General features: G+C 66.3%; 65 protein-coding genes (1 of these 65 cut by a window edge). 52 read left to right on the top strand and 13 right to left on the bottom strand.

Going from position 1 to position 56,899, the window contains the following annotated elements; genetic code table 11:
- The 6 genes from AC27L3_RS25700 to AC27L3_RS25675 form a co-directional block, all read right to left on the bottom strand.
- A protein-coding gene (locus AC27L3_RS25700; RefSeq protein WP_487236426.1) for a phosphotransferase crosses the window boundary here: on the bottom strand, positions 1-88 show its 5' portion. 665 nt of this gene lie to the left of the window's left edge; 88 of the gene's 753 nt are visible here — the first part of the coding sequence; it begins with the start codon at positions 86-88; the stop codon falls past the left edge of the window.
- 264 nt (positions 89-352) lie between these two features.
- Positions 353-832, bottom strand: coding sequence for a hypothetical protein (locus AC27L3_RS25695; RefSeq protein ID WP_487236425.1), 480 nt, complete (start codon positions 830-832; stop codon positions 353-355).
- A 152-nt stretch (positions 833-984) separates the two neighbouring features.
- Positions 985-1,467 (bottom strand): DUF6907 domain-containing protein, encoded by a 483-nt coding sequence (locus tag AC27L3_RS25690; RefSeq protein WP_487236424.1) that lies wholly within the window; start codon positions 1,465-1,467, stop codon positions 985-987.
- A 98-nt stretch (positions 1,468-1,565) separates the two neighbouring features.
- On the bottom strand, positions 1,566-1,901 hold the full coding sequence (locus AC27L3_RS25685) for a GIY-YIG nuclease family protein (RefSeq protein WP_487236423.1): 336 nt from the start codon (positions 1,899-1,901) through the stop codon (positions 1,566-1,568).
- Positions 1,902-2,048: 147 nt separating this feature from the next.
- Positions 2,049-2,813, bottom strand: a complete 765-nt coding sequence (locus AC27L3_RS25680) for a GntR family transcriptional regulator (protein ID WP_487236422.1) — start codon at positions 2,811-2,813, stop codon at positions 2,049-2,051.
- A 1-nt stretch (position 2,814) separates the two neighbouring features.
- Positions 2,815-3,330: a GntR family transcriptional regulator gene (locus AC27L3_RS25675; RefSeq protein WP_487236421.1), complete on the bottom strand. Its 516-nt coding sequence runs from the start codon at positions 3,328-3,330 to the stop codon at positions 2,815-2,817.
- A gap of 161 nt (positions 3,331-3,491) precedes the next feature.
- On the opposite strand from AC27L3_RS25675, the gene AC27L3_RS25670 reads away from it, so the two are divergent.
- The 30 genes from AC27L3_RS25670 (at position 3,492) to AC27L3_RS25525 (ending at position 26,213) form a co-directional block, all read left to right on the top strand.
- Entirely contained in the window at positions 3,492-3,692 is a 201-nt protein-coding gene (locus AC27L3_RS25670; protein ID WP_487236420.1) for a helix-turn-helix domain-containing protein, read from the top strand.
- 515 nt (positions 3,693-4,207) lie between these two features.
- Positions 4,208-4,402, top strand: coding sequence for a hypothetical protein (locus AC27L3_RS25665; RefSeq protein WP_487236419.1), 195 nt, complete (start codon positions 4,208-4,210; stop codon positions 4,400-4,402).
- Between the two features lie 309 nt (positions 4,403-4,711).
- The gene (locus AC27L3_RS25660; RefSeq protein WP_487236418.1) at positions 4,712-4,891 is read left to right on the top strand and encodes a hypothetical protein; all 180 of its coding nucleotides are present in this window, start codon (positions 4,712-4,714) and stop codon (positions 4,889-4,891) included.
- 118 nt (positions 4,892-5,009) lie between these two features.
- Positions 5,010-5,270, top strand: a complete 261-nt coding sequence (locus AC27L3_RS25655; protein WP_487236417.1) for a hypothetical protein — start codon at positions 5,010-5,012, stop codon at positions 5,268-5,270.
- Between the two features lie 20 nt (positions 5,271-5,290).
- Positions 5,291-5,869 carry a DUF6919 domain-containing protein gene (locus AC27L3_RS25650; protein WP_487236476.1) on the top strand — a complete coding sequence of 193 codons (579 nt, stop codon included), beginning with the start codon at positions 5,291-5,293 and terminating at the stop codon, positions 5,867-5,869.
- 297 nt (positions 5,870-6,166) lie between these two features.
- On the top strand, positions 6,167-6,835 hold the full coding sequence (locus tag AC27L3_RS25645; protein ID WP_487236416.1) for a hypothetical protein: 669 nt from the start codon (positions 6,167-6,169) through the stop codon (positions 6,833-6,835).
- Between the two features lie 291 nt (positions 6,836-7,126).
- A complete protein-coding gene (locus AC27L3_RS25640; protein ID WP_487236415.1) occupies positions 7,127-7,711 on the top strand; it encodes a DUF6197 family protein in 585 nt (194 codons plus the stop codon).
- An 18-nt stretch (positions 7,712-7,729) separates the two neighbouring features.
- Positions 7,730-8,080: a hypothetical protein gene (locus AC27L3_RS25635; protein ID WP_487236414.1), complete on the top strand. Its 351-nt coding sequence runs from the start codon at positions 7,730-7,732 to the stop codon at positions 8,078-8,080.
- Positions 8,081-8,167: 87 nt separating this feature from the next.
- Positions 8,168-8,395: a hypothetical protein gene (locus AC27L3_RS25630; RefSeq protein ID WP_487236413.1), complete on the top strand. Its 228-nt coding sequence runs from the start codon at positions 8,168-8,170 to the stop codon at positions 8,393-8,395.
- A 27-nt stretch (positions 8,396-8,422) separates the two neighbouring features.
- Entirely contained in the window at positions 8,423-9,817 is a 1,395-nt protein-coding gene (locus AC27L3_RS25625) for a hypothetical protein (RefSeq protein ID WP_487236412.1), read from the top strand.
- Entirely contained in the window at positions 9,814-10,362 is a 549-nt protein-coding gene (locus AC27L3_RS25620; protein WP_487236411.1) for a hypothetical protein, read from the top strand. Before AC27L3_RS25625 ends, AC27L3_RS25620 begins: the two co-directional genes overlap by 4 nt.
- A gap of 49 nt (positions 10,363-10,411) precedes the next feature.
- Positions 10,412-12,580 carry a hypothetical protein gene (locus AC27L3_RS25615; protein ID WP_487236410.1) on the top strand — a complete coding sequence of 723 codons (2,169 nt, stop codon included), beginning with the start codon at positions 10,412-10,414 and terminating at the stop codon, positions 12,578-12,580.
- 246 nt (positions 12,581-12,826) lie between these two features.
- Positions 12,827-13,024, top strand: coding sequence for a hypothetical protein (locus tag AC27L3_RS25610; RefSeq protein WP_487236409.1), 198 nt, complete (start codon positions 12,827-12,829; stop codon positions 13,022-13,024).
- Positions 13,021-13,221 (top strand): hypothetical protein, encoded by a 201-nt coding sequence (locus tag AC27L3_RS25605; protein ID WP_487236408.1) that lies wholly within the window; start codon positions 13,021-13,023, stop codon positions 13,219-13,221. The genes AC27L3_RS25610 and AC27L3_RS25605 overlap by 4 nt, the downstream gene beginning before the upstream one ends.
- Before the next feature lie 906 nt (positions 13,222-14,127).
- The gene (locus AC27L3_RS25600) at positions 14,128-14,337 is read left to right on the top strand and encodes a hypothetical protein (RefSeq protein WP_487236407.1); all 210 of its coding nucleotides are present in this window, start codon (positions 14,128-14,130) and stop codon (positions 14,335-14,337) included.
- 367 nt (positions 14,338-14,704) lie between these two features.
- The gene (locus AC27L3_RS25595) at positions 14,705-15,358 is read left to right on the top strand and encodes a hypothetical protein (RefSeq protein ID WP_487236406.1); all 654 of its coding nucleotides are present in this window, start codon (positions 14,705-14,707) and stop codon (positions 15,356-15,358) included.
- A gap of 111 nt (positions 15,359-15,469) precedes the next feature.
- Complete coding sequence (locus AC27L3_RS25590; protein WP_487236405.1) at positions 15,470-15,727, top strand: hypothetical protein; 258 nt, start codon at positions 15,470-15,472, stop codon at positions 15,725-15,727.
- Positions 15,728-15,908: 181 nt separating this feature from the next.
- Positions 15,909-16,502 carry a hypothetical protein gene (locus AC27L3_RS25585; RefSeq protein WP_487236404.1) on the top strand — a complete coding sequence of 198 codons (594 nt, stop codon included), beginning with the start codon at positions 15,909-15,911 and terminating at the stop codon, positions 16,500-16,502.
- 12 nt (positions 16,503-16,514) lie between these two features.
- On the top strand, positions 16,515-17,300 hold the full coding sequence (locus tag AC27L3_RS25580) for a hypothetical protein (protein ID WP_487236403.1): 786 nt from the start codon (positions 16,515-16,517) through the stop codon (positions 17,298-17,300).
- Positions 17,300-17,545, top strand: coding sequence for a hypothetical protein (locus AC27L3_RS25575; RefSeq protein ID WP_487236402.1), 246 nt, complete (start codon positions 17,300-17,302; stop codon positions 17,543-17,545). The genes AC27L3_RS25580 and AC27L3_RS25575 overlap by 1 nt, the downstream gene beginning before the upstream one ends.
- A 45-nt stretch (positions 17,546-17,590) precedes the next feature.
- The gene (locus AC27L3_RS25570; protein ID WP_487236401.1) at positions 17,591-18,298 is read left to right on the top strand and encodes a glycosyltransferase family 2 protein; all 708 of its coding nucleotides are present in this window, start codon (positions 17,591-17,593) and stop codon (positions 18,296-18,298) included.
- Positions 18,298-19,164 (top strand): NAD-dependent epimerase/dehydratase family protein, encoded by an 867-nt coding sequence (locus tag AC27L3_RS25565; protein WP_487236400.1) that lies wholly within the window; start codon positions 18,298-18,300, stop codon positions 19,162-19,164. The genes AC27L3_RS25570 and AC27L3_RS25565 overlap by 1 nt, the downstream gene beginning before the upstream one ends.
- Before the next feature lie 115 nt (positions 19,165-19,279).
- Positions 19,280-19,516: a hypothetical protein gene (locus AC27L3_RS25560; RefSeq protein WP_487236399.1), complete on the top strand. Its 237-nt coding sequence runs from the start codon at positions 19,280-19,282 to the stop codon at positions 19,514-19,516.
- The gene (locus tag AC27L3_RS25555) at positions 19,516-19,725 is read left to right on the top strand and encodes a hypothetical protein (protein ID WP_487236398.1); all 210 of its coding nucleotides are present in this window, start codon (positions 19,516-19,518) and stop codon (positions 19,723-19,725) included. Before AC27L3_RS25560 ends, AC27L3_RS25555 begins: the two co-directional genes overlap by 1 nt.
- A gap of 244 nt (positions 19,726-19,969) precedes the next feature.
- The gene (locus AC27L3_RS25550) at positions 19,970-20,278 is read left to right on the top strand and encodes an HNH endonuclease (protein ID WP_487236397.1); all 309 of its coding nucleotides are present in this window, start codon (positions 19,970-19,972) and stop codon (positions 20,276-20,278) included.
- Positions 20,279-20,295: 17 nt separating this feature from the next.
- Positions 20,296-21,036: an HNH endonuclease gene (locus AC27L3_RS25545; protein WP_487236396.1), complete on the top strand. Its 741-nt coding sequence runs from the start codon at positions 20,296-20,298 to the stop codon at positions 21,034-21,036.
- An 863-nt stretch (positions 21,037-21,899) separates the two neighbouring features.
- Complete coding sequence (locus AC27L3_RS25540) at positions 21,900-22,343, top strand: phage terminase small subunit (protein ID WP_487236475.1); 444 nt, start codon at positions 21,900-21,902, stop codon at positions 22,341-22,343.
- 65 nt (positions 22,344-22,408) lie between these two features.
- The gene (locus AC27L3_RS25535; RefSeq protein ID WP_487236395.1) at positions 22,409-24,004 is read left to right on the top strand and encodes a Terminase; all 1,596 of its coding nucleotides are present in this window, start codon (positions 22,409-22,411) and stop codon (positions 24,002-24,004) included.
- Between the two features lie 24 nt (positions 24,005-24,028).
- Positions 24,029-25,417 (top strand): phage portal protein, encoded by a 1,389-nt coding sequence (locus AC27L3_RS25530; protein WP_487236474.1) that lies wholly within the window; start codon positions 24,029-24,031, stop codon positions 25,415-25,417.
- 1 nt (position 25,418) lies between these two features.
- On the top strand, positions 25,419-26,213 hold the full coding sequence (locus AC27L3_RS25525) for a VG15 protein (protein WP_487236394.1): 795 nt from the start codon (positions 25,419-25,421) through the stop codon (positions 26,211-26,213).
- Between the two features lie 127 nt (positions 26,214-26,340).
- Here AC27L3_RS25525 and AC27L3_RS25520 read toward each other — a convergent pair whose 3' ends face one another.
- Positions 26,341-26,808, bottom strand: coding sequence for a hypothetical protein (locus AC27L3_RS25520; protein WP_487236393.1), 468 nt, complete (start codon positions 26,806-26,808; stop codon positions 26,341-26,343).
- Between the two features lie 276 nt (positions 26,809-27,084).
- Between AC27L3_RS25520 and AC27L3_RS25515 the strand changes: the two genes are divergently transcribed.
- From AC27L3_RS25515 to AC27L3_RS25425, 19 genes are all read left to right on the top strand, one after another.
- The gene (locus AC27L3_RS25515; RefSeq protein WP_487236392.1) at positions 27,085-27,714 is read left to right on the top strand and encodes a hypothetical protein; all 630 of its coding nucleotides are present in this window, start codon (positions 27,085-27,087) and stop codon (positions 27,712-27,714) included.
- Between the two features lie 70 nt (positions 27,715-27,784).
- Positions 27,785-28,735 carry a phage major capsid protein gene (locus AC27L3_RS25510; RefSeq protein WP_487236391.1) on the top strand — a complete coding sequence of 317 codons (951 nt, stop codon included), beginning with the start codon at positions 27,785-27,787 and terminating at the stop codon, positions 28,733-28,735.
- A gap of 59 nt (positions 28,736-28,794) precedes the next feature.
- Complete coding sequence (locus tag AC27L3_RS25505; protein ID WP_487236390.1) at positions 28,795-29,823, top strand: glycosyltransferase family 4 protein; 1,029 nt, start codon at positions 28,795-28,797, stop codon at positions 29,821-29,823.
- Entirely contained in the window at positions 29,807-30,433 is a 627-nt protein-coding gene (locus tag AC27L3_RS25500) for a hypothetical protein (RefSeq protein WP_487236389.1), read from the top strand. Before AC27L3_RS25505 ends, AC27L3_RS25500 begins: the two co-directional genes overlap by 17 nt.
- Positions 30,430-31,434, top strand: a complete 1,005-nt coding sequence (locus AC27L3_RS25495; RefSeq protein ID WP_487236388.1) for a glycosyltransferase family 4 protein — start codon at positions 30,430-30,432, stop codon at positions 31,432-31,434. The genes AC27L3_RS25500 and AC27L3_RS25495 overlap by 4 nt, the downstream gene beginning before the upstream one ends.
- Positions 31,412-31,765, top strand: a complete 354-nt coding sequence (locus AC27L3_RS25490; protein WP_487236387.1) for a hypothetical protein — start codon at positions 31,412-31,414, stop codon at positions 31,763-31,765. Before AC27L3_RS25495 ends, AC27L3_RS25490 begins: the two co-directional genes overlap by 23 nt.
- Positions 31,766-32,120: 355 nt before the next feature.
- A complete protein-coding gene (locus AC27L3_RS25485; protein WP_487236386.1) occupies positions 32,121-32,507 on the top strand; it encodes a phage tail termination protein in 387 nt (128 codons plus the stop codon).
- A 78-nt stretch (positions 32,508-32,585) separates the two neighbouring features.
- On the top strand, positions 32,586-33,170 hold the full coding sequence (locus AC27L3_RS25480) for a phage tail tube protein (protein ID WP_487236385.1): 585 nt from the start codon (positions 32,586-32,588) through the stop codon (positions 33,168-33,170).
- An 89-nt stretch (positions 33,171-33,259) separates the two neighbouring features.
- Positions 33,260-33,601 (top strand): hypothetical protein, encoded by a 342-nt coding sequence (locus AC27L3_RS25475; RefSeq protein WP_487236384.1) that lies wholly within the window; start codon positions 33,260-33,262, stop codon positions 33,599-33,601.
- 110 nt (positions 33,602-33,711) lie between these two features.
- Complete coding sequence (locus AC27L3_RS25470) at positions 33,712-34,002, top strand: hypothetical protein (RefSeq protein WP_487236383.1); 291 nt, start codon at positions 33,712-33,714, stop codon at positions 34,000-34,002.
- Between the two features lie 21 nt (positions 34,003-34,023).
- Complete coding sequence (locus AC27L3_RS25465; protein WP_487236382.1) at positions 34,024-38,439, top strand: hypothetical protein; 4,416 nt, start codon at positions 34,024-34,026, stop codon at positions 38,437-38,439.
- Positions 38,440-38,442: 3 nt separating this feature from the next.
- Positions 38,443-40,680 (top strand): hypothetical protein, encoded by a 2,238-nt coding sequence (locus AC27L3_RS25460; RefSeq protein ID WP_487236381.1) that lies wholly within the window; start codon positions 38,443-38,445, stop codon positions 40,678-40,680.
- Between the two features lie 2 nt (positions 40,681-40,682).
- A complete protein-coding gene (locus tag AC27L3_RS25455; RefSeq protein ID WP_487236380.1) occupies positions 40,683-41,774 on the top strand; it encodes a DUF5047 domain-containing protein in 1,092 nt (363 codons plus the stop codon).
- Complete coding sequence (locus AC27L3_RS25450) at positions 41,771-42,382, top strand: hypothetical protein (protein ID WP_487236379.1); 612 nt, start codon at positions 41,771-41,773, stop codon at positions 42,380-42,382. Before AC27L3_RS25455 ends, AC27L3_RS25450 begins: the two co-directional genes overlap by 4 nt.
- A 10-nt stretch (positions 42,383-42,392) precedes the next feature.
- On the top strand, positions 42,393-43,055 hold the full coding sequence (locus AC27L3_RS25445; RefSeq protein ID WP_487236378.1) for a hypothetical protein: 663 nt from the start codon (positions 42,393-42,395) through the stop codon (positions 43,053-43,055).
- Between the two features lie 17 nt (positions 43,056-43,072).
- The gene (locus tag AC27L3_RS25440) at positions 43,073-44,038 is read left to right on the top strand and encodes a glycoside hydrolase family 25 protein (RefSeq protein WP_487236377.1); all 966 of its coding nucleotides are present in this window, start codon (positions 43,073-43,075) and stop codon (positions 44,036-44,038) included.
- 20 nt (positions 44,039-44,058) lie between these two features.
- Positions 44,059-44,424, top strand: a complete 366-nt coding sequence (locus AC27L3_RS25435; RefSeq protein ID WP_487236376.1) for a hypothetical protein — start codon at positions 44,059-44,061, stop codon at positions 44,422-44,424.
- An 11-nt stretch (positions 44,425-44,435) separates the two neighbouring features.
- A complete protein-coding gene (locus tag AC27L3_RS25430) occupies positions 44,436-44,864 on the top strand; it encodes a hypothetical protein (protein ID WP_487236375.1) in 429 nt (142 codons plus the stop codon).
- The gene (locus AC27L3_RS25425; protein ID WP_487236374.1) at positions 44,861-45,220 is read left to right on the top strand and encodes a hypothetical protein; all 360 of its coding nucleotides are present in this window, start codon (positions 44,861-44,863) and stop codon (positions 45,218-45,220) included. Before AC27L3_RS25430 ends, AC27L3_RS25425 begins: the two co-directional genes overlap by 4 nt.
- A 473-nt stretch (positions 45,221-45,693) precedes the next feature.
- On the opposite strand, the gene AC27L3_RS25420 is transcribed toward AC27L3_RS25425, so the two are convergent.
- The 5 genes from AC27L3_RS25420 to AC27L3_RS25400 all read right to left on the bottom strand — a co-directional run bounded on the left by AC27L3_RS25420 (position 45,694) and on the right by AC27L3_RS25400 (position 49,741).
- Complete coding sequence (locus AC27L3_RS25420) at positions 45,694-46,128, bottom strand: hypothetical protein (protein WP_487236373.1); 435 nt, start codon at positions 46,126-46,128, stop codon at positions 45,694-45,696.
- A 1,019-nt stretch (positions 46,129-47,147) separates the two neighbouring features.
- Positions 47,148-48,008 carry a recombinase family protein gene (locus tag AC27L3_RS25415; RefSeq protein WP_487236372.1) on the bottom strand — a complete coding sequence of 287 codons (861 nt, stop codon included), beginning with the start codon at positions 48,006-48,008 and terminating at the stop codon, positions 47,148-47,150.
- A gap of 254 nt (positions 48,009-48,262) precedes the next feature.
- Complete coding sequence (locus tag AC27L3_RS25410) at positions 48,263-48,445, bottom strand: DUF6233 domain-containing protein (RefSeq protein ID WP_487236473.1); 183 nt, start codon at positions 48,443-48,445, stop codon at positions 48,263-48,265.
- 137 nt (positions 48,446-48,582) lie between these two features.
- Positions 48,583-48,846, bottom strand: a complete 264-nt coding sequence (locus AC27L3_RS25405) for a hypothetical protein (RefSeq protein WP_487236371.1) — start codon at positions 48,844-48,846, stop codon at positions 48,583-48,585.
- Positions 48,847-49,039: 193 nt separating this feature from the next.
- A complete protein-coding gene (locus AC27L3_RS25400) occupies positions 49,040-49,741 on the bottom strand; it encodes an HAD family hydrolase (protein WP_487236370.1) in 702 nt (233 codons plus the stop codon).
- Between the two features lie 130 nt (positions 49,742-49,871).
- On the opposite strand from AC27L3_RS25400, the gene AC27L3_RS25395 reads away from it, so the two are divergent.
- Complete coding sequence (locus AC27L3_RS25395; RefSeq protein ID WP_487236369.1) at positions 49,872-51,080, top strand: helix-turn-helix domain-containing protein; 1,209 nt, start codon at positions 49,872-49,874, stop codon at positions 51,078-51,080.
- A 683-nt stretch (positions 51,081-51,763) separates the two neighbouring features.
- Entirely contained in the window at positions 51,764-54,118 is a 2,355-nt protein-coding gene (locus AC27L3_RS25390; protein WP_487236368.1) for a tetratricopeptide repeat protein, read from the top strand.
- On the opposite strand, the gene AC27L3_RS25385 is transcribed toward AC27L3_RS25390, so the two are convergent.
- Positions 54,068-55,225, bottom strand: a complete 1,158-nt coding sequence (locus AC27L3_RS25385) for a nucleoside hydrolase (protein ID WP_487236367.1) — start codon at positions 55,223-55,225, stop codon at positions 54,068-54,070. The genes AC27L3_RS25390 and AC27L3_RS25385 overlap by 51 nt on opposite strands.
- A 360-nt stretch (positions 55,226-55,585) precedes the next feature.
- On the opposite strand from AC27L3_RS25385, the gene AC27L3_RS25380 reads away from it, so the two are divergent.
- The gene (locus AC27L3_RS25380) at positions 55,586-56,887 is read left to right on the top strand and encodes a tyrosine-type recombinase/integrase (RefSeq protein WP_487236366.1); all 1,302 of its coding nucleotides are present in this window, start codon (positions 55,586-55,588) and stop codon (positions 56,885-56,887) included.
- Positions 56,888-56,899: the final 12 nt, after the last annotated feature.

Below are 56,899 nucleotides of genomic sequence, written 5' to 3'. Positions count from 1 at the left end.
ACGAGGTCCACAACACCGCAGCAAACGAGCACGTGATCCCATGCGGGACGTCCTCCACCCCCACCACCGGACCCGCCTGCGCCTCCACAGCCGCTCGAACCATCCCCGGCAGCCCCCACCAACCCACACGCACCCAGGCCTCCACAGCAAAACAAGGGGGGCCACCAAAATGGCCCCCCAACCCGCACGTGGCAACCCAGCGACGACTACTTCACGTCCTCGGGTCGCTGCCTACATCTCCGGCAACGAATCGCCCCACTCCACGTCACCCAGTCGTGATCACAATCAGCCATCACCAAACACCCCCTCCCAACCACTCGAAGAACCCCCGACCCCCAACGAGCCGGGAAACCTACAACCCCGCCACCCGGGCAGCCTCCTCGCCCGACACTTGCCGACGAACCGCCACGTACCCCGCGAGGGCGAGAACCTTGCCCCACACCGCATCGAGCGCTTCGTCAGCGCGATCCATCACCCACGCGTAATCACCCCAGTCACCGCGATCACCCTTGAAGGCCAGGGCACGACCGTGACACGCGCGCATCACCTCGTCAGCATGCTTGCGGTCCAACCACGCATGGCGCTCCGCCACCCACGCACGCCCCGGAGTCCACAACCCGAACTCCCGCAACCACCGAACCTCGGCACGTTCCCCCGCCGCATCCTTGACCACGAAGTCCAGCCACGAACCAGTAGCCTCCCCCGCATAGGCGACCACGGCCTGGCCGCGGCCCGCATGCTCACCAGCCGGATCCAACGAGATATAGCCCACCCGATGACCAGCGGCCATGTGCAGCACGGCATGCCCAGCCTCGTGAACAGCAGACACCAAGGCCTGCTCCTCCGGCGAATACCCCGCCACCTCCCGAGTCCCGGCGCCCTCATACACCGGCGGCACACGCGTCCACCGCACCCACCGAGCCCACTCCACGCTGTCGCTCGCCTCAACCGCATCCGGATTGGCAAACCACAATGACCCGCCACTCACCGCTCCAGCCAATCCGCCCGAGCCGACACCAGCCGCCCCTGCAGCGCCTCCAGCGCGACCAGGTGCTCCCGCAACCGACCAACCACCACACCCAGCTCCTCGGGGCCCAGACCCTCAACCACCTCGTCCGGCGTCACCTCGAGATTCACGTGCGGCACCCGAAACCGCGGATCCGGGTGATACGGATCCACCTGAACCTGCGCCGCCAGAACCGGGACCTCGACCGTCCCCTCATCCGCATCGAACACCGCCAGCGACGTCGCCGCGGCCTCACCGATCCGGTGATACAGATCCGCCAGAAACGCACCCCCCATGTCCGCGGCGTGATCGGACACACAACCCGACGGACACGACTCCACATGCGAGCCACCCGACAGCAGCGGCACCGTGAACGAACGAGGCCCGGACAAGGCCGCCGGAGAGACGGGCGCGGAAGCACTCACAGGCGCCTGGACAGGGTTCAGCGGTACAGTGGACACGGTGGATCCCTTCTTTGACGAGACGGATCACTGATCGGCGAGGTGATCACCTCGCCGATACACACGGCCGGGCGGGGGCGAACCGCCCGGCCGTTCGTTCAGGCATTGGGCAGTTGCCGCCTGACCGAGGAGTCGGCAAGCAGTGCAGCTGCCTCCCTGTTGCTCCACCTGTCGGTGTGCGGCGGTGTGCGCCTGCGGTTGTAGATGGGGCTCTCTTTGGCAATGGCCAAGTATTCGTGGGCTAGGGCGAGATATCGATCGTCGTGCCACTCGATGACCTTGCGCGAGACCTGGCCCCACCAGCGACAGCTGTAGACCGAGTGCCCCTTCCAGCGCTTTTCTGGGTCTGCGCTGATGCCGACGTACAGCAGCTGGCCGTCAGCGTCGTAGAGGCGGTAGAGCGCAGTGCGCCCTCCAAGAGCGGCAGCTGACACAGGATGACTCCCAAACGGGTCGCCTTGGCGAGCCCTGTTGCTCGCGTCACACCACGACAGTAGAGCTTGATTGCAAATGTATCAAGCTGTCGCGCGCGAGGAGCAGTGAGAAGCCCCCGGCAGAACCGGGGGCTTAGGGCCGTGGAGTCAGTGAACCGGCAGGTGGTAGCCCATCTTGAAGAGGTGGCTGGGCTTCAGTAGCACCGTCACTTCGATCGGCCGGCGATCGTTCGTGTACACGACGCGGAAGATCTCCAGGACCGGCACCTCCCCGGGGAGCTCCAGATGTACGTACTCCCGAGTGGTGGCAGGGCGTGCGGACACTTCGTCCTCTTGCTCGATGGGTGGATAGCCCAGTTCGGACAGGAGGGTCGGGGAGCCGCCGGGGATCCTTCGCCGGTCCGCTAGCCGGGTACCGCGCGCCACGTCGGCCGGGTAGTAGGAGTCGACGAGCTCGGCCGGCTCGTCGTCCAGCAGCCCAACTCGAGAGCGCAGCACCGCCACGCCATCCTCGGGAAGTCCGAGGACGTCGCGGACCCGTTTGGGGGGCACCACTTCCGCGACCCGAAGAATCGTGTTGGAACCGCGCTGCGCTCGCCTTGCGGCTTCGCTCACCCACCGGTAGGGCTGGCCAGCTTCAGACGGGGCCATGAACGAAGCAGGCGTGATCGTCAGAGGGGCCCGCTCTCGAACGAAGACGCCGCTGCCCTTGCGGCCCTCAAGGAGTCCCTCCTCCTTGAGGATGTTCAGGGCGCGCTGAATGGTTACGTTGGACGCCTTGTGGTCCTCGATCAGCTTGTCCGTTGGCGGCAGCTTGTGACCGGGTTCCCACTCGCCAGACATGATGAGGGCTCGCAGTTCGGCAGCGATCCGATCCCCCGTGCCGCGCGCATCCTGGTGTTCCTTGGGCATGCTAGACCTCGATTTCGTAGTGCAGACGAGCGCCCTGCCGCATGATCATTTGGCTGTACTCAACAGGCCTGTCGTCCGTCGAGAAGGTGACCCGAGACAGGGTCAACACGGGGTCACCCTCGTTGATGGCGAGCGCTGTGCTCTCCATCGCGGTGGCGCCTCTGGCTTCTACAACTTCAGACACCCGTCCAGGCGAGTAGCCAAGTCGGGCGAGAAGGGTGGGGGCTCCTCCGCGGATCTTCCTGGGCTCGGCAAGCCCGGTTCCGTGCGCGATATGCCCTGGGTAGTACGAATTGACCAGTTCTACTGGTTGGCCGTTGAGCCGCATGAGGCGCCGACGCACGACGATCCGTTGGCCCTCGGATAGCTGCAGGGCGGTTTCGATCTGTGGCGCTGGAGTTGATTCGGTGACCTCCAGTAGCTCCTGAGTGCCTTGCGTCTGAGTCCAGGCGTCGGCTTGATCGCCGGTGTTCGGTAGCACGTATGGCAACGAGGTGCTGTGCCACTTTTTCTCCATAGGGCCTTCCTCGCTCGCAGGGCTCTGACCTCAACCTTAATGCCTCGATACCTCCAGTGGCTTGATCGATGACGGATTCGAACGGCCTCGACACCTTGCTACGAAACGTATCGATGCTTTATGGTTGCGACAGCGCCCCGGAACCCGGAAGGGAGAGGTGAATGCTGCGTGTAACTGAGGTTGCAACCAGGCTCAACGTGCACCGTGCGACTGTCTATCGATGGATCAACCAGGGCTACCTGCAGGCCGTCCGCTATGGCCAGCCGCACGTCGTGGGAGCTAAGGCTTGTGGTGGTGGCGGGGCGATTCGCATCCCCGAAGCTGCTCTTGCCGACTTCGACCCACCGGAGGAGGCCGCGTGATGGCGACTGAGAATCCCTCGCCAGCTCCGTCTCCGTTCGAGGCGTCGGAGGAGCAGCTTCGTCGGGTGGTTGCGGCGCCGGCGGTGTGTTTGCCGCCTTTGCCGCGTGATCGGGAGGCTCGTGCTCGTGCGGTGAAGCTGCGGGGGTGGTGAGGGTGGGTCCTCGTCCTCGTGTGGCTGCTGCTGAGCAGGCTCGTGCTGATGCTCTGGTGAAGCGGATCCAGATGCTTCTGGATCACCCGGGGCATCCGAATGTTCCGTCGCTTCCGTTCTTTCAGGATGCGGCGCGTGAGGCGATGGCGAATGCGGCGCGGTTTGCTGTTCAGCCGTCTCGTCGGGGGCTGTGATGCCGGCTTCTGAGCCTGAGCCTCGGCATGATCGGGCGTCTGATTCGCCTGATGTGGTGCCGCGTCTTCCGCGGCGTGTTCCTGGCGGCTCCCTGTAGCTGCTGGTGTGGCCGCGGTCTGCGGTGGGTCGTTCTGTTCTGCTCCATCTAGTCGGTGAGGGAGTACGGCTATGCCCAAGTACAGCTCTATGGATGCTGATCGTCTGGCGGCGCGTTTGCTGAGCGAGTTCCTGGTCGCTCGGGCGGCTGGGGATCACGACGGGATGTCGGCGGTGATGCTCGAGGCCATGGATGTGGATCGGCGGTCTTCGGGTGGTACGCGGGTGATGGATGAGATCCGTGCCCTGCGGCGGCGTGTCGCGTGAGTGGGGAGAGGGCGTGGATCGCTGGGGTTGCGGCTGATGCTTCGCTTGAGCTGTGCCGGGTGGGCCGGGAGTTCGGGGTGGGTTCGCCGGAGTATGAGGGGGCGCTGGCTGCGGGGTTGGCGGCTTTTCGTCAGGTCAACGAGGTCGGGGTTTCCATGTGCGAGGTGATTGCTGCGCGGCTCGACGCGAATTGGGCTGGGTCGGGGGAGTTCTGATCTCGGGTGGAGGTTCGGTTTCTGTGCTCTGCACCGCTTTGGTGGTGTGGGGGCGGTGGTCGGACAGTCCGGTTGAGCTTAGGGAGGGATTGTCGTGGGTGAAGGCGAGCGTGACGATCCGGCTGATCCGCTGTATGAGCTCTTCGCCAAGGTGAGGAGTGCTCTCGATGCCCGCGAGCAGGCGATGACGGAGGAGCAGCGTGCTGAGTGGTTTCGTCTGTGGTGGAAGAGGTTCGAGGCTCGTCGTCGTGGTGCGGTGCAGTCTGAGCGCTGATTTCTGACGTCAGCCTGGTCGGCTCGTCGTGTACGAGTCGGCTGGAGAGCCGTCAGGGCTCGTTGCTCAATCCCGTGAATTTCTGTCCGTGGCACGTCCATGCCTGAAGGAGGCCGTGATGTCACGTACTGCCCAGGAAGGCCCGAAGGGGTGGTTGGAGGGTGTCGTCGCTCGGTACCTGACGAAGGCTGCTGAGATCACCGGTGACCCGACCATCACCGTCGACGTCACGGAAACGGGCGACAAGGTCCTTGCCGTCTGCCGTGGCTGCGGCGAGGACTACTTCAACTCGACCGCGTACAGCAACGTAATCGTCGCTCCGTGGGCGCAGGAGCACTCCGAGTCCTGCCGGGCGCTGCCGCGGCCCGAGGGGCGGTGACGGGGGTGAAGCTGCCGTGGATGAGTGGGGCGGATCGGCGTCGTTGGCAGGCCGCTGGCTCTCTGGACGATCTGGGTGTGCTGATGGCGCTGTGGCTGGAGGGGAGTCTCGAGTCCCGTCCGGGTTACCAGGCGCGGTTCGGGCCGGATGAGGAGACCGCGGGGCTGATTCCGGTGCTGGCGGCCTGTAATCGGGCTGGGTTTGTGACGGACTGCTCGCAGCCTGGGGAAGTGGCTGAGGGGCCTGATGGCCGGCCGTGGATTCAGCGGGCTGCTGTGTCTGGCTTTATCGGTGATTCCGGTCTTCTGAGCCGGGTGCGGGCGGAGGCTTTGGCGGTTGGGCTGGTGGTTGTCGCTGACGTGGCGAATGGCCGCTGCGAGGGCACGGTCGTGACTCAGTGGGGCGGTCTGCCTCACACGGGCTTCGGTTGGACGATGCCGCCACGGGAGGTGCGGCACATGTTCCAGGGGTGCAGTCGTCAGGCGATGGATGCGCTGGTTGGTGCTTGGCAGGTAGCGGTGATCGATCCGGTGTGGGGTCGGAATTCGGTTCTTTGGCCAGCACTGAGGCGGGCTGTTGGGCGTCGGGTGGCGGCTTGATCGAGACCGAGGTCGAGAGCTGATTTGTTGTCCGATCCGCCGGGTGTTGGCCGGCGGTGAGGAGAGCGCATCAGTCGCTCGTTTGTCCGAGGAGAGGGGAAGTGCGATGGCTTTCGGGAAGGTAATCACCTGGGGCAAGATCGTCTCGTCTACCACCAACGGTGCTGGTGCGGATGTGAACGTGGTGGATGTGGGCGGTGGCACGCTTTCCTGGGAGTGCACGGGGTGCAGTCAGAAGGCGGTTTTGGGCGGCTATCCGCGGGAGATTCACGCACATGCGCAAGAGCACGCGAATTCGTGCTGCTTCAAGTCGGCTCGGTGATCGCTGTGGCTGACATCCTGATCGAGCCGTCAGGTTTGGCGCCGCTGCGGGTGGTGCGCGAGGTCGAGCGTCTCGTCTTTAAGGCTGCGGCTGCGGTGGAGGGGCATTTTGGTGTTCCGTTGCCGCCGGTGACGGTGGTGGTGGCTGGCCGGGTCGGTATGGCGACGGCGTCGCTGATGGCGAACGGGTGGCGGCGGGGTTCGGTTCGGGCTCGCGTGGCGCATTGGCGGGATCACTTCGGGCAGGCCCGGGAGGTTTTCGGGTTCTCGATGGCAACACGGACGGATCGTGTGCTGGTCGGCCTGAACGGGCGAGCTCTGAAGGCGGATTTGGAGCAGGTGTATCCGACGCTGGTGCACGAGCTGGTGCACGCGATGCAGCTGGACCGGCCGGGCCGGCGCGAGGAGCGGCGTGCGGATGCTGATCGTGAGCTCGGGCTGGTGGAGCACTCGTGGGGCTACGTCGTTGCGATGGGTGCTGTGAAGTCGCTGGATGAGGCTGAGGCCTATGCCGTGCAGCACGCCTTGTGTCCGGGTTCTGTGTCTTCCGACGGCGAGTCGTTCGATGTCGCGTCGGTGGCGTGCCGTCTTGAGAACTCGGTGCGGCAGTGGACCAACGCTGCCCTCTCCTACCAGGCCGTCTGACCGATCCAAGCAGGGAGATCGAGATGAAGCACGAGGTTGCGAGCAAGGTTCTTCGGACGGGCCGCGGGAGTGAGGTGTACGTGGCGCGGGACCTGTCTGGTCAGTTGTCGCGCTACTGCTCCGGTTGCGGGACGCACCAGTACCAGGCTGGCATGGCGCCGGCTCTGAAGGCGGTCACCGAGCACGCGAAGGCATGCAGTAACTAGCCCGTCGGGGCGCCCCCTTGGCCTGGCAGCTCGCGGGGCGCCCCTCCACCCACCCAACAACGAAGTGTTAGGAGGCGAGCCAAGCATGCCCACGTCGCTGAGTGTCGACACGCTCCTGGAGCCGGTGGAGGCGGGCCGGCTGGTCGAGGAGATCGAGCAGTTCCTGGCAGCGCTGGCGAGGCCGCAGCAGGCGAGTGCGCACCCGCTGGTGTCGCGGTCGACGGCAGAGCTGGTCGCTGAGGCCCTGCGGGCGCTTCCCGGGCCGGTCGAGGCGCCGCTGGCCCCGCCGCTGAAGATGCTGCAGTTCCTGCCGGACTGGGTCCTGCCGGCCTTCAAGCGTCGGCATGGGGCTGCTGGGCGGTCGGTGTCGGTGGCGGAGCACCTGGAGCTGACGGCGCTGGTGGTCGAGCGGTTCGGGTGGGCGCGTGGCCGGCTGCGGACGCGGCGGGGGGCGCGGTGCATCGTTGGCGCCCAGGCCGTGCTGTACCGGCTGGGGTACGGCGACGAGCGCACCGTAGAGGCTGCCGCAGGGCACGTGCAGGCGGTGCTGGCGGGGCGGGGGCTGTCGATGCCGTACCCGGATTGGAATGACCATCCCGATCGCACGCAGTGCGAGGTGGTCTGCCTGCTGCGGCAGGCGGCTGCCGATGCCCGGATCAACGACCTCTGATGGTGAAGGAGTAATGACATGGGGATCTTCAATCGTCGTGGCCAGGCGGAAGCTGAGCGGTTCGCCCGTTCCGTCGTGATCGGTAAGCCGTACTACTCGGTGTCGGAGATCAACCAGCCATGGGGGAACGAGCCCATGTACCGGGAGTGGATCTTCCGTCGATCGCGTCTGCTTAACACTCCGGTGTGTGGGTCGGAGACGGCTGCTGGTGTGTGGCTGCGCGAGGGGCCGCTCTTCGACAAGAAGCCGTCGGGCATGAAAGGCATCTTCGATCCCCCTTCCGTGCTGTTCGACCCGCTCGGCGACAACGGTGATGGCTACGCCGCCTACCAGGAGCTGATGAACCAACGGGCTCGGGCGGGTCGCTGACCCGTCGGCTGCCTCTCGCCGCACGGCCTGGTGTCGTGCGGTGGGGGAGAGCCGGCTGGTTCTCCGACTTCCGTGAAGGATCTTGTGATGAGTCTTGCTTTCCAGATTGGTCTCGGCCGTGCCCGCGTCGCGCTGCTCGTAGCCGGCCTTGCATGGCTCTTCGGCCTCCAGGCCCATGTCGCTGTCCGTGCCGCCATTGGTGGCCTTGTCATTGCCGGTCTGATCTTCGATGGCGTGATCAGTGATCGGACACTCGCTGACGCCGTGATAGGCGCCAAGCCCCCACCGCACGACGACTACCAGACCGCGGCTTAGCCCGCGCCAGACGAGAGGCGGAGACCAGTGAGTGAGGGCTATCTGTCCTGGGAGCAGCGGGAGGCTGCAGCGCAGCTGACGTGGGCGAAGGCAGCGAAAGCGCGTGTCGAGGCGGACTCGGCGAAGCAGAAGGCGGCCACGGATGCGATGGCGGAGAAGGTCCGCCGGGCCCGGCTGGCCAAGCAGCTCGAGGCGGTCGAGCAGGATGCTGCCGAGGACAAGCAGCAGCGTCGGCAGCAGCGGCGCCAGGCGCGGGCCGACAGCGGCTCGCGGTTCAAGACCCTTGTGACCGTCATCATCGTGCTGGGCATGGCGGCGTCGCTGCCGGGGCAGGTCGCGTACTTCCTGCTCTTGGGCGGTCTCATGCTGCTGCCCATCCCGCCCTTCCTGGAGCTGCTGGCCTGGGCGGGGGTCGAAGGCACTCAGTGGGCTCATCGCAAGGGCCTGCCTCGCTGGCCCTTCTGGCTGCTGACCGCAGGGCTTGCCGGCTTCAACGGGTACATCAACGCCACGCATGGGGCCGCTGTGTACGGGCCGGTCGCCGGGTACGTTCTGGCGGCTGCTTCGGTAGTCGGTCCAGTACTGGCGGAAGTACGGCAGTTCCTCGACTCGAGGTCTGCGGCGGATGGCCGGTCGTTCGAGCAGCGTGCTGTCGAGAGGGTGGAGGCGCGACGCAAAGCTGTTACGCAGCGTGAGCAGGCGAAGAAGGATGCGGCACAGGATCAGGAGCGTCAGAGGTTCTTCCCGGAGACCTGGGAACGGTACGAGGAGATCCTCGCTCTCCACCCGGAAGGGTCCATCAGTCGCGATGAGGCGTGGGCTGACGCTACCCGCTCGATCTTCTTCCCGGAGGTCTGGAAGGTCTACGTCCAGCTCCTCATCGCCAAGCCGGGTGCTGCCAGTGAAGGGCCGCGGCTGTGGGATCGGGCGTGGCGGCATGCGCATCAGCTTCCGACCGGTCTGACGTCCGACACGCTCGCCGGCGAGATTGCCGCGCAGAAGCGCATCGAGGAAGTGCTCCGCGCAGCCGACCGGACCCCGGAACAGCTCGCCGTCGACATGCTCCTCGCCGACATCTTCGGACCCGACGGAGATGACGGCGGACCGGCTGGGGGCGCCTCTGGCGGCGGCCCGAAGCAGGGCCCGGGGGGAGGGTCAAAGGGGCCTCGCGCGACCGTCTCGAAGGGCGGAAATTCCCTAGGGCGCAAAGGGAAGCAGGCATCTGGGCGCACTGCACCGAAGACCCCTCAGAAGCCTCTCGAGGAGGCTGACCTGGAGAAGGTGCGGAAGCTTGCTGACGCTCTTGGTGGAGCCGGGCGACTGTCCGCTCGCAACGTAGGTGAGGTCATCGGCGGAGGTGCCACCGAGTACCTCGTCAGGCTTCGGAACGCGGTTCAAGCCGAGTGGAAGGATCAGGCGTGAACACACCCTTCGTCTACGTGTTGACCCACTCGGCCTTCAGGTCGATAAAGATCGGTCACAGTACTGAGCGATCCGAGCGCCTGGAGACCTTCCGGCGGTACGGGTGGCAGCCGTTCCAGCGCCTGTACGTTCAATCACCGACCTTCGCCTACAGCATCGAGCAGACTGTGCTGTTCGATCTCCGACATCGCCTGAATGTTCCTGCACACTTGCCGGCGTCTGTCGTTCCACAAGGTGGATGGACCGAGACGCTTAGCGCTTCCTTAGTTCCGGCACGGACTGTGTGGTCGGTGGTCTGCACGCAAGCATGCCTCCTCTGGCTTCAAAGCGATCAGCCAAGGCGACGACCGGACAACCGGCAGCGACGCATCAAGCCCCTCGATCCGGTCGACGTCGACAAGGTCCGCAAGCTGGCCGAGCTCCTCGGTGGCGCTGAGCATCTGAGCGCGCGCAAGGTTCGGGAGACCGTCGGCGGTTGTTCCCAGGAGTACGCCGTGCGCCTTCGCGACGCCGTCCAGGGCGAGGCCAAGAAACAAGGCGAGTAGCCCCTCTCGATCAGCACGTCCCGTATGACACTCCCGAGGAGAGCACGCCATGACGACCGTCGAACCCCCACCGATCAACCTCATGAAGGACACCCCCGCCGCGGCCGTCGAGGGTCCGGTCGTGGAGCACCAGGGCCGGTACGTGGTGGAGCGCCGGCCGCGCCCCGCGTGGATGCTCTCGCGGGGCGAGTTGAAGAAGCAGGCCCTGGCCGTCGCCGAGGATGCGGCTGACTGGGCGGGCCATCACGTCGCTCACTCTCCGTACTACGTCGGCTGGTCGGTGCGCGGCTACCGACGGCTGGCCCGTCGGTGGCTGGAGGCGCATCAGGATCACTATCCGCAGATGATCCTTTCGGCGCGGCAGGAGCTGAAGGCTGCGGCTGGTGATACGGCGGCGGAGGAGAGGGCGAAGAAGCTCCTCGAGCACCGGCGTCAGGAGTACCGGCGATACAAGCGGATGCACTCGCTGAAGAGCGCCGGCTGGACCGCGGCGCTGTCTGGCAGCGGGGCGACGGGTGCGGCCTTCGGCGGGCTGTGGGTGGAGATCCTCATGGTCATCGCTGTCATGGCGGTAGGGGTGCGGCACGGGCGGCCGGAGGTTGGTGAGGAGGCGGCGCCCGCCCTGGCGGAGGCGGCGGGCGCCGGTTCTCCACACGGTGGTATGAGGGCTGATGATCTGTCCGACGGCGAGCCCTTCCCCCTGTCCCTCGTGGACTCCCCAGAGCGGCTGGCTGAGTGTGTGCTGCGCGCGATGAAGGCGGAGGGCGTGCCGGTTGTCGAGGTATCGGATGTGGTGCGGCAGTCATGGGGGTGGCAGTGCACCGTCCGTGTCGCCGAGGGAACCCCCGAGGCGATCATCGAGAAGGCAGGTGACCTCGAGACGCGGTTTGACCTGCCCACCAATGGCGTCCGCCCGCAGCCGATGAAGGCCCGCAGGGCGTGTGCTGTTCTTCGCCTCGTCCAGAGTGACCCGTTCGCGACTGCCCCCGGTTTGCCGTACCGTGCCCCCAAGTCGATGTCGATCACGGATAAGTTCAGGATCGGTACGTCTGTTGGCGGTGATCCGCTCGAGGTGTCTCTGGCTGGCGTCATGGGTCTCTGGGTGGCTGCCTCGGGTGGCGGTAAGACAGGCATCCTGCAGGCACTCGGCGAGGGCGTGACCGCTTGCTGCGACAACATCACCGTCGATGTCGACCCGTTCGGCGATGGCCTAGAGGATCTCGGCGACGCGGTCAGGCTCACAGCCCGTACTAACGAGCAGATCGAGGCAGTTCTGCTGTTCTTCCTGGTCATGGCCAAGGGGCGGGCCCGGCTGCGGGCCAAGCTCGGGATGGGCAAGAAGTGGAAGGCCAGCCCTGATCGCCCCGCCGTCACGATCTTCTTTGATGAGCTTCCGAAGGCCAGTGCGCTGGCCAAGCGTCTGTACTTCGACTTGCTGCTCGTCGGCCGTAAGGAGCAGATCGTCGAACAGGCAGCAGCACAGGGTGGCCAGAGCAGTTACCTCGGAGCCAACATCGCCCAGATGGTTGCCCTGAAAGCAGTCGGCCCCTGCAAGGTTGAGGACACCCGCTCCGTCTTCGGCGACGGGGCTGTAAAGGAGGGCTACCTGCCGCACAAGCTGTCCCCCGCGACAGCCACCGACCCGAAGGACGCCGGCCACGTCTTCATCCAGGGCGTGCCTGGCATGGCTGATGAACCGATCGAATACGCCATTCATGAGACACACCCTGCGACCCTGAGGCAGCTCGCCAAGGAACGCCTGGAAGCGGGTCTGCTCGACCCGGATCGGGATAGCCTCGAGGCGATGAGGGGTGTGGACTTGCCCGACTACGTCCAGGCTACCTACGACCACGACGGCAACCTGAAGAAGCCAGCTCCGGTTGAACTCCTCACGTGGGAGCAGCTGCTGAAATTGTGCGGCGCCCGGCCGCCGGCTGGTGCGGCGATTCCGGACGGGCGGGCTGTCGGCTTGGTGGCCGATGCGGCCGATCTGATGACCAAGGTAGGCGTAGATCGGATGCGCACGGAGGTGCTCGTGGCGGCCCTGGTCGATCACTGTCCAGACCTGTACGAGGGCCTGACGCTGGACGAGCTGAAGGCGCTGCTGAAGGACGCCGGTGCGGGGGCTCCGGTGCCCCTCGGGCCGCTGGACGGGATGCAGAACCCTCGCGGGTACAAGAGGGACCATCTGCACCGCGTTCTGGGTGATATGTCCTGATCGCCCCTCTGCTCAGGGTCGGCTCAGACTGCTCCATTGCAGGTCAGCGGGCCAGTGGCTCCTGCTCAGGGCCTGCTCGGCAAGTGCTCTGAGCGGGCCCTGAGCGACCGTCTGAGCAGCGCTGACCTGCAGTGATGCGCCGACGAGCAGGCCCCGAGCAGAGGACATACCAGCGCAAATGCATCCCTGTGTCCGTTGGAGTGATCCACTTCGCCGTACCCGAATCCCAACAGAAAGGAACGCGTCATGCCCAAGCCCACCCGAGAGCAGATCCAGGAAGCCGGTCGTCAGCTTCAGCGCGGTGGCTTTCTCGGTCGTGGCGGCAGCAAGCTGGCCGACGCGGTCATGCAGCAGGCGAAGGAGGCCGGCATGGACGTGGAGCAGGTCGCCTTCGGAATCATGAGTGCGGCCGCCGAGTATCAGCCGCTCCTGTGGGCCCGATGACGATGTTCAGTGCAGGCGACGAGGTCCTGATCATCTCTTGCGAGGACGATCCCCGCGCGGTCGGACGGACCGGCCGGATCGTGGACGAGGTCCCGCCCGGCGAGCTCACGGGCGGCAGGTGGACTGTCCACCGCATCAGCCTCCTGATCGCGCCTGTCCTGTGCCGCACGAACGAACTACGCAGGAAAGGGCGGTGAAGGAAATGGGCATGAGCGATGCCGAGTGGGAGGCGCAGAATATTCCGCTGCACCCGCAGGAGGCTCGTCGGAAGGGTGTCTGCTGGATGTGCGGCGGCAAGGGTCGGCTTTACTCGGCTTTCGCTGGGGAGCGCATTGCGGCGCAATGCCCGGAGTGCGTGGGTCGCGGTAAGGCTCGTGGACGCTGACAGCAATACGTCGTCAGCCTCAGGCAAGAGTATGGAGACCAGGATGAGTTACGCATTCTACGAGGTGCGACGGAGCGGTGTGAAGGTCCATGCTGGGTACGCCGTCGTGGCCGTGTGCGAGTGGGCTGGCTGCACAGCGTAGATCGACCGCGGCCTGGGCTCTCTTTGCGGAGGGAGCCCAGGCGGGGGCGGGTGCGGGTGTGGCGGCTCCTTCTGTGGTGATCACCTGCACGTTGGCGTAGTAGGCGGGGGTGGCGGTGTGAAGACTGCTTGGTGAAGGAGCGGGCTGGCTTTTCGGGGCCTGCGGCCGATGTGGCTCGCGAGAAGTGCGTTAGCGTCACACTAAAGGGGTAAAAGCTGTGAATTGTCCAGAATGTGGGGCTTCGACGATCCAAGGGCCGGATGGTCAAATGAGTTGCTCGCAGTGCTCATGGCAGTCGGGCTGACCTGGAAGGGACACGCGTAGGAATCATGGACGGGATGCCGTACTACACCACCCACTCCTGCACTGGCTGCGGAGCTGATGTCCAAGGCATTCACGGCCGGTGGGCTTGCGGGGCCTGCGGTACGTGTTCTCCGTACTCCGAGCCTCCTGAGGGGTGGGCGAGCGAGATCACGTCCGAGGAGCTGTCCGCCGGCGTGATCGGGTACGACGCCCCAGCCACCAGTCACTAACGGCGAAGCCCGTGACCGCGATCCTGTAAATCAGGAGGACGAGATGCAGCGCTACGAGAGGGAAGTCACCGTCCGCACGGCCACCAACGAACAGCTGGTTCAGAGGGGCGACTGGATCAGCTCGGACTTTGTCCCTGCGGAGCAGCCGCTCGACGAAGCCGTCACCACCGGGCTGGCCGACAGTGTGGCCGCTGCCGCCTTGGCCCAGGAACCTGGCGGAGAAGTTGTCTCCGTCCGCATCCGCTGCGGCTGAGCACCACCCCCTGAGGGCCCAGATCGCATGGTCCGGGCCCTCGCTGTGCCTGCAGGACCGACCTATGGCCACACATCTGTGCATCGCGATGACTTTGCTTCGGGGCAAGGGTGCGCTCCCTTATGGCGACTTGCTCGGGTCGTCGCTGAGTGCCGCTGGCTATCCGTAGTGTGCGACTGCAGTAGAGCCGGCGCGGCGGTGGGCGGTTCCTCGACAACAAACTGCTCGGAGTTCGCACATATTCACCCAAGTGGGTGGTGCATCCCCTCGAAGAACCCTGCCAGGAAAAACGCAAGCCCTTGAGAGGTCAGTGCACACTGGAGTAGCGCTTTGCTCCCTGAGTCCCACCGCCGTCGAGGAGCCCTCCGTGCACCGCATAGACAATGCTGCTGATGAAGCCTGGCCAGTCTGCTGCCTGTGCCACACCGACCTCTGGCAAGACGAACTCGGCCGGCAGGCCTGCCGGCCCTGCCAGGCCAAGACCGACGCGCGCCTGAAGTCGCTGGCCGGCCCCCAAGGCTTCTACGCCCAGCTCGCCACTGCCCTTGTTCCTGGCTCAGGTCGCAGCAGCGAAGCGAGAGTATCCGGCAGTCGGACCGCGCCCTTGCCTGTTCGGCTCGAGCCGCTTTCCCTCGCGGCCCAGGGCGGTGTCGTCACCGTCCTGCAGACGTGGCTCGTGGACTGGCATGAGCAGCTCGGGTGGCTTCACCCGCGGTGGCAAGGTGGGCTCCAACAGCAGCTTGACCAGGTCGTCCAGTCTCTGCGGGCCAATTTGGAATGGGCAGCCACCCATCACCCAGCGTTTGCCGAGTTCGCTCGAGAGGCCTGGCAGTTGGCCCGAGCGTGTGAGCGCCAGTCGACGGGGGAACGCCCGGAACGGCATTTCACTGTCGTCTGCCCCTGCGGCAACCAACTGCGCATCACCATATCCACCCCCGGAGCTCGCTGCACCGGCTGCGACCGGCAGTACCAGCGCTCAGAAGTGCTTGGACTCCCCCTGATCCGCGACACAGCAGCCTGAGATCCACGACTGGTTGCGGCAGATAGTTGAAGCATGTCACAGTGCCCTCATCGGAACACCCGTGTGTCCGCAGACCTTATGAGCCCTCGGCTTCCGCCGGGGGCTTTGCGCATGCCGGAGGATGTCGTGCGGCTCACCGAAATACACCCCGACGACCTCGTCTTCGCCCACGAAGCCGAAGCAGCGACCGGTGTACCGCAAGGCGTCATCCGCCAGTGGGCGTCACGCGGCAGGATCCACCGCTTCTCCGGCGACAACCGACTCACCGGACTCGGGCACGAGCACAAGACGATGTACGCGCTCCCGGAAATCCGGGCCCTCGCGGCCACCTACCGGCCCACTCCTCAGCGCGGTCAGCGCGCTGCCTGACGTCCTCGTGGGTCCGGTCGAGCAGCAAGCAGCGCAGCTCCCGCCCACGAGGACCCGGTGCCTGCCAGTGGGGGCAGGCACGGGACGCGTTTCGACGTTTCCCCCGTCGACGCGTCCCCGTCCGCCCGGCTGCCCCTCCACGCAGCCGGGCGGACCCATCTACCGAGCCGAGGGAGGGACAGTGCCAAGCCTCCCCGCCGGCCTCCAGGTCGTCACCGTCACCGGCACCTACCGCCACCCCGACGGCACACCGTTCGCCGGCTACGTGAGCTTCAGACCTGAGCCGGCCGTACTTACCTCGGCCCAGTACGACACCATCATTCTTGGCGAGGTCATAGCCACTCCCGACAGCAGTGGCCACATCGCTGTCACCTTGCTCGCCACCGACGCGGCCGGTGTGAGACCCACAGGTTGGACTTACCGGGTGACCGAGCGCTGGTACGACGCACACGGTCGTGACTATCCGCTCTCTCTGCCCGCGGCGGCGCCAAGCGTCGACCTCGCTGACGTTGCCCCCACTGCGCCAGCGGCCGGCGAGTACGTCGTCGTTACCGGACCACCGGGCCCGCCTGGTGCCTCCGGGAGCAGCTACCTGCACACCCAGACCACGCCCGCCGCGACCTGGCAGATCACCCACAATCTGGGCCGCACCCCCAACATCAGCCTGATCAACCCCAGCGGGGTCGTCGTCTACGCCGACATCCAGCACAGCACCACCAACCAGGCCATCATCACCTTCCCTGCCCCGCTCGCCGGCACGGCGATGTGCTCCTGAGGAGGAACCGCCGTGGCTGTCACCCTGCTCACTGGCGCCGACCTGAACAACCAGCGCGCTCAGAATCTCGCCGACCCCTCGTCGGCGACCGATGCCGCGACCAAGCAGTACGTCGATGCCAAGGTCAACGGGCTGACATGGAAGGCACCGGTACGGGCCGCCACCACGACGTCCGGCACGCTGTCGAGCGCCTACGCCAACGGCTCCGTGATCGACGGCGTCACGCTCGCCACCGGCGACCGGATCCTCATCAAGGACCAATCGACCGCGAGCGAGAACGGCATCTACATCGTCGCCGCCTCCGGTGCTCCGACACGCGCTACGGACGCCGACAGCAGCGCCGAGCTCGACAGCGCCGCGGTCCTGGTCACCTCCGGCACCGTCAACGGCGACAACGCCTGGACGCAGACCACGAACGCGCCAACGGTCGGCAGCAGCAACATCGTCTGGGCCCAGTTCGGCGGCGCCAACCTGCCGACAGCGGGCGCTGGCCTCACGCGGACCGGCAATCAGCTCGACGTCGGAGCCGGCGCCGGCATCACGGTGGCCGCCGACACGGTCGCCGTCGACACCAGCATCGTCACCCGCCACGTAGCCGCGACCATCGGGGACGGCAGCTCCACGAGCATCGCCGTCACGCACAACCTCGGCACCAAGGACATTGTTGTCGCCATCCGGAAGACCACCGACGACGCGATGGTCCTCACGGACTGGACAGCCACGAACACCAACACCGTGACGCTGACCTTTGCGACGGCGCCGAGCAGCGGCCAGTACCGCGTGGTGGTGATGGGCTGATGGACATCCTCAACGGAACCAATGTCCAGGGCCTGGCCTGGTTCACCGATACCACGCCCCTGTCCCCGGGCTTCGACCCTGGCTTCGACAATCAGCTGGCTCGCAAGGGCTACGTCGACCAGCAGCACATTCCGGATGGTAGTGAGCCTGCAGCACCCACCACCGGCTACGTCCTCTACTCCCAAGGCGGCGCGCTCAAGGCAAAAAGGTCGGACGGCACCATCACCACACTCATCCCCGCCTAGCCGGGTCACCTGTTCACATGCCCGAGCGACGAGGAGGTGACCGCCGTGGACGACCTGCTCGTCATCATCCCCACCCGCGGCCGCCCCGACAGCGTCCCCGCCATCCTCGAGGCATGGCATGACACCGGCGCTAGTGCCGACGTGCTGTTTGCAGTCGACGAGGACGACCCCAAACTCGACGCCTACCTTGCTCACCGGCCCTACACGGATGATCAGCAGGTCCGCTGGTACGTCGGGCCCCGCCTCCGGCTGTGCGGAACCCTCAACGCAGTCGCCACCGAGATGGCCACCCAGTACCGCTACCTCGCCTTCATGGGCGACGACCACCGCCCACGCCCCGCAGCCCGCCCCTGGGACGCACGCTTCCGCGAATGCCTCTCCGGTGGCACCGGCATCGTCTACGGCAACGACCTCCTCCAGGGCGAGAAGATGGCCACAGCCGTTGCCATGACCAGCGACATCGTCCGCGTCCTGGGCTACATGGCGCCACCCCAGCTCGTACACCTCTGCTTGGATCTCTGCTGGCTCGACTGGGGGCGCGGCATTGAACGCATCACCTACCTGCCCGACGTCATCATCGAGCACCTCCACCCCGCGGCTGGAAAGGCTGCCCTCGACGCTGGCTACGAAGAGTGCAACAGCAGCGAGCAGGTCACCGCTGACGCCGCTGCCTACTACGAGTACCGGGACACCGGCGGCCTCGAGAGCGACCTCGCCAAGCTCCGGAAGCTTGTCACAGCCGAGGAGGGCTGATGCGCGTCCTCCTCACCGGCTCCGCCGGCTTCATCGGCCGTCACCTCCACCAAGCCCTCGATGCCCGAGGCGACCACGTCACCACCTGCGACCTCGTCGACGGCCAGGACGCCCTCGACCTCTTCCGCACCGACGACACCCGCTACGACCTCGCCATCCACTGCGCCGCCCTCGTCGGAGGCAGAGCCAGCATCGACGGCACCCCACTCGCCGTCGCCACGAACCTCGCCCTCGATGCCTGGTACATGCGCTGGCTCGAGCGCAGCGGCACCAAGCGGGCCGTGTACTACAGCAGCTCCGCTGCCTACCCGATTGAGTACCAGCAGCCAGGCAGCATCCACTATCTCCACGAGGACGACATCGATCTCGCCGCGCCGAAGCTGCCCGATGCCACCTACGGCTGGGCCAAACTCACCGGCGAACAGCTCGCGCAGTACGCGGCCGCGGAGGGCATCCGCCTGACCGTGCTGCGGCCCTTCTCCGGCTACGGCACCGATCAAGCCGACTGCTATCCCTTCCCTGCCTTCATCCGCCGCGCCCGCCAGCACGAGGACCCCTTCGAGATCTGGGGCGACGGCAGCTCCACTCGCGATTGGATCCACATCGACGACATCGTCGACGCTACGCTCGCCGCCGTCGATGAAGAGATCACACAGCCGGTCAACCTCGGCTGGGGCCGGCCAGTAGCCTTCGACGACCTCGCCCGCATGGTGACCCTCCTCGCCGGCTACCGACCACCCCTCACCCACCTGCAGGCAGCACCCCAAGGCGTCCACCACCGCGTCTGCGACCCCGGCCGCATGCGCAGCTTCTACCGCCCCACGGTGACGCTCGAGGAAGGCATCTACCGAGCGCTCAACCCCTAGCCCAGCGACCAGGGAGCCCGCGCCATGGACTACCCCACTCCCACCAGCGTCCGGCAGCGCCTGGACTCAGACGGCATCCACCAGGTCCCCGCCAGCAGCAAGGGACAGGACCGCCATGAATGACCAGCACATCGGGCACATCATCGATGCCCTCGGCGTCACCACAGAGCTCCGCCCAGACGACATGCCCGTCGACGCCCTCGTCATCCTCAAGGTGGTCCGGAGCGACGGAACCGTCGGCCTCATCAAAGCGCGCAGCGAAACCCTCGACTGGATCAACGCCTTGGGCATGCTCACCGCCGCCGCCGAGACCGAGAACAGCGGCTACGAGTACGCGGACGACGACGAGTAGTGCCCCGCTACGCCATCCTCCTCGACCAGCACGAAGACCTCGTCGTCGAAGACGACAACCTGGTCCTCGACCTCGGCTCCAGCTGGGCCACCTTCAGCGACCACCGTGGCATCGCACTCGCCATACCCATCGCACGCATCTGCAGCATCCAGCGCCTCGACGAGGCCGGCACAGAGGGAGGTGATCCCGATGGTGGACAAGACCGCTAAAGCCCCCGTGGCAACCGAGCGCCTCATGGAGTACTGGGCGCACGGACCGGGGGCCGCTAGACGCCAAGATCCAATGGGGAGTACCGGGTGACTTCGACCGCTGCGTCGTCGAACTCGGCAAGCACGTGAGCCCCGGCATGGTCAAAGGCCTGTGCTCCAACCTCCACGTCCGCGCCACAGGCGCACGCCCCGGCCACGCCCCCGGCGAAGAAGCAGCCCACCAAGCCAAGAAGGCAGCCGACTGATGCCCAGCCAGGGCCGGCGCTCAACGCCACTGCCCAAGGGCTGGGAGCGCACCCGCCGGCGTGTTCTTCGCCGAGACAAGCTGAAGTGTCAATGGCCGCTTGTCACCGGAGGGATCTGCGGAGAGCCAGCTACGGACATCGACCACAAGACGCCCGCCTATCTGGGCGGTAGTGACGAGGACAACAACCTATGGGCCCTCTGCCGCTACCACCACAACAAGAAGACCGGCGCTGAAGCGTCATCCGTAGCGCACCATCTTCCGCCCAGAGCGAGACCACCAGAGAAGCACCCGGGTTTCATCAACTGACCGGCCAGACTTGGAGCATGAAGAGCTGCGTCGTCTGCGCCACAGCCATCGAACGCGCTGGCCGCAAAGGCGGTCCCCTTCCAACCTACTGCTCGTCCCAATGCAAGAACCAAGCTCGACGTGAACGAGAAGCAGCGAACGGCGCAGCCGAGGCGAGGAAGATCCTTGTACGACAGCGGCGGGCCAGAGAGGCCGTACAGCGGTCCGAGCGACTGTGCCCCTACTGCAACGACCGCATGTCCCAAGCCCGTCGCGTGCAGTGCGGCAAGCCAGAGTGCACGCGACGGGCAAAGGCGGAGCGCATGCGTGACTACATGCGCTCCCGCAGGGCTGACCCCGAGCTTGCAAGGAAGCATCTCGAGTACGACCGCAAAGCGCAGCGTAAGCGCCTGGACGTCCTTGGTCACTGGCGTGTGATCTACCCTGAGCGAGCGGCACGAGCTGACGCCGAGCGACGAATGCGTGTGGCGGCAGCCAGGGTCGAGGTCTTCGCGCCACGAGACGTGTACACACGCGATGAATGGCAATGCCAGCTGTGCCGACGTGCCATCGACCCGGCCACAGTGTGGCCCGACCCGATGAGCGCCTCAATCGACCACATCATTCCGCTGGCCAAGGGTGGGGTGCATTCAATGGGCAACGTTCAGGCAGCGCACCTTAGCTGCAACAGTCGCAAGTGTGATCGACTGGACGTCCCGGAAGCTGCCGCTCTTGATCACGAGGTGCCGCCACGGCGGACCCTGGGGGGAGCCTCTTGATCGTTGAGAATCGCCGGATCGGGCTGGTTAGCTCTGGGCGGTCCGCGCGACACTGGGGGTTTGTGATCAAGGTCTGACCTGCGGCTTCGAGGGCTTGCCTGATGAGGTATCAGGACGGCGTTTTGGGTCATCGACTGCTGGGAGAGAATGCCCAGTTCAGGCTGCGTGAAGTGTGACCACCCGGGTAGAATGAAGGCATGTCGAAGCCCAGTCCGCGCCGTTGCGCTAGCCCCTCCTGCGAGACGACGCTGGCTGCATCCAGCTTGGCGAGGACGTGCTCGGCTCGCTGCCGGAAGGCTCTGTCCAGGGCTCGGCGTGCGATCGAAGCGCCGGCCGAGATGAAGGCGAAACGGCGGTGGGTCCGCCGCGCGGCGACCAAGATGCCCCTCACGGCGAATGGGTCTGCCGCCTCCAGCACCAACTCTGCGACCTGGTCCACCTACCGTGAGGCCTTGCAGTCCTCGGCCGGGGTGGGGCTGGGCTATGTCCTTGCCGAGGGCGACGGGATTGTCTGCGTCGACCTTGACCACTGCCTCGAGGACGGCCGGCTTGTGCCGTGGGCGCGGGAACTCCTAGCTCGGTGCCCTGCCACCTTCGTGGAGGTGTCCCCGTCGGGGGCTGGGTTGCACGTGTTTGGACACGGCTCCGTGCCGCGGGGTCGGAAGATTCGACGGTCTGACGGTTCCGCCATCGAGGTCTACGGCCAGGGCCGGTACATCACCATGACTGGCCGGCGTTTCGAGGGAGCCCCCACAGTGCTGGCGGACTTGTCGGACTTCATTGCGGACCTGGTTCCGACGGCGGCGTAGTGCTCTGACCTGCCGAGCTGCGTGGAGGAGGTGATCCCCGTGGCCGGTCGTGGGATGGCGCCGAAGGCGACGCGTTCTCGAGCTCGGGACAGCAAGGCTCGTGACGCCGAGATGCAGCGGGTGGACGACGACGGTGAGATCCGCGGACCCGTGCTCCCTGAAGGCGTCCTCCCGGACGGCGAGGGTTGGCACCCGCGCACCCGGCAGTGGTGGGAGACCTGGCGGCGATCGGCACAGGCTCAGGTGTTCATCGACACCGACTGGGACTTCCTGCTCGATACGGCTCTTCTGCACCATGTCATGTGGACCAAGGGGCGTTGGGAATTCGCCTCTGAGGTGCGTCTCCGGGCGGCGAAGTACGGTGCGACGCCCGAGGACCGGATGCGGCTGAAGCTGAAGGTGGAGACAGCGGGTGACAAGCCGTCGCCGGCGGAGACGCCGCGGTCGACGTCGGATCGCCGGAAGAGCCTGCGGATCGTGACGGAAGACGCCATGTAGGGGGTGTCATGCCGTGGCGAGGACCGGGCTATGACGGAGAGTTCCCTTCTCTCGGACCGGTGATCGTGGACTGGATCGAGACCTACCTGTGCCATGGCCCTGGTGACGTGATCGGTGAGCCGATCGAGCTCGACGACGAGTTCTATGCCTTCATCGTGAAGGCATACCGGCTGGACCCTGAGACAGGGCGGAGGGTGTATCGCAGGGCCTTCCTGTCGCGGGCCAAGGGACGGGCGAAGTCGGAGCTGGCCGGCATGCTGGTGTGCGCAGAGGCCCTTGCTCCGGTCCGATTCGAGGGATGGGACGCGGCTGGAGAGCCCGTAGGACGTCCGGTGCGGTCGCCCTACATCCGCTGCCTGGCTACGGAAGAAGGTCAGTCCGGGAACACCTACGACAACGTCTCGACGATGCTCGAGCACCTTGTCGAGCACCACGGTGACTCGTTTCCTGGCATCGACATTGGGAAGTCCGCCCAGTCGTCCAGCCGCATCATCCTGCACCACCAGCGGGGCGAGATCACTCCCTCTACAGCGTCGTCCGCTGCCAAGGATGGTGGCAAGGAGACCTTTGCGGTCTTCGACGAGACGCACCTTTACGTGTTGCCGGAGCTGCGGCGGATGCACAGCACGGTGCGTCGGAACCTTCGGAAGCGGAAGGAGGCCGAGCCGTGGTGCCTGGAGACGTCGACGATGTACGAGCCGGGTCAGGACTCGGTTGCCGAGGCCACGCACTTGTACTGGAAGGCGATCCGTGAGGGCCGGATCCGTGACGCGGATGCGGCGGGCCTGCTTTTCGACCACCGCCAGGCGCCGGACGGCACGGACCTCGCAGACCGCGAGCAACTACTCGAGGGTCTGCGCGCAGCCTATGGGCCGGCCGCAGGCTGGATGGATCTGGATGGGATCGTCGCGGAGATTTGGGATCCGCAGTCGGCCCCGTCGGAGTCGCGTCGCTACTGGCTGAACCAGCCCGTGGCAGCCGAGGATGCGTTGCTGACGCCGGGGGAGTGGGCGGCGAATGCCTCCTCCGAGCTGCGCCTCCAGGACGGCGACGAGATCGTCTTGGGCTTTGACGGCGGCAAGACCGACGATGCGACTGCCTTGGTGGCCATGAGGGTGTCCGATCGGCTGGTGCAGCCGCTGGGGATCTGGGAACGGCCCGATGGCCCGCTCGCGAAGGGATGGGAGGTCGACCGTCGCCAGGTGTCGGACCTGGTTGCCCATGCTTTCGGGCGCTACCAGGTGCGTGGCTTCTTCTGTGACGTGAAGTTGTGGGAGTCGTACATCGACGAGTGGGCCGAGACCTACCGCGATGAGCTGCTGGTGAAGGCCTCGCCGAAGTCGTTGGTTGGCTTCGACATGCGGGGTCGGCAGCAGGAGCTGACGCTGGCGACTGAGGCGCTGGTGCAGGCGATTCGTGACGGCAAGCTGCCGCACACGGATCATCCGGTGCTGAACAGGCATGTGGGGAACTGCCGTCGGCGGCCGAACCGGTGGGGCGTGTCGTTCGGTAAGGAGTCGCGCGAGTCGCCGAAGAAGGTGGACGGATTCGCAGCGATGCAGTTGGCGGATATGGCGCGGCGGGCGCTGTTGGCGTCGCCGGAGTGGGCGAAGAGGTCGCGGCGGCGTGCGCGGTCGGGGCGGGTGTACGGGTTCTCGTAGGAGGGAGGTGGGCGGCCTGTGGTGATGTCGGAGTCGGAGGTGGTGTCGACTGCCGGCCGTCTGCTGAAGCTGCGGGACGGGGAGCAGGCGCGCCTTCGGAGGATCGCGGACTATATGTGCGGCAGGCACAGCTCGGTGTATGTGCCGCGTGGCGCTCGTGCTGAGTACCGGTGGCTGATCGAGCGGGCGCGCGTCAACATTTTGCCGCTGGTGGTCACGGTCGTGGCACAGAACATGTATGTCGACGGGTATCGGCCGGCCGGCTCGGACGAGAACGCGGCGCCGTGGGCGGTCTGGCAGGCCAACAGGATGGACGCCCGTCAGCACGGGATCCATCGGTCGGTACTGACCTACGGGGCGGCGTACACGCTGGTGATGCCTGGTGATCCAGTCCCAGTGATCACCCCGTTTTCGCCGCGGCGTATGACGGCCTTGTATGCGGATCCGGTGAACGACGAGTGGCCGATGCTTGCGATCGAGGATCAGCTCGAGAACACGCAGGACGGCAAGCGTCGGGTGGTGCGCGTCTACGACGATCGCGCACGGTACACGCTCGTGGGCAAGCCTGATGGCTCGCAGCTGCAGCTTGCCGGGGACTTGCCAGTGATGACGCACGACCTGCGAGTGTGTCCGGTCGTCCGGTACGTCAACACCGCCGACCTCGACGGCGACGGAGTACTCGGTGAAGTCGAGCCGCTGATCGAGGTCCAGGACCAACTCAACATGACCACCTTCAACCTGCTGATGGCACAGCAGTACGCCGCGTTCCGGCAGCGCTGGGTCACTGGCATGGCGCCGCCGCAGGACGAGAACGGCAATCCGATCGAGCCCTTCAGGTCGCGTGTCGACGGCCTGCTGGTCGCCGAGGACCCCGACACCAAATTTGGGGAATTCGGGGCCACTGACCTGGGCGGATACCTGAAGTCTCGGGAGTCTTCGATCCGCCACGCGGCCACCATCTCCCAGGTCCCGCCGTATCACCTGCTGGGCGAGATGGTGAACCTCTCGGCTGAGGCTCTCGCTGCTGCACGCGACGGACTGGACCGCAAAACCGACGAGCGGGAGAGCTTGTGCGGCGAGGCCCACGAGCAGACGCTGCGCCTGGCAGGCCTCGCTGCAGGCAACACTGCTGCCTGGGAGGACACCGCTGCTCAGGTGGTATGGCGAGACACGTCAGCACGATCGCTCGCGCAGACCGTCGACGCACTCGGCAAGCTGGTCACCATGCTGGGGGTGCCGCCGCAGGAGCTGTGGGAGCGGGTGCCTGGGGTAACGCAGACGGATGTGGAGCGGTGGAAGAAGGCTGCCTCGGAGGGAGATGCTATGGCTCGCCTCAACGGCATCATCGAGAAGCAGATGGCTCCGCCCGCTGGTAGCCAGGCAGCTCCCCCGGTGGATGCCTCGGTGGCGTGACGTGGCAGGCTCGGGTGAGGCGGCGCTTCGGTACCGGCATCTGCAGGCGCTGGTGGCTGCACGGGTGGTGCAGCGCATGCTGACTGTCTGGCGCGGGCTGGTGAATCCGGCGAATGTCGATGCGTCGTGGCCAGCCGTCCGGGCCGCTCTGGTTCCCCTGATGCTTCACGGCAGGGCGGAATCTGCTGCTCTCGCGCGCACGACGTACATGGCGGCACGTCGGGACGCGGGCATCTTGGACGGGCACTTTCGCCCGCCAGAACCTGCGCTGCTGTCTTTGTCCCGTCTTGAGTCCTCCTTGGACGTCACCGGGCCTGTCGAGTTCAAGAGGTCCATCGCAGCAGGCAAGTCTCCGCAACAGGCAATGGATGCAGCTGCAGTGCGTATGAGCGGTTCGACGCAGTACCTCGTTCTCGAGGGCGGCCGGGACGTCATGCAGCGAGCCATCCAGCATGACGAGGCGGCGACGGGCTACGCCCGCGTTACTGACGCTGATCCGTGCGCCTGGTGCGCGATGCTGGCCAGCCGCGGCCCGGTCTACAAGACGGCCAAGACTGCTGGCGACCCGCGAGCCGGCGCCGAGCGCTGGCACGACCACTGTGCTTGCGAGGCGTGGCCGGCTTTCACGCTGCAGGAGGAGTTTGTCGGCATCGCCGACAAGCTGTACGAGGACTGGCTTCGCGAGACCCGTGGCACGGGCGGCAGAGACGCAGTCAACGCCTTTCGCCGTTGGTGGGAGTCCGAAGGCCGGGCTGGCTACGCGGCGCCGGAACGCTCAGGCGGCCGAGAAAGGTGACCGTTGATGCAGTCGTCGGCTATGGATACGTGACCGATGGTGCAGGACGGCAATGCCTCAAGCATAAGTGTGGGCGGGGATTTACCCAGGGCTGAGGTTGTGTTGTTGCCCAGCCCTGGGCGTGTGTTCAGGTGCGGGGCTCGACTCGAACGAGGCGAACCGGCTGGCCGTCGAGGATGAGGTCGTCCGGGGATGCAGCCGAGTCGTCGCTGTCTCGAGTCGGTGCCAGAGTGATCTGGAAGTCGTGAAGCGCGGTTCGGATGCGGTCGGGCAGGGAGTCGAAGTCGGTGACCTCGCTCGGGTCGGCCGAGAGACAGAGCCGAGCTTCGCGGGGGGTGTCGATGCCGGTGACAGTGGCGTCCACGACGCCGTCCAGGCCCGCCTCGGACAGGGCCTTGCGGGCGGAGTCCTGCAGGGCAACGGCGGCGAGGAACTGCAGGACCTGGTCGCGTCCGAAGACGGGCGCGACGATGCGGTGGATCTCTTTGGCGGAGATCTCATCCTCGCGCCAGGCCCGCTCGATCTCCTCGACCAGGAGGTCTCGCTCGCCGAGGATGTTGTCGCGAATCGCCCTGAGGCTTGTGGTGGTGTCCATACCTCCATCATGCGGCCTGAATTCAGGTCGGTCAATACCTAGGCCGCTCTGAATTCAGGTTTACTGTCCTGGTGGTGATCGAATCGCGCGCTCGCCGGCGGGCTGATCGGTGATCTCGGCCGGCGCCAGTCCACCCTGGGTGAGCAGCTTCTTCCTCACCGCTTGACGAGTTGGGGCGCCCGGGAGGCGCCAGACAACCGAAGTTCCCCGCGCCAGCGGGATCGAAGGGTCGTGCTGGGCACGGCCCTTTTTCCACGCTCGACATGAGGAGGGACCGTGCAGGACACGGCCGACACCCCGCAGGCTGCAGGTCAGTCTGACACCAGCATCGATGAGTCCTCTGCGCAGCAGATGCTTGCTGACGCTATGCAGCAGCCGAGCGCTGAATCTGGCGGCGGAACACCAAGCTCTTCGCCGGCACAGCAGCCGACCGGTTCGGATCCGTGGGCGGATCCTGAGGTGGCTCGTAAGGAGATCGAGAAGCTCCGCAAGGAGGCAGCTGGGTGGCGCACGAAGTATCGCGAGGCTGAGCCGCAGCTGACCGAGTACCAGCAGTGGCGGGAGTCGCAGAAGACCGAGCAGCAGAAGGTCCTCGAAGCCAAGGAAGCAGCTGAACGTGAACTTGGGGACCTGCGGTCGGCGAACGCCCGGCTGCTGGCAGCGGCGATGCACAGCATCCCGCCCGAGCTGATCGACCTGCTGGGGGCAGGAACCGAAGAGGAGATCAACGCGAGGGCTGAGCTGCTGGCTGAACGCCTCAAGGCCGCAGCCGCGCCGTCTGTACCGCTTCCTCAGGCGCCGGGTCGGCCGATTGAGGCGCTGACTCCTGGGGCGGCGCCCGCGTCGAGCACGCCGGCGGCGACGCCGGATCAGTGGATTCGGCAGCTGGCTGGTCGTAAGCCCTGAATGAATCGCAGCACCGGATCTCACCCATGTCCACGGGGCCGGGGCCGCTGCGTACCCGAAAGGAGACCCCGTGGCTACGTACAACTCTCTCATCAGTCGGGATGCCAGCAATGATCCGCTGGTGCCGACCCCGGTCTCGGCGGAGATCATTCAGGAGCTGCCGTCGATGTCGGCGCTGCTGACGCGAGCGAAGCAGATCCCGCTGTCGACGAAGACCCAGCGGCAGCCGGTCCTCGACGTGCTGCCGATCGCCTACTTCGTAGGCGGTGACACTGGGCTGAAGCAGACCACGTCGCAGGACTGGAAGAACGTTGACCTGATCGTCGAGGAGCTCGCGGCAATCGTGCCGATCCCCGAGGCGTACCTGGACGATGCTCAGATGCCGATCTGGGACCAGGTACGGCCGCGTCTCGTCGAGGCGATCGGATCCAAGATCGACGGCGCAGGGCTCTTCGGTACGGACAAGCCTTCCACCTGGCCCACGGCGATCTACCAGTCTGCTGTCGCGGCCGGCAACGTGGTGGTCGCGGGGACAGGCAGCGATTTCGCCGTCGATGTCGCCACCGCGGCGGGCAAGGTCAGCGAGGACGGGTTCGCGATCAACGGCTTCGTCTCCCGGCCGGGCCTGACCTGGAAGCTCAACGGCATTCGCTCGAGCCAGGGCGTGCCGATCTACCAGCCGGACCTGCAGGGGACCCCCGGGGGAACCCTGTACGGGTATCCGATGTCGGAGCTGACCAACGGCGCGTGGGTGAGCTCCGAGGCCGAGCTCATCATGGGTGACTGGTCGAAGGCCATCATCGGCGTCCGGCAGGACATCAGCTTCAAGCTCTTCACCGAGGGCGTCATCAGCGACGACACCGGCAAGGTCATCCTCAACCTGATGCAGCAGGACTCGGTGGCCATGCGTGTCGTCATGCGGGTGGCTTTCGCCACGGCCAATCCGGCGACTCGAGTCAACACCAACTCGGCGACCCGCAGCCCGTTTGCCGTCGTGCAGGCGACGACGCACCAGTCCTGACCCATCGCCTGGCGCCCGCACGCTAGAGGGCGCCAGGCGCCAGGAGAGCGGAGGATTCGGTGCGTGTCCTGGCCATGTTCCACGCCTACCCTCCCGCGCACAACGCGGGTGCGGAATGGGCGGCCCACTCCCTGCTGCGCGAGCTGGCTAGACGCGGGCACCACGTTGACGTCCTCCTGTCCCAGCCGGCAGGGGCCCGGCCGGCTGGGACGGTCCTCGAGTACGAGCTGGACGGCGTGCAGGTCCATCCCTACCGGGGCAAGGCCGATCCGATGCGCTGGATGGCAGGAGACGAGCGGGCCGATGTCATCGTCACCCATCTGGAAAACACCCCACGCGCTTCGATCTTGGGGGACATCAATGCCATCCCGGTCGTGCATCTGCTGCACAACACCTTCGAATTTTCGAAGTCCTGGCTGGTCAAGGGAACACCATCCCTCGTGGTGTACAACACCCGCTGGATGCGGTCAGACGTCGAGCAGTGGTGGGCCCTGCAGCAGGGTGACCGGCCGATGCCCTGGGGCATCACCGTGCACCCTCCAGTGTCGCCGGAGGACTACCAGGCAACGCGCGGCACGCACATCACTCTGATCAACCTGACAGAGGAGAAGGGCGCCAAGGTCTTCTACTCCCTGGCCGCGCGCATGCCGAAGCGCAGATTCCTCGGCGTCATCGGCGGCTACGGGGAACAGATCGTGCGGCGTGACCTGCTGAACGTCGACATCATCGATCACGTGCCTGGCTATGACATGGCCAAGCAGGTCTACAGCCGGACACGGATCCTGCTCATGCCCTCCGCCTACGAGTCCTACGGCCGTGTCGCCGTAGAAGCGATGTGCTCCGGAATCCCTGTGGTCGCACACCCGACACCAGGACTCCAAGAGAGCCTCGGAGAAGCAGGCGCCTTCGCCGACCGCAGCGACCTGGACGCTTGGGAGGCCGCCGTGCGACGACTGACATCACCCAAGGTCTACCCCCAGGCATCCAGAGCAGCCTCGAACCGAGCCGCCGAGCTGGACCCCGCGCCCCTCCTGGACGCCTGGTGCGAAGCCGCACAGGAGGTGGCTCGACGTGGACGCCCTCGCTGATCTCGGTGCCCTCGAGGACCGCCTCGGCCGGCCGCTCACCTCAGCGGAGCAGGGACGAGCCTATGCCCTGCTGGACGACGCCTCGGCACTCGTCCGCGCCTACACGCTCCAGGACTTCACCCGCACCGACAACGACACCGCGCTGGTCCGGGCGCAACAGGGCGAGATCCGACTGCCGCAGCGCCCGGTCATCGCCGTGACCAAAGTCGTTGCCATTGGGGCCGGCGGCGCACCAGACCTCACCGTGGTGGGCTGGATGTGGGACGGCGACGACCTCATCCGCGTCGCGCACAGCTCCCCGGTCATCAACCTGCCCGAGCTTTGGCACGACAACGACGTCGACGCATACCCGGGCACCTACCGAGTGACCTACAGCCACGGCAGCGATGCCGTCCCAGCCGACGTGAAGGCTGTCGTGGCTGGCATGGTGTTAAGAACCCTCACCGCCCCCACCATGGCCGGCGGCGTCACCGGGGAGACGATCGGCCCCTACAGCTACCGGACGGACGGCTCAGGGGTCGGCACCCAGGTGCTGCTGACGGACCTGGACCGGAAGGTCCTGGCCCGGTATCGACGTAGCCAGGCGATGTCGATGGTGAGGCAGCGATGACCAAGGCTCTTCATGTGGTGGCACATGTGCACGCCTATCCGCCCACCCACAATGCCGGGGCCGAGTGGGCGCTGCACGAGATGCTGCGGGCCCTCGTGGCCCGTGGCCACCGGGCCACGGTGTGGCTGTCGCAGTGGACCGACTCGGGTGCCTATGAGATCGATGGTGTGCGCGTCGAGCCGCACGAGCCAGCAGCCTTCGGGCCGGCAGCTGCACGGTCCGACGTTCTGGTGAGCCATCTCGAGAGCGTGCCCCATACAGCGTGCCTGGCCCGCGGGCACGGCGTACCTCTCGTCGTCCTGTGCCACAACACCTTTGACCTGACCTGGCAGCCCCTGACCGATGGCTCAACGGCACTGGCCGTGGTCAATTCCCAGTGGATGCTCGACGAGGCGGAAGGGCGTTTTGCAGGCCGTGAGACGAAGCCTGACCGTGTACTAGTGGTGCGGCCGCCGGTCTGGCCGGGGGAGTACCGCACCAGCCGCGGCGACTGCATCACGCTCGTGAACTGCACCGTGTCCAAGGGGGCAGCACTACTGGGCGAGCTGGCCCGGCGGATGCCGGAGCGAAAGTTCCTGGCTGTTCGGGGCGGCTATGGCGAGCAGCAGCCACCTGAGCTCGACAACGTGCTCGTCCTGGACCACATGCCCGGGCGGGCCATGCGGGACGCTGTGTATGCGCGCACAAGAATCCTGCTGATGCCTTCCGACTACGAATCGTGGGGGCGTGTCGGTGTCGAGGCCATGGCCTCCGGCATTCCAGTCATCGCGCACCCCACAGAGGGCCTCCAGGAATCCCTTGGCCTGGCCGGGGTCTTCTGTGACCGTACCGACCCTGATGCATGGCAGACGGCGATCGAGAAGCTCGATGAACCGGGCGCCTACCGGGCGGCTTCCCGCCGTTCACTGACCCGCTCTCGGGCGCTGGATCCGGCCGGCGATCTCGCCGCCTGGTGTGAGGCCGTGGAGGCGGTGGGGCATGCGCGCGCTGCCGCACGGTGACACGGTCACCATCGTGCGCCGTGGAACTCCGACGCAGGACGCATACGGCAACGACGTACCGGGCCCGGCCATAGAGGTGGACGTGATCGGGTGCGGGGTCGCCCCGCACGACGGGAACGGCAGCGGCGGAAACGAGGTCCTGCAGGCTCGCGACACGGTCATCACCGGTCTGACGCTGTATGCGCCGGCTGGCACGGACCTGCGAGCCACCGATCAGGTCCGCGTCGCTGGAGTCCTCTATGACGTCGATGGGCCGCCCTCATCGTTCCACTCGCCCTTTACGGGGTCGGCGGGCCCTGTGGTTGCTGCCCTGAAGCGTGTTACAGGCTGACAACTGGTCGAAGGAGGGCTGCTGTGGCTGCACGATTCAGCATGTCGCGTAGGGGCGTCGGCGAGCTGCTGCGGTCGGAAATGATCGAGGCTGAGATGCTGCGGCGTGCCCATCGCATCAAGAGCGCCGCCGAGGGCATCGCCCCGACGGGCCGGCCTCCTGGGGACCGCCACCCGGGCCTGTACAGAGCCTCTGTGGTGGTGACGTCCACACGCCGTGGCGGTCGACGCCGGGACAGAGCTACCGCGACGGTGACCAATACGTCCTTCTACGCCCGGTGGGTGGAGTACGGCACCGAGCGGGTCCCTGCGCAGCACGTCATGCTGCGCGCTGCACAAGCCGCGGGGAACTGACGATGACGTGGCCTGACGTCGAGGTCGAGCTGGTGGCGTGGCTGGGCACCGCTCTCGGCGGAGTGCGAGTCCTCACCGAGTTGCCGGCCAACCTCACGGATGTGCTACCAGTCGTGCAGGTGCAGCGGGTCGGGGGTGACGACGACAGCTTCCGCCTGGACCGCGCCTTGGTGGATGTGGACGTCTACGCTGCGAGCCGCGGTGATGCTTCTGAGCTGGCGCGGCGCACTCGTGCATCCCTTGTCGAGAGTCTCCGCGGCACCGCCACTGCGGCGGCGGTGTTCGGCCGTGTGGTCACTGTCGCTGCACCTGCCTGGCGCCCTTACGAGAACACCGGGCTGCGCCGCAGCGGAGCCACCTACGAGCTGTTTTTTCATCCGGTCTCCTGACCGGCCTGGGCCCGCGCCGGACCCGAGTCCTGACCCCACACCATCGAGCGTGGAGTCGTCGCATGTCTGGAGACCAGCATGGTCAACATCACTCGCAGCAGCGACCTGTCTATCGTCGGAGCCAACGGCGGCGGATGGGTGGCGGACCTTGGAACGGCGGCTCCCACGACGCCGCAGACCCAGCCGCTGCCACCGTGGCAGCCGCTGGGTGCCATCTCCGACGACGGCCTCGTCTACGGCTTTGACGAGGCGAGCCAGGAGTTCACCCCGTGGGGGCTGACGTCGCCGTACCGCCGGGCGATCACCAAGTCGGTGCGCACCTTCAAGGTGACGCTATGGGAGACGGCCCGCACTTCGGTGGCATCGATCATGTATCGAATGCCCATTGCGAGCCTGGCACCCAGCGCTGGGCTTACCAGCTTCGCGGAGACCGCGTCACCGGTGCCTGACAAGCGGGCCTGGTGGTTCGTGGTCGTCGACGGCACCAACTACCGGGGCTTCTACGTGCCCCAGGGCGAGGTCACCGACCGCTCCGACGTGACCTTCAAGCAGTCGGAGATGTCCGGCTACCAGGTGACCATCACTGCCTACCCCGACGCGGCCGGCAACACCGTCTACCACTCCGACAGTGTCGCTGCCACACCCGTCTACACCGGGTCCTGAACGGGTGGGTGGGCCGCCAACCGTCGGCGCGGGCCCGGCCCACCCACCTCCCCTCACCCCCCGCGCCCTAACGAGAAAGGCCCGCGCCCATGCCCACTCCCGTCACCCCCGCCGAAGCCCAGGAAGCCGAGGCCCTCGAACCGAGCTACCTCACTGTCCAGCTCACCGGCTACGACGGCACCACGGACGACGTCCGCGCACTTCCAGCCGGCCGCTGGCGCGCCTCGGCGCTGCGCGCCCTCAACCGTGGTGACCTCGATGCCTTTATGCGGCTGGTCCTCCACAAAGAGGACTACGACCGTTACGAGGAACTGGATCCTGACGCCGAGAGCATTGGTGCGTTCGCATCGGATGTCGCCGAAGCCAGCGGGGAGGCCCTGGGGAAATCCGCTGGACCGCGTCGATCCTCGAGGAGCACGCGGAAGCGGTAGAAGCCGACCTCCTTGAGCGGGGCATCGACGTCCTGGACCTGCACCGAGGGCGCATCACCTGGCGCCGGCTCCGGGTGGTGATCCAACACTTGCCGCCTGAGTCGGCCACGATGACCGCCCTGCGCAACGCCATGGACGACGAGCAGCTGGATGAGATGGCCGAGCGCGGCGAGCCGGAGACGGCCCGCTGGTCCCAGCTGGAGCAGCTCACCGCCGCCCTCATCGACGCGGTACGCCGCGTGGAATACGTGCTGATCTGCGCCAACACCGACAGCAAATCACAGCGACCTGAGGCTCCTGAGCCTGTCCCCAGGCCTGGGGCGAGGCCACGTTCACGGAGGCCGCAGCTCTCCGAAGAGAGCGCGGAGAAGCTGTTCGAGCTCATTAACGGAGGCGCCTAGCGCAGACGGGAGGCGACTCCCGTGGCGATCAGCGTTGGCTCTGTCGAGGTCGACGTCGTCCCCAACACGCGCGGTATCTACCAGCGGCTCAGGGACGGCATCGTCCCTGCCGCGACCCGGGCGGGGGAGGAGGCCGGCCAGGCCGCCGGTCGAGCCTTCGGACCGGCGATGCAGGGCCAGGTCGGTGACCTCGGACTCCGCGTCGGGGAGCAGATCGGCCAGCAGGTCGCCAACCGGATCGCGGCCGCAGTACGGGACTCGCTGCGCGAGGGCATCACGCGGGCCGGACAGGAAGCCCGGCCCGCAGCCATCCGCCAGGGCGACGAAGCCGGTGGTGCCTTCTCCCGTGCCCTGAAGACCCGCCTCGAGGCCGCCTTTCGGTCCCTGCCTCACCTGCAGATCGGCGCCGATACCTCCGAAGCAGACGCAGACCTGCAGGCGCTGCGTGTGCGCATGCAGGCTCTGGCTGATCGGCGGATCGGCATCGACATCTCCGCCGAGGACGCCAAAGCAGAGATCCACCTGATCCAGGCGGAGCTCACCCGGCTCGGTGCCGAACACCCGAACATTCAGGTCCGTGCTGACACCGCTGCAGCGCAGGCGCAGCTTGCGGCGGTGCTCGCGGCGATCGAGGCCGTCGACGCGCGCAGCCCCGACGTGCGTGTGGATGTCGACATCTCCGGGGCCATGGCGGCGCTGGTTCAGCTGTCAGTCGCCCTGGCAGCGGTAGGCGCCATCCCGGCCATTCCCATAGCGGCAGCCGGTCTCGGCGCGCTGGCCGCATCAGCAACGGCGGCGGGCGTCGGCGTAGGGGCGCTGGCCGCTGTTGCCATCCCCGCTCTGTCCGGTATCCGTAACGCGCTGGAGGCTCAGAAGGCGGCGCAGAACGCGGCGACAGTCGCGAACGAGGCCGGCGGGCAGGCGGCATCCCAGGCAGCGTCGAAGGCCCTGCAGCTTGCTGGCGCGCAGCAGGCCCTGGCGACCGCCGAGCGCAATGGGGCCCGGCAGATCGCTCAAGCTCAGGCGCAGGTTGTCCAAGCCCGGCAGGCAGCAGCCGACGCGGTTCAGCAGGCGGCGCAGCGTAACGGTCAGGCTTCTCGTGCGGTCCAGGATGCCGAGAAGCAGCTCACTGCGGCACAGAAAGATGCCCGCAGGGCGCAGGTTGACCTGACGGAGGCCCGCAAGCAGGCCGCCCAGGAGCTCGAGGATCTCGCCAACCGATACATCGATTCTCAGCTGTCGCAGCGCGATGCAGCGCTGTCGCTGCAGCAGGCGCAGCTCGAGCTGCAGCGGACGATAGCCGACCCGAAGGCCAGTGAGCTGCAGCGCGCCCAGGCGCAGCTGGCCTATGACCAGGCGGTACAGAGGCTGCGGGAGCAGACCACTGAGACCAAGCGCCTGAAGGACCAGCAGGCCGCCGCGGCTAAGTCCGGAGTCGAGGGCTCCAAGACGGTGCAGCAGGCACAGGAGCGGCTGGCCCAGGCCCAGCAGCAGGTCGCCGACCGGGCGCAGGCCGTGCGCGACGCCCAAGCGGAGGCGGCTCGCGTGCAGGTGCAGACGTCTCGGCAGGTGGCAGAGGCCCAGCGTCGCGTATCTGAGGCGACCCGCAACGTTGCAGTCGCGCAGCAGAACGCTGCCGATGCGGTGGCGTCTGCTCAACGGCAGATTCAGTCCGCGCAACTGTCCACCGCCTCAAGCGTGTCGAAGGCGGCGACGGCACAGGACAAGTACCAGGCTGCCCTCGCAAAGCTGTCGCCAGCGGCACGAGAGACGTATCAGGCGTTCATCAACCTTCGTGGCGCCTTCACAACATGGTCGGCGTCCCTTCAGCCGGCAGTGCTCCCGTTGTTCACGCGCGCTCTTGACGGTGTACGCAATAGTCTGCCGGGGCTGACCCCGATTGTTCTTGCAGCAGCGCGAGCCGTGGGCGTTCTGCAAGACAAGGTCTCGGCTGGATTCAAAACGCCGTGGTGGAAGTCTTTCAAGCAAGACATGGCCGCCTCCGTGGAGCCATCCATCGTCGGCCTAGGCGTCAGCTTTGGACACATATTCCAAGGCATGGCAGGTGTCATTCAGGCTTTCCTGCCCCATCTTGACGACATCAGCAACCGTGCAGAGCGCGTCACCGGAAAGTTTGCTGACTGGGGTACGCGACTCAAAGGCAGCCCCGCCTTCGAGAAGTTCCTGGCATATATGGCCCAGCAGGCGCCGATACTTGGCGAAACGCTGGGGAAACTCGGCGGTGGACTCCTCGACGTCGGCAGAGCCCTGTCGCCACTTAGTGGGCCGGTACTCAAAGCCGTCGGACTTCTCGCCGACGACATTGGTTGGCTGGCCCAGAACTTGCCGGGAGTTTTTCAGGGGGTCTATGTCCTCTTCCTCACGACGAAGGCGTGGGCGCTAGCTCAACTTGGGGTCAACGCTGGCATGCGGGCCTACCAGGGGCTCGTTATCTTTGCGACGCTCCTCACTGACGGATGGGCTGCCGCTATCGCCGCGGCCAGCGTGGCATTCGACGCCAACCCGATCTTCGTGGTCGTGTCGTTGGTGCTGGGTGCGCTGGCCCTTCTCGTCGCGGGCGTCATTTATGCCTGGAATCACTGGGCTTGGTTTCGTGACGCCGTACTCGCTGTCTGGTCTGCAATCCAGTCGGCAGCGCTCTGGGCCTGGACAAACGTACTGCAGCCTGTCTTCTCGGCGTTGGCTGGAGCAGCTCGCGCAGTCGGAACTGCCGCCGTATGGCTCTGGCAAAATGCCATTCAGCCAGCGTTCGAAGCCATCTCTTTGTTGGCTCGGACTCTGCTCGCTGTCGTCGTCGTTGCCGTACTCACGCCTATCTACCTGGCGATCAAGCTGGTCGGAGCAATCGCCATGTGGCTGTGGACGAACGTCATACAGCCAGCGTTCGAAGGCATTGCGGCAGTGGCAATCTGGCTCTGGCAAAACGCAATTTTGCCTGCAGCCAACGGGATTGGCGGCCTCTTGCGCGGGCTGGCAAACACGGCTCTTTGGCTATGGCGTAATGCCCTACAACCCGCCTTCGAGGGAATCGCCTCCGTGGCCGAGTGGCTATGGCGTAACGCTATCGCGCCCGCCTTCCATGGAATATCCGACGTCGTCGGATCCGTGTGGCGCGACGGAATCCGACCGGCCTTCGGCGCCATCCGCTCAGGCATCAGTGCGGTGGCAGACTCCTTCGACGTCGGCGTCGGCTACATAGGTAGCATCTGGGACACCATCCGCGACAAGACCCGCCGCCCAGTCCAGTGGGTCATCGACGTCGTATACAACAACGGGATCCGGGCGATCTGGAACAAAGTCGCGGACTTCCTGGACCTCGGCCACCTCGACGTCGTGCGCTACGCCGGAGGCGGTACCGTCCCCGGCTACGCCCCACGGCAGGACATCGTTCCGGCGCTGCTCTCCCCTGGAGAAGGCGTACTTGTACCGGAAACGGTCCGAGCCCTCGGTGGCGCTCCGGCGATTGCCGCGTTGAACGCCTGGGGGCGGGGCGGCATGCCGCAGTACGCGGCCGGCGGCATCGTCCAGCACTTCGACTTTGGCGGCATCGTCTCCGATCTGTGGGACAGTGCCAAAAGCGGCGTCAAGACCATCGGCGGCTGGGCTGGGGACGCCTGGGACCTGGTGACTCATCCCAAGGACATCTGGACGAAGGCTATCGCCCCGGTTCTCTCCAAGATCGACCAGGTGGGTCACAGTCGCTGGGCGCAAGCCATCGGCAAAATCCCCCGCAAAATGATCGAAGGACTCGAAGCCAAGCTCGTCAACAGCGTGAAGGACGTCTTTGGCGGCATCGGAGATTTCCTCACCGGAGGCGGCGGGGGCGGCGGCGTCACCCGCTGGACCGGTGTTGTCCAGCAGGCGCTCCGGCTCCTGGGCCAACCTCTCGAATATACCGGAATCACCCTGCGTCGCATGGAGCAGGAGTCCGGCGGCAACCCGGCGATCGTCAACAAATGGGACTCCAATTGGATCGCCGGAACACCCTCGGTCGGCCTCATGCAGGTCATCGGTCCGACCTTCGACGCCTACGCCGGGCCTTTCCGCAACACGGGCCCCTTCCTCTACGGCGTCTCGGTCAACCCGCTCGCCAACGTCGTGGCTTCGATGAGGTATGCCCTTGCTGCCTACGGATCGCTGCCGGCTGCCTACAACCGCGCTGGAGGATACGACTCGGGCGGCTACTTGCAGCCGGGTCTGAACCTTGCCTACAACGGCACCGGGCGGCCAGAGCCGGTATTCACGACTCAGCAAGCCAACGCCCTCATGAGGCTCGCAGGCGACCCCGGTGCTGGGGTGGGCGACCTGCGTGTCCAGATCTACGTCGGTGACCGCGAGATCACAGACATTGCGAGAGCTGAAGTCAGGCGATCCAACGGCGAATTGGTGCAGACCCTGCTCGCTGGACGGAGGTGAGGCATGGCGATCCCCGGCAACTTCTTGTCGGCGACGACCGAATCCGTTGACCCGAACACCAGCGGGTGGGTCGCGAAGCTCAACTGCAGCATCAGCCTGGGAAGCGGTGGGCGCAACGGTGACGGTTGCCTGGCCGTGAAGTCCACCGCCTCCGGTGAGATGCAAGCTCGCACCGTCTCCTCTTACGCAGTCACGCCCGGCACCGTCTACCACGCATTCTGCGATGCGTCGGGCGCCACAGTGCCCGAGCGCATCGGCATCCGGTGGCTCGACGCCTCCAATGTTGAGCTCAGCATCACCTGGTCACTGATCACGTCATCGGCAAGCGCCACCTGGCACCGCATCGCAGTAGCCGGAGCTGCCCCAGCAAACGCATCACGCGCCCAGGTCGTCGTATCGTCCACACCCGCAGCCAGCAACGTCTTCTCCTACTACGAGAACTTCTACCTGGGCTATCCCCTCACCACGACCGGTAATCTCTTTGCCTTCAATACCGAGTCGTCCGAGATCGACGTCAGCGGCTGGTTGAACGAGGTCAATTGCACCTTGACGCGACAGGTGCCACCGGTCTCCTGGGCAGTCGACTACTACCTCGCCGGCGGTCACACCATCGCCATGACCGCCACTGCCAACGGCAACGCCTCAACGCGGTCAACGGACAGGCCGGCCGCGACCCCCGGCGTGGAGTACGTGGCGTACTGCTATCTCAACCCACCTACGTCCTCATCCAACGCCTGGGTCGAGCTGCGCTTCTACAACGCTAGCGGCGTCCAGATCCAGGCCACGCGCGGTAGCCTCGCGGCCCCGGGGACCGGCTGGTATCGCCAATACGCCTCGGCGGTGGCACCGGCTGGCACGGCCTCATGCTCCATTGCCGCTGGTGTCGACTCAGCCACCGCTGGCCAGGTGCTGCGGATCGAGGGCGCTGTCGTCACCACCGCGCCTGTCCTGCGAACCGGGTCGGTGTTGCCTTACGCCGACGCCTCCTTCGAACAAGGCGTGGCCGGCTGGACGGTCACTTCCGGCGTCGCCACCGTCACCCGCTCCACCCCGTGGGGCACCTACTTCTGGGATGGCGCCTACACAGGCACCGTCACCTCCAGCACCGCCACGACAAGCACCATCCGGTCTGCCAGATTCGCTTTGCCCTCTGGTGCCGGCGGCGGCACGTTCAGCATTGAGGTCTATAGCCAAGTCACCGCTGGCGGTTTCACGCTGTCCAGGGGCATCAGGTGGTACGACGCCGCCAACACCGACCTGGGCCTCACTGCCAACGCCGTCGCTGCGATCCCCACCCCGGGCTGGTGGCGACTCGCCGACAACTTCACCGCGCCGGCCACTGCCACGCAGGCCGCTATCGAGTACACCGTCACAGCGACCTCGACAAGCAGCGTGTGGCGTATCGACTCCGCCGCCTTGTGGCAGTCACTACCCCCCACGGAAGTGGACGCGCACGACAACACTGCCAGCATCACCCTGACCCTGCGCGAGCTGACCGTTGGACAGCTGATCACGGTCTACCGTGTCACTCCGGACGGCACACGGACTCTGGTACGCGGCCCGAGCGGCCTGCTCAGTCTCACTCCGATCACCACCGACCAGATGGTGATCGAGGACTACGAGGCACCCATCGGGACCGAGGTCTACTACTACATCGAGACCCGAGTCACCAGCTCCTCCGTGCCCGCCTACCGCACCAGCAACGCGGTCACCCTCACCGCCGGCGATATCAACCTGTGCTGGCTCAAAGACCCTGCTCAGCCGCAACGCAACGCCCGATTCATGGTTGTTTCGCCGCCGGATTGGAAGCGGCCGATTGCCCAGGCGACGTACCGGGTGCGTGGGCGCCGTAACCCCGTGGTGCTGTCTGACGTGCGCGGCGGGCTCCAAGGGAACCTGGTGCTATGGACGCGCACGGATGACGAAGCCGCAGCTTTGCACTGGCTGCTCGAGTCCGGCGACACGCTGCTGTGGCAGTCGGTCCCCGGCGTGCACGAGACCGACCTGTACGTGACGGTCGGCGACGTCGGGCTACCTCGCGTCGTGAATCGTGCGACTGAGGAGTGGCGTGAGTGGACGCTGCCCCTCACCCAGGTCGATATGCCTAGCTCCATCGGCGTGGCCGGCTCGGCCGGACGGACCTGGCAAGACGTGCTCACAGGCTTCACCGCCTGGCAAGGCGTTCTCGACACCTACGCCGACTGGAATGCGGTCCTCTTCGACATCCGTGCGGGAGGCTGACGATGTATCCGGTCTCCAGCCGCTTCCTAGCAGCTCTGACAGAGTCCGGAACGGTAGTTAGCACCGTCGACCTGTTCCGCACAGACGGGCGCGTCGAGCGCCTGGAGCACACCGGCGGATCCGTCACCGTCGACCGCGGGCAGGCCATTCGCCGCACCTGCACCGTCACCCTCGCCGACACCGCTCTGATTCCACGGACGCCCACCGACAAGCTAGCCGTGTACGGGGCACAGCTACGGATCAGTCGAGGCATCCAGTACTCCGATGGCTCCACCGAGCTGGTGCCGCTCGGCATCTTCCGCGTCGACTCCGTCACCGGCGACCCCGACTACGGGCCCGTCACCATCAGCGGCAAGTCCTTGGAATGCTTTATCGCCGACGACAAGTTCACCGCCCCCTACCGGGCGAGTGGCACCGCCATCGGCGCCATCACCACGCTGGTCCAGCGCAGTCTCCCGACCGCCTCGGTGGTAAGCACCGTCACCGACACTGCCATCGGGCCGCGCACCTGGGACATCGAGGGCGACCCGTGGGCTGCGGTGCAGGAGCTGGCCGCGGCCCTCGGCGCCGAGTGCTACACCGACCCCGACGGCGTCTTCACCGTCGCCGTCCTCCCTGACCTGCTCACCGCGGCGCCCGTGTGGACTATTGCGGCGGGAGAAGGTGGCGCGCTGATCAACGCCACACGCGGCATGAAGAGCGACAGGGTGTACAACGCTGTCCTGGCCCGCGGGGAGAACACCGAGACCAACTCGCCGCCAGTGAGCGCGCTGGTAACCGACAACGACCCCACGAGCCCAACCTACTGGGGCGGTCCCTTCGGACGCCGGCCGACCTTCTACAGCTCCTCGACCCTCACCACCACCGCCGCCTGCACGGCGGCCGCCACCCTCAAGCTGCGGGCGGCCATGGCCCCCAACGCCACCGGCGATCTCTCGTCGCTGCCCAATCCCGCACTCCTGCCTGGAGACGTGCTGCGGGTCGTGTACGCCAACGGTACGCGCGAGCTGCACCAGATCCAGGGCCTGACGGTGCCGCTATCGGAAAACGGCGTTTTCCCGATCACCACGATCAGCGCGAAGGAGGACGCATGACCTCCTCCTCGTCGATGGCGGTCCACGCCGAGCTGGCCGACGCGATCCTCACCGGCTCCGTCCAGGCTGCCGCGGCGACACCAGCTGTGCGCGGTGCGGACTGGCGACTCACGGTCGTCTCCACTATCGGTACTGACGGCACCGTTACAACCAGCGACAGCATCACCGCCCGCCGTCTGGACACCTACACGAACCCGACGGTCGGTGACCAGATCGTCTTGATGCGCTCTAGCTCCGGGAACTGGGTCACCCCCGGCCGCACCGCACCAGCGACGACTGCGGGCACCTGGCAGACCCTGAGCCTCGCCTCCGGCTGGAGCACGTTCTCGTCGGCGTACTACACCTGCGCGTACCGCATCAACGGCGACGGCACGGCGAGCCTCAGCGGACTCGCCCGGGCGCCCGCCTCGACCACCGGCACCGCCACCGTCGGCACCCTCCCGGCCGCCGCCACCCCATCCAAACGGGCCCGGCACGTCACCGAAGTCGCCGTCGGTGTCTTCGGCGTGCTCGACATCAACGCCGACGGCACGGTCCAGATCACCGACTACAGCGGCACCGCGAGCTGGGCAGCCCTCGACGTCGCCACCCGCTACCGGCTCACCTAGGAGGTGACCTGTGCCCACCACCGATGCCTACGGCCAGGGCGTGCAGATCGCCACCCTCACCGATGCCCCCAACGCCGCAACCTTGGCGTTCAACCTCGCCGACCCAATCGTCCAGCGGACCATCATGCGCTTTGCGAGCGCGTCCGCACGCAACGCCACCCTCACTTCTCCCGTCGAGGGCATGACGACGTGGCTGCAGGACGTGAACTCGCTCGAGGTCTACGACGGCAGTAGCTGGAGGCAGGTCTTTTACGGGGCCACGGCCTGGAGCACCTACACGCCCACGTGGTCCGCTACGACGACCAACCCGTCATTGGGGAACGGCACGCTCGTAGGGAGCTATCTGATCACCGGCAAGATCTGCCACGTCAGCATCATGCTGACCATCGGATCCACGACCAACAAGGGATCAGGGGCCTACCGCCTCAGCCTGCCAGTCGCGACCGCCAACACGAGCTGTCCTGGCGTGCTTGGCGCCAGCTTCTCCCGCAGTGGGTCACCCAACCACGGCCCCGGCGATTCCCCGCTCTTTGCAAGCGCCGCAACGACCGATGACATCTGGTTCCCCAACATATCCGTCATCGGTGACTACGACGTGTGGACGGAGTCGGTGCCCTGGTCACCAGCTGCCGGAAACGTTTTCCGAATCTACGGCACCTACCAGACTGCCTGAAAGAATAGAGACCCAGCATGGGCATATACGGCCAGGACTGGGCTTCGTACCAGTCGTCGACCCCGGACACCAGCGGCCTGTCCTTCGCCTTCGTCAAGGTCACCGAAGGGTTGTCCTACATCAACCCCAAGTGGGTAGCTCAGCGCAACCACGCCAAGGCACACGGTCTCGTCTGGGGTGCTTACCACTACCCCCACATGGCCAACAACGCCGTGGCAGAGGCCGATTACTTCCTGAAGCAGGTTGCTTGGCAGCCCGGCGACATCATCGTCCTCGACTGGGAGGGCTACGACGACGCCAACGCCGACGTGTCGAAGTCCCGGCAGCGTGCCTACAGGGACACATGGCTTGCCTACGTGAAGGACAAGATGCCCGGCCACCCGGTCGGCATGTACTGCAATCTCGACTACTGGCTCAACGTCGACCAGACGTCCAACTGCGGCGACTTCCTGTGGATCGCCACCGCCGGACGTCCCGCTGGCCAGCCCGGCATCCAGGCTCCCTGGCTCTTCCACCAGTACAGCGACAACGGCGTCGACCGTGACTACTGCCGCCTTGCAAGTCGCGATGCGCTGCGCGCCTGGGCCCTGTCCTTCCAGTCCCAATCCCAGCCGCCTACTCCACCCACGCCTGCACCCGCGCCCCGCTTCACGGAGGACGACATGTACGCCTACTTCACCGTGCCCGCGGGCACCGACTTCGACCTCCCGGTAGAACCCGCCGGGACGCTCAGCTCGCCTTCTGGCGGAGCCCGCAACGGCCCCATCTGGCTGATTCTCTCCGCGCAGGGCACCGATTCCCAGGTCACTACTGCCTTCCACGAAGAGGGCGGAGCCTGGGCCACACCGTCCAAGCCGGCGCCGGTCACGGTCACCGGAGACAAGCTCGTCCTTCACCTTCCTGCCGACCGCAACGTGGACAAGGTCCGCATCCACTCCACGGCGCCCCTGATGGGCTACATCGTCGGCCGCCAGGTCGCCTGACCTTACTCAAAGGGAGTCTCATGAGAATCTTCGGACGCGAGCCCGCGATGGTCCTTGGCCTCATCAGCGCCACCCTCAGCCTGGTCGTGACCTTCAACGTCGGTCTGAGCAGTCAGCAGGCCGGCGCCATCGTTGCTGTCACCTCCGCCGTCTTCGCCGCCATCACCGCAGCCCTCACCCGACCCATCGCGCCGGCAGCCTTCACCGGCCTCGTCGCGGCCACTGTCTCTCTGCTCGCCGCCTACCACTACAACGTCACCCCAGAGACGGTTGGTGCCCTCAACGCACTCGTCCTCGCACTCCTCGTCTTCCTCACCCGCGGCCAGGTCTCCCCGGCCGCACCCACCGAGCCGGTACTGCAGCCGGTCCGTTCCACGGAGCGCTGATGGGTGGGGCGGTGGCCCAGCGGATCCGCTGCCTTCTCGGCCGCCGCGGCACGTTCCTCCTTCTCATCGGCATCGGCAAGATCTGCTGGGGACTGGGGTTCCTCGTCGTTCGTCAACCCGCCCCACAAGGGCTTGACCTACTGCTCGGCGCCGCACCGCTGCACTGGTGGGCCTGGGTCTGGATCGTTGCCGGCGCTGTCACAGCCGGCAGCTCCCTGGTCCGAGTCGGCCGAGACTGGCTCGGCTTCGTAGCTGCCCTCGTGCCGCCCACGCTCTGGGCCACCGCCTACACGGTGGCGACCGTCACCGGTGATTACTCCCGTGGCGGCTTCGTGGCCCTGTGGTACCTGACCTCGCACATCGGGGTCATCCTGTGGGCCTCCGGGGTGCCCGAGTATGAGCTGCCGCCGGAATGGTGCAGGCGGAAGGACAGCGCATGAGTGTCTGGGCGGGTGCCGTCGCTATCCTGGGTACTGTCGGCATGGTAGTAGCTGGGATCTTCGCTGCCCGCGCTACCCGTGCCGCTGCCGCGGCCACCGCTGATGCCACGCGCGCCGCAGCAGAGGCCACTGCAGAGCCGGCTCAGCGCGCCGCAGACCTCGCCGCCTTCAAAGCCATCCGGGACGACCTCACAGAAGAAGTCCGTGAGCTCAAAACGGAAACAGTACGTCTGCGCGGCATCGTGCGGGCCTTCGCGGGCTACGTGGGTGACCTCATGACGACGATGCGCGCTTCAGGCGTCGAGCCACCGGACCCGCCCCCGTTGGTGGACGAGTACAACAGAACTGGAGTGTGAATGCCCGAGCAGCCGGCACCGGTACGGGTGCAGCCCTCCATCGACCTGGCCGCTGGCGATATAGAAGCCCTCCAGCAGCTCGGCCTGGTCGACCAGCAGCCCGTGCCGTCTCCAGAACCACCGCCTCCGCCGACAAGTGGCTATGACGGAGGTGCCTGATGTTGCCTGTCGCACTGAAGCCTGGGAGGCCGAGGATGAGTCTGATAGTGGGAGCCGTGCGCTTGTGCGGGCGAGTCAGCAGGCAGGCGTTCAACGGGATCAAGTCGCTCGTGGTTTCGAAGCTGCCGCTTCTCGCGGCTCCAGCAGTCGGAAGCACACTGGAGCCGACTCCCACACCTTCCCAGTGATGACAAGAAACATCTATGTCCCGCCATGCCCCGCTGTCCCTCACAGGGACAGCGGGGCCTTTACCTATGACGGCGTCGGCTAAGTGGATCGCTGGGCAGGGAACCGCGGAGCGCGGTGTCCCGCTGTCACCCGGCCAATGCCTTGCTCAGCTCGGCTGCCTGCGGGCCGGCATCCCGAGATGGGATCGTCCACCGGTAGCTTTGGCGGATGCCGTCGACGTACACGAGGGTGCCCCCGCGCTGATCCTCGCGGATGTCGAAGGCGACGGTGCGCCACTGGAAGGCACCCGGCTGAACTGGGCCATGATGATTTAGGCCGTCGATGCCGACATTACTGGCGTTCCCGTCGCCGGTCGTTACGACCTGGCCGTCCGGCGCGATCCATTGCCACCCGCCCCGCTCGATCGGCGCCGTCTCGGCCGCCGCAACCGCGCTCATCGCCCGGTCCTTCACCGTGACCACGACGAACAGGCCGCGCTCCGGCTTGTCGATGATGGCCTTCGTGGAGTACACGACGCTCGTCGGCGTCACCTCCAGCCGGCCCGTCCCTCCGCTGCCCACGGTGTCCGCGCTCTTCCCAAGCGGGGTGTCAGCGCTAGGATTCGACGGCGGGGCTGCAGGGGAGCTCGTGGCAGCCGAGGGCTTGTCCCCGGAGGGCGAACTCCCGCCGCCTCCGCTGCATGCGGTGAGCGAGAGCGCGGCGGCAAGTAGCAGTGCGGCGCCGGACGTGCGCATGGTTCCCCCTTGATGCGGTTGCGGCGCACCGTACCGCCGAAGGTCCCTGAGCCGCAGGGGATGCTGGAGAGCTGTCACCCCCGCGTGGCGTCAGGGCGCGGCTCGTGTGCAGGGGGCAGCCCTTGATAGCCCGTGATAGATGGCCGATGCGAAAGCGCACTGCATCCCGACCTAGGGGGGCCGTCCCCCCCCCCGATCCACGAGCAGGGATCCTGCTGCTCGTTGCAAGGTGGCGACCGTTCAACTACATGGCGGATGCGACAGCCACCCATGCAGCCTGCGATGAAGAGAGGCCATCATGATCACGCCAGGGACCACGCCAGCTCGCCGTATCGGAGATCCCCGCTGCGGCTTCTGCGAGACCATTAGTGATCCGCCTTGCGGGCGACCCGCCACATGGCACATCGCGTGGGGTCTCACCCAACCTTTCGAGATCACTTTGGTATGCGATGAACACATGGCCGAGTGTCAAAAACGCTTCGTTTACGCTGACCGGCACCGGGCGGAGATTGCATGTGATATGCCGGGCACTGGTTGGCTGATTGAGCAGCCTAGCCGATGCGTGCTGTCAACAGATGAGCCTGGTTGAGCAGTTCTGTCTCGCGCGAAGCGGCGAGTGAGGGTGTCGCCGCCCGGCGCCGCGCGGGGCTCGGGCATGTCAGCTCAAGCGTATGCTCTCCCGGAGGGGCGTAACGCTCAGGCAACAGGGGCGTTGGAGTGTCTGCTGCCTAGGTGATAGCCCGCGATAAGATGCCATATCGACGCTGCCCGTTCGAACGACGTTCGACTCTCGTGGGGTAGTGTCGCCGGTCGGTATGCCTCCGGCTGTGCCTCATTCGCGCCGTCTAGTCTGTGGCGGTCCGCTCATCGTGTTCGCGCAGCATGCGCATGACCGTGGCGGGAGACGGGTGTTGTCCCTTCTTCTTGCCACTGGAGATGACGAGGCGGGCGGCAATATCGCGCAGGCTCATCCCTTGGGCACGGAAGTGGAGAGCGATGTCGAGCATGGCATCGTCAGTGACGTTCGCGCCGCCAATGGTCGTGCCCCGCTTACGGGCTGACTCATGACCTTCGAGGGTGCGGTCGCGGATGTACTCACGCTCCATTCCCGAAAGCGCGGCCAGTACGGTGAACACGACGCCCGAGGGGTCGTGCGAGCCCTGGAGCTCACCGGTGAGGAACTGCAGGCCGACGTCGCTCGCCTTCAGTTCCTCGGCAAGGGTGGCCAGTTCGATGCCGCGACCGAGGCGCTTGTGTTCGTGGACGACGAGCGTGACGCGCGCCCCGGAGGCACGCAATTCGCCGGCGAGGGCGACGGCCTTGTTCAGCTCGGGGCGTTGGGCGGCGCGGGTTGAGATCTTTTCGGAGAACACCCGAGTGACTCCCGCTTCGGCGAGCGAGTCGAGTTGGGAGTCGAGCGACTGCCGGGCGGTGGACGCGCGAGCGTACCCCAGGCGGATGTGGCCGATGGCTTCGCTGCCAGCGTTCCTCGGCCGGGGCAGCTCGGCCCAAGTGGATCCTGGCTTGCGAACGGCGGGCGTCGGTACGTTGAGAGCCTTGGCGAGCTGGGGCACGAGACGGAAGCGGGCGGTGTGGTACTGGACGGCTACCTTGCCCTTGCCTGTGCGGCACGGTGAGCCCGCAGGGGCGGCACAGGTGGACATTGGACAGTCGTGTGATTCCACGCGCTTGAAGTCGTCGCTCACAACCCGACTGTTTCATGGGTTGTTGCAAACTGTCGAGCCGTTTGCAACAACCCATGAAACAAAGTTCGTCCTGGATACGTCCGCCGGTCGACGGTGTTTCACAGGCGAACACCTATGAAACAGTCGCGCCCAAGGCGTTGAGCGGCAACAGCCGGGACCGTGCTCAGCGCATCGCCGACAGGCGGACGAGGGCTCTGCGAGCCCGTACCTGCGAGGCGCGTGAATATGACTCATTCCCCGACGCTTAGGGAACGTTATGCGCTAGTCGCGCTGAGCCCCTGCTCTGGGCGGCAGGCGTCACAGGGCCGCACGCCGGGCTCGGCTAGCGCAAGCGCAGCCCCGCGCTGGTTGAGCTTGGCACCCTTCGCCAGCGGGCAGTCGGCTCGGTGTAGCCAGTTGATCGGTTGGTCGCGGGTGCTGGGGACGTGCTGTAGCACCCAGCCCCCGCCCTCTGCCTCGGGCTCTGGCTTTGTCGGCCGTTTCGCGTCCCGGATGGCCTCACGAACCTGCTGCAGCTGTAGCTCCAGGTACGTCTCCAGGGTGCGGAGGCGGGGCAGGTCCGGCGGCAGGTCGCTCACGCGTCCACTCCTGCATCGGGATGGCGGACGGCGCGCTTGACCGCTGCTTCGAGCGCAGCCCGATTCAGGCCCTCGGGGTTCTTCTGGCCGGTCTTCGCATGCTGGGTGATCGCTGCCTGCGCACGGGTCGCGGCTTCCCTCCAGGCTCGCCATTGCGCATCCCACTCGTCGCCGGCCAGGTCTGCCAGCTTCGCGCGCGCGTCATCAGAGGCCCGTTGGAGATCAAGCAGCTCATTCGGGACATTCAGGGCATCGGGCATGCTATCGATTTTAAGACAGGCGCGAGCAAGTCACGCCGCCCGACCCCACCGCTCCAGCCACTGAGCCGCTAGCCACTCCGACCGGAGCGCCTCATAGACAGCCCGTTCCTCCGGTCGCAGGCTCCGCCCGCGGCGAGCGCACAGAAAAGCGCGGATCGCTGCATTTACGACAGCTGCGGAACGCGTGGTCCCCTCAGGCGCTATCAGCTGGCCCATGGTCACCACCGTAGGAGAGCGCACTGACAACAGCTGCCGTGTCGCTTAGATCATCAAGAACACGATCAGCGCCTGCCTTGATCAAATCTGATGCGCTGCTGCGCCCGGTCGCCACCCCCACCACCGGTAGCCCGTGGGCTCGGCCGGCCTCCACGCCGGCAGGCGTGTCATCGACGAGCACCGCCTCCCCGCCCCCGACACCAGCCCGCTCCAAGGCGAGCCGGACCAGCTCAGGCCGCTCCTCGGCATCCTCGCCGTAAGCACCGATATCCCACTGAATGTACTGGTCCAAGCCGAAAACCCCCAGCTTGATCTCAGCGACCGGCCGCACGTTCCCTGAGACGACCGTCTGCCCCCACCCATGCAAGTCGGCGACAGCGGCCAAAGCAGCAGCCGCGCCAACAAGGGCATGACCGCGCTCCCGAAGCTCACCAGCCCGCCTCACATGCGCCTCGGCCAGCTCTTGGGCGAACCGCTCGAAGTCGTGGCGGCCTGTTTCGATGCCGTGGAGCCGGGCTGTCTCGCGGAAAATCACAGGCTCCGTGATCCCATCGATCTTCGCTTGGCGCTCCATACGCCGGCCCAGCGTCCGTTCGAATGCCTCGGCCGACAGCTCCCGTCCCACTCCACGCGTATCAATCAGCGTGTGATCGATGTCCCACAGCACGATCCGACGCATCCCCACCGGCTCCTCCCACCACCAGCCAGCCCCTCAAGGCTGTCACACGAACGAGCGTCCCCACCCACTACCAGCCACGACTGCGCAGTACCGTGAACATCAACCACAGATCAGCCTGTAGGGGGCCTGCATGGCCACAAGCGCCGCCACGATCGGCACGCGCATCCGCCACTGGAGACGTCGTACCGGACGCTCCCAAGCCGCGATCGCTGGCCTCTGCGGCATCACTGAGGGCTACCTCTCCCAGATCGAACGCGGCCGCAAGATTCCCGCCCTCGACGTCCTTCTCGCCATCGCCCGAGAACTCGGCGTCCCCATCGCAGCACTGCTCGAAGAACACACCCACGCGCCTACCAGAACCACCCCCACCACAGCGCCAGACGTCGCCGCAATCCTCATGGGATACCGCACCCCGCCACCCACCCCGGGAGCCGTCACCCCCGCAGCCTTACGCGACCGCGTAGAAGCAGCCTGGCGAACCTGGCAAACCTCCAGAACCCGCTACACGGACGCCGCCCACATCCTGCCCACCCTCCTTGCCGACGTCGAGACAGCCCTCCAGGCCTCTAACGCCGACAGCCCAACCAAGCGCGACATCCTGCGCACAGCCGCAGACCTCTACGGTCTCCTTCGCTCCTACTGCCGCCGTACCGGACGCCACGACCTCTCCCTCCTCGTCGCTGACCGCGCCCTCAGAGCAGCCCAAGACGCCGACGACCCCCTCCGCATCGCCGCCGCTCAATGGAACCTGGGCCACGTCCTCCTCGGCACTGAACCCGAAGGCGCAGAACAAGTCGCCACCCTCGCCGCGGAACAACTCGCCACCGCACCCCCAACCCTGCAGACCCGCGCCCTGGCCGGCGCCCTCGGCCTCGTCACCGTCACCGCAGCCGCACAACGCCGCGACTGGTGGACTGCCCGCAAGCGCCTAGAGGACCTCGAGCGGCACGCCACAACCCTGGGGGAGGGAAACGTCGGCTGGACTGTCTTCGGGCCCACCAACGTCGAGCTCCATGGCCTTAGCATCGACATGCTCGCCGGCCAGGCTGCCGACGGCCTCCGCCGCGCCGACCACGTCGACATCACCCTCGTGCCCTCCCGAGAGCGCCAGTTCACCTTCACCCTTGAAGTCGCCTGCTGCTACGACCTCAGACGCGAGGACGCCGCCGTCCTCGTCCACCTCCTCGACCTGGAGCAGATCGCCCCAGAGGACATAGCCAGAAACCCCCAGGCCCGCCAACTCGTCGTCCGCCTACGATCTCGCGTGCGCCCCACCTACCGGCGCCAGATCGAAGCCCTCGCTGACCGAATCGGCCTCGACCAACCCCCGGACCAGTAGACAACCCGGTCCCACAGTCCGGGTCCATACGCCGGCACCCGCCTATCCTCGCCGCACCACTACACGAGCGAGGGACCGATGGAGAGCATTCACCAAGCACTCGCCCGCAGAGACGGGACGAGACTCCTGCCTGCCGGCATCTCCTGGGATGCCATTCGCACCAGCCGATATCAGGGCCTGCAGGCAGTCGAACGGCTTGGCTCCCACCTCGGCGACGTCATCGTCGACCCGACGGCCAAGCTCCTCTACTTCCTCGTCCCGATAGGGACCGCCGCCGTATGGGCTCTCCCCGATACTCGTCCCGTCGGCATGGGCAGCTACCTGGTGATGCCACCCCTGACCAGGACCAGCCCACCCGGACCGTACTGGCTACGACAACCAGGGCAGGCTCACCGCCTCACCAGCGCGAAAGACCTGATCGCTGCCCTCACCGGCAAAGCGCAACCGATGCCCACCAGCCCAGGGACAAGGTCAGGGCCCCGCGGTTACGTCACCCCCGAATGCCGTCTCGGACAGCATGCCTATTGTCATGGAAACACTGACATTCGCCGTGTGGGAGCCCCCACCTGGGAGGCGCCGGCAGAGCGCCTACGCTGCGCCTGCGACTGCAGACACCCGCTGCGGGGCGAGGCAGATCGCAAGTAGCACCCGGCCCCTGTGTGCCCCTGGTAGATCAACTTGTGATGCTGGAGACATATGCCAGAACAGCAAGCTGGCGTACCTTCATCGCACCTACCGAAGGCGCAACCGAACGGGTAGCTCCGTTCGGTCAAGGGGGATCGATGTTCGGTGCAGAGCTGCGAAGGCGACGGGAAGCCGCAGGCGTCTCGCTACGCCGTATGGCCTCGATCCTGCACGTCAGCCCTGGATGGCTCAGCCGGATCGAACGCGAGCAACACCAGCCGCCAGAGCACTTGGCTGCCGCTGCGGACATACATCTGGGAGCGGGCGGCGCCCTCATATCCCTGGCAGCAGTGAGCCACACGGGGGCCGGCCACTTGAAGCCCGCAGAGCTCCCCTCAGGGCCAGCCGCGTTCGTCGGCCGCAGCAGCACCCTGCGAGCCCTCGACACCTTGCTGGCCCAAGCGGAGAGCGCTGGCACCACGCTGACCGTGGCCCTCGACGGACCCGCCGGCGCCGGGAAATCCGCCGTCGCCATCGAGTGGGCGCACAGCGTTAGCAGCCGTTTCCCCGGCGGAGTGCTCTTCGCGGACCTGCAGGGATTCTCCACGGCCGGGCACGCGGCAGACCCTCGTCGCGTCCTGGAACGCTTTTTGCGGGCACTCGGAGCCCCGCCCGAGCGTGTGACTTCGGCTGACCTGGATGAACTCGCCGCGCACTTCCGCACGATCGTCTCCCACCGCCGCATACTGGTCATCTTGGACAATGCCAGAGACTCCCGGCAAGTGCGATCACTGCTCACCGGACCAGTCGGCACCAGCATGGTCCTCATCACCAGCCGCCGCCGCATGACAGGCCTAACCGTCCAGGGTGCCGCACACCGCGTACCTATAGCCCCCATGGAAGACGACGACGCCCTTGTCCTCCTGCGCTCCATCATCGGCGACGAGCGGGTCGCCGCCGAGCCCGCAGCCGCCCTCGCCCTCGTCCAGCGATGCGCACGCCTGCCCCTCGCCCTGCGCATTGCAGCCGTTCGCCTCGCCCCGCACCCGCACCGCCCAATATCCGACGCCGTCAGAGCCCTAGCCGATGACCGAGACCGCTTGGATGCCCTCGCCGACGGCGGAGATGACCTAGCCGTTCGATCTGCCTTCGCCGGCACTTACCGAGAGCTTCCCTCCGAGACTGCCCGCACCTATCGCCTCCTTGGGCTGCACACTGGTCCCCACATCAGCACTCCAGCAGCGGCAGCCCTCCTCGACCGTCCAGAGCCGGTGGCCCAGCGTCTCCTAGACGATCTGGTCGACTTCCATTTGCTGGACGACATCAGCTCCGGCTCATCAGGGCGCTACCGCTTCCACGATCTCCTGCACACCTACGCAGGGGAGCGCGCGGCAGCCGACGAATCGGAGCAGGGGCGCGAGGCGGCCATCACTCGGCTGACGGCCTGGTACGCGTCATGCGTGGATCAGGCCAACTACATCATCGCCCCGCAACGCCGCATCGAGCTGCTGCCGCCCCGAACTGATGTGGTTCCGCTCGACTTCGTCGACGCCCCACAAGCCGCTGCATGGTGCGATGCCGAGGCCGACAACTTCGTGCCGATCGTCCGGCTGGCCTCGGACCACCGGGAAGCCGCAGCGTGGCAGATCCCGACGCGGCTGTGGAATTGGCTACTCCTTCGCAAACCTTGGGCATTGTGGGAGGAAAGCCACGCCATCGCTCTCAGAGCAGCCACAGCCGCCGGGGACCAGGCCGCCCAGGCGTGGGTCTCCGTGAACCTCGGCGAGGGCTACAGGCAGTCCAGACGCTATGAGGTGGCGCGTGAATATGCCCAACGCGCCCGGGCACTACGCGATGACCTCGACGACCAGCACGGTCAAGGCTGGTGCCATGCCAGCCTGGGGTTTCTGTCTATCGACGAAGGCACCCCCGAGCTCGCCCTCACACACTTCCACCAAGCCCTGGAGCGATTTCGCGCGACGGACGACTTCCACGGGGAGGCCATCGTGCTAGCGGCTCTCTCGGAGGCGCACGACCTGCTGAACGCTCCCGATGCGGCAGAAGAAGCCTTCCAGATGGCCCTGTCTCTCGCCCGCCGGATGAACGACCTCTACGCCGAGGGAATCCTGTGGTTCAGGCACGCCAACGCTCACCGACACCGAGGTGACATGCAAGCAGCCCTCGAAAGCCTCAACGCCAGCGTGCAGTGCCGCCGCGCCGTAGGCGACGCATGGGGCACCGCGGAGGCCCTAGCCCTCCGCGGCGACGTGCTCGCCCAGATCGGCGACGACGGCGCGGCACGCAAGTCCTGGCAGCAAGCTCGAGATGCGTTCGAAGCGCTGGGAGACACCCGCGCAGCCGAGCTACGCCAGCGCCTGACCGGTGACCTGCCCAGCACGCTGGCTGACCAGTGAGGCGCGCACGCGCTCCATGGCCACGTCGGTGTCCACGGACATCGCGATCCTCACGGGACGCCGGTTGTCAGGGATGCTCGATGCTTCGGCCGGGTAGCCCTTCCGGTCGTCGATCAGCGTCGCCCCTCGGGAATGGCCCGCCAGCTCGACGACGACCTGGTGCTCCTCGTACTGAGCCAGGGCCTCGTCGCACATGATGGCCGCGGCGAGGGGATCATGCATGACACACCCCGTTCGGCCCTGGAGCTGGGTGTAGAGACCGACGTAGTCGTCCAGGATCTGCGTGGCGTAGCGGGCCGCCGGCGTGTCGACCTGGGCGACTGCGTCCAGCCACTCTCGGCTAACCCACGCGTGCTTCTCCGTGGCGTCCATGGGCACCACGACCATGTCGAAGCCGGCCCGGAACACCTCTTCGCCCGCCTCTGGATCGTGGCCCGTATTGGCATCCGCCCACGCCGTGAAATTGCCCGGGACCCGGAACGCACCCCCCATGTACACGATCTTGCGGATGAGCTGCGGCAGCCGGGGCTCCATCCGCAGGGCGAGAGCGAGGTCGGTCAGCGGCTTCAGCGCCAGGATCGTGAGCTCTCGCGGGCGCTGTCGTGCAAGGCGGACCAGCTGCTCCGCCGATGACTCCGACACGGCGGTCCGAGAGGGCGCGGGTCCGCCATTGCCGCCGAGCCCGTCGGGGCCGTGGACGAATTCGGCGGTGCTCAGGGGCTGCTGCAGGGGGGTGGGGTGTCCGGCCGCGACGGGAACGTCGAGCAGTCCTGCGACGTCCAGAACGCGTAGGGCGTTCTGCGTCGCTTGTGCGGTCGGTACGTTGCCGTGCCCTGCCCCTATTGCGACGATCTCCACGTCCGGCAGTCCGGCCAGGTAGAGGATGGCCCAAGTGTCGTCCACCCCAGGGTCGGTGTCGATCACAACGGAGAGGCGCTTGCCGCCGAGCGGGGATATGTCGGTAGGAGCCATGGAGACCTCGCTGATCGGGAGCCGGTGGTGCAGCGAAGTCTCGTGGGCCAGGAGGTGATGCGCCAGATGTTTCGTGTGATGCGAAACACGAAACGTCTGGCGTGTGGTGCGCAGGTCACGCACAGTGGTGCCCACGCCGGAGTCCTCCTCACAGCAGCTGGGCGCCGGCAGGCTCAGAGCAGCGTCGGGCCGAAGCAAGGCTGCCCCGCCCGCTGGTCCCCGGCGCTAGTGAGCCCCTCGTCCTCGACGAGGGGCTCGTGCGCTTCGGCCGGAGCCGAAGCCTGAGAGAACGCTCCAACTCATGAACCGCGCCACCCCTTGAGTGCTAGGAGAAGAGTTGTTGCCGTCATGTGCCGGCTCGGCGACCGCCATGATGGCTCCAGGGAAGGTGCCAGCCGCGTGCTCTCCATCGGAGACCGCGGCTACCAGCAAGGCGGGTGGTAGAAGCCTGCCTTGCTCGCTTGCAGACCTGAGATTCCTGTGCTGAGGGGATGCGTGCCTTACGTAGAGAGACGCGGCACCAAGTGGCGCGTCAAGTGGTGGGCCGGTGAGTACCTGCCCAACGGCAACAAGAAGTACGAGAGCGCGAGTGGCTTCGCCGACGAGGAAGCCGCCAGGAATCACGGACTCGACCGTGAGTACGAGGTCCGACATGGCAGCCACATGAGTGTTGAGAGTGGGCCAGCCCTGATGTCGGACTACTGCTGGCGCTGGCTTGAGGCTCAGGATCTTCGCGCGCTCTCCATTAAGAGCTACAAGACGGTTATCAACCGTCACATCATCCCATACTGGGGCAATAGGGCCGTCCAGGATATCTCGAGCTTCGAGTATGCGGCCTGGAAGAAGAGCCTCAACGAGCGATCCACCAAGGGTGAGCTTTCGTCCACTTATGCCCGGACCATCCTCATAGTGTTCGGCATGATCATGGACGATGCCGTAGAGATCTATCACCTACGCAAGACCTCCCCCGTCATCAGGGATCGACCACACCGAGGCAAGTACACGAAGCAGCCTCGCCGAAAGAAGCCCACGCACAACCTAGGCGTCGTGTACGCGCTGGCCAAGAACGCCTACACGGTCTGGGGTTACACCGGCTGGGTGTACATCTGGACAGCCGTAATGCAGGGCATGCGTCCGGGGGAGATGTACGGGCACGAGAGGAGCTACGCCTACCCCTTCTGGCCGGCATCCGAACCGGATCCTGAGCTGCGAGAGGAGTACATGGAGCGCTACGCCACAATGCCCGCCTTGCGCGTGCAGTACCAGCATCAATGGATCAATGGCGCCGCCACGCTCATAGAGCCCAAGTACGAGTCGTCCCGCAGTCTAGTGATGCCGCCCTTTCTGTCTGAGATGCATCAGCGGCTCCTCGGGTCCCACGCGTTGCCATGGACCTATCCATCCATCACCGGCTCGCCCCTGTTGCATTGCCGATTTCGGCGCGACTATTGGTATCCGATCCGGGACGGGGCGCCCGCTCGCTGCGCCCGTAAGGACCAGTTGCGAGCGGAGATCCCGCCTGTGAACGCGATGGCCGGGAAGCGGATCTACCTGCTGCGCCACTGGCTTAAGGAGATGCTCGACGAGGACGGCCACCCAGAGATTGCCGTCGAGACTCGCATGGGTCATGAGGTCGCAGGCGTGAAAGGCCTCTACAGCAACCTGACCCCGCGCATGGAGATGGACATTGCAGAGTCCTTGCAGTTGCGTTGGGAGAGGCTGATGGGACAGGAGGGAACAGAGTGGCTCCCCCCATTTCCCGCTTCTCTCCCAGTTGATCTATCAACTGCCGCATAACACCAGGTCAGA

Source organism: Streptomyces sp. PKA51, assembly GCF_057552455.1.
This window is presented reverse-complemented; position numbering and strand designations above follow the sequence as displayed.

Coding starts and splice junctions, on each gene's coding strand:
- AC27L3_RS25565 (WP_487236400.1), top strand. CDS start 18,298: ATGCGCGTCCTCCTCACCGGCTCCGCCGGCTTCATCGGCCGTCACCTC.
- AC27L3_RS25610 (WP_487236409.1), top strand. CDS start 12,827: ATGCCCAAGCCCACCCGAGAGCAGATCCAGGAAGCCGGTCGTCAGCTT.
- AC27L3_RS25550 (WP_487236397.1), top strand. CDS start 19,970: ATGCCCAGCCAGGGCCGGCGCTCAACGCCACTGCCCAAGGGCTGGGAG.
- AC27L3_RS25455 (WP_487236380.1), top strand. CDS start 40,683: ATGTATCCGGTCTCCAGCCGCTTCCTAGCAGCTCTGACAGAGTCCGGA.
- AC27L3_RS25605 (WP_487236408.1), top strand. CDS start 13,021: ATGACGATGTTCAGTGCAGGCGACGAGGTCCTGATCATCTCTTGCGAG.
- AC27L3_RS25395 (WP_487236369.1), top strand. CDS start 49,872: ATGGCCACAAGCGCCGCCACGATCGGCACGCGCATCCGCCACTGGAGA.
- AC27L3_RS25665 (WP_487236419.1), top strand. CDS start 4,208: ATGCCCAAGTACAGCTCTATGGATGCTGATCGTCTGGCGGCGCGTTTG.
- AC27L3_RS25640 (WP_487236415.1), top strand. CDS start 7,127: ATGCCCACGTCGCTGAGTGTCGACACGCTCCTGGAGCCGGTGGAGGCG.
- AC27L3_RS25630 (WP_487236413.1), top strand. CDS start 8,168: ATGAGTCTTGCTTTCCAGATTGGTCTCGGCCGTGCCCGCGTCGCGCTG.
- AC27L3_RS25475 (WP_487236384.1), top strand. CDS start 33,260: ATGCCCACTCCCGTCACCCCCGCCGAAGCCCAGGAAGCCGAGGCCCTC.
- AC27L3_RS25670 (WP_487236420.1), top strand. CDS start 3,492: ATGCTGCGTGTAACTGAGGTTGCAACCAGGCTCAACGTGCACCGTGCG.
- AC27L3_RS25635 (WP_487236414.1), top strand. CDS start 7,730: ATGGGGATCTTCAATCGTCGTGGCCAGGCGGAAGCTGAGCGGTTCGCC.
- AC27L3_RS25560 (WP_487236399.1), top strand. CDS start 19,280: ATGAATGACCAGCACATCGGGCACATCATCGATGCCCTCGGCGTCACC.
- AC27L3_RS25400 (WP_487236370.1), bottom strand. CDS start 49,741: ATGCGTCGGATCGTGCTGTGGGACATCGATCACACGCTGATTGATACG.
- AC27L3_RS25485 (WP_487236386.1), top strand. CDS start 32,121: ATGACGTGGCCTGACGTCGAGGTCGAGCTGGTGGCGTGGCTGGGCACC.
- AC27L3_RS25460 (WP_487236381.1), top strand. CDS start 38,443: ATGGCGATCCCCGGCAACTTCTTGTCGGCGACGACCGAATCCGTTGAC.
- AC27L3_RS25545 (WP_487236396.1), top strand. CDS start 20,296: ATGAAGAGCTGCGTCGTCTGCGCCACAGCCATCGAACGCGCTGGCCGC.
- AC27L3_RS25390 (WP_487236368.1), top strand. CDS start 51,764: ATGCTGGAGACATATGCCAGAACAGCAAGCTGGCGTACCTTCATCGCA.
- AC27L3_RS25675 (WP_487236421.1), bottom strand. CDS start 3,330: ATGGAGAAAAAGTGGCACAGCACCTCGTTGCCATACGTGCTACCGAAC.
- AC27L3_RS25480 (WP_487236385.1), top strand. CDS start 32,586: ATGGTCAACATCACTCGCAGCAGCGACCTGTCTATCGTCGGAGCCAAC.
- AC27L3_RS25540 (WP_487236475.1), top strand. CDS start 21,900: ATGGCGCCGAAGGCGACGCGTTCTCGAGCTCGGGACAGCAAGGCTCGT.
- AC27L3_RS25520 (WP_487236393.1), bottom strand. CDS start 26,808: ATGGACACCACCACAAGCCTCAGGGCGATTCGCGACAACATCCTCGGC.
- AC27L3_RS25425 (WP_487236374.1), top strand. CDS start 44,861: ATGAGTGTCTGGGCGGGTGCCGTCGCTATCCTGGGTACTGTCGGCATG.
- AC27L3_RS25590 (WP_487236405.1), top strand. CDS start 15,470: ATGCCGGAGGATGTCGTGCGGCTCACCGAAATACACCCCGACGACCTC.
- AC27L3_RS25450 (WP_487236379.1), top strand. CDS start 41,771: ATGACCTCCTCCTCGTCGATGGCGGTCCACGCCGAGCTGGCCGACGCG.
- AC27L3_RS25440 (WP_487236377.1), top strand. CDS start 43,073: ATGGGCATATACGGCCAGGACTGGGCTTCGTACCAGTCGTCGACCCCG.
- AC27L3_RS25435 (WP_487236376.1), top strand. CDS start 44,059: ATGAGAATCTTCGGACGCGAGCCCGCGATGGTCCTTGGCCTCATCAGC.
- AC27L3_RS25405 (WP_487236371.1), bottom strand. CDS start 48,846: ATGCCCGATGCCCTGAATGTCCCGAATGAGCTGCTTGATCTCCAACGG.
- AC27L3_RS25600 (WP_487236407.1), top strand. CDS start 14,128: ATGCAGCGCTACGAGAGGGAAGTCACCGTCCGCACGGCCACCAACGAA.
- AC27L3_RS25680 (WP_487236422.1), bottom strand. CDS start 2,813: ATGCCCAAGGAACACCAGGATGCGCGCGGCACGGGGGATCGGATCGCT.
- AC27L3_RS25615 (WP_487236410.1), top strand. CDS start 10,412: ATGACGACCGTCGAACCCCCACCGATCAACCTCATGAAGGACACCCCC.
- AC27L3_RS25470 (WP_487236383.1), top strand. CDS start 33,712: ATGACCGCCCTGCGCAACGCCATGGACGACGAGCAGCTGGATGAGATG.
- AC27L3_RS25495 (WP_487236388.1), top strand. CDS start 30,430: ATGACCAAGGCTCTTCATGTGGTGGCACATGTGCACGCCTATCCGCCC.
- AC27L3_RS25530 (WP_487236474.1), top strand. CDS start 24,029: ATGTCGGAGTCGGAGGTGGTGTCGACTGCCGGCCGTCTGCTGAAGCTG.
- AC27L3_RS25650 (WP_487236476.1), top strand. CDS start 5,291: ATGAGTGGGGCGGATCGGCGTCGTTGGCAGGCCGCTGGCTCTCTGGAC.
- AC27L3_RS25490 (WP_487236387.1), top strand. CDS start 31,412: ATGCGCGCGCTGCCGCACGGTGACACGGTCACCATCGTGCGCCGTGGA.
- AC27L3_RS25655 (WP_487236417.1), top strand. CDS start 5,010: ATGTCACGTACTGCCCAGGAAGGCCCGAAGGGGTGGTTGGAGGGTGTC.
- AC27L3_RS25575 (WP_487236402.1), top strand. CDS start 17,300: ATGGACATCCTCAACGGAACCAATGTCCAGGGCCTGGCCTGGTTCACC.